Origin of the sequence: Actinomycetospora atypica (genome assembly GCF_042653685.1) — a bacterium.
GTDB classification, from domain to species: Bacteria; Actinomycetota; Actinomycetes; order Mycobacteriales; family Pseudonocardiaceae; genus Actinomycetospora; species Actinomycetospora atypica.
Genome location: NZ_JBHSIV010000027.1, coordinates 1 through 54,790, shown reverse-complemented (window position 1 = coordinate 54,790; position 54,790 = coordinate 1). Strand labels below are relative to the sequence as shown.

At 71.9% G+C, this 54,790-nt stretch carries 60 protein-coding genes and 1 pseudogene (1 of these 61 cut by a window edge); 30 read left to right on the top strand and 31 right to left on the bottom strand.

Annotation, left to right across the window (positions count from 1 at the left end; genetic code table 11):
* From ACFPBZ_RS21695 to ACFPBZ_RS21675, 5 genes are all read right to left on the bottom strand, one after another.
* Positions 1-953, bottom strand: the 5' portion of a protein-coding gene (locus ACFPBZ_RS21695; protein ID WP_378038195.1) for a CocE/NonD family hydrolase. Its footprint begins 805 nt before the window's first position; only the first 953 of its 1,758 coding nucleotides appear in the window; its start codon is at positions 951-953; its stop codon lies beyond the left edge, outside the window.
* Positions 950-1,483, bottom strand: a complete 534-nt coding sequence (locus ACFPBZ_RS21690) for a TetR/AcrR family transcriptional regulator (protein WP_378038194.1) — start codon at positions 1,481-1,483, stop codon at positions 950-952. The genes ACFPBZ_RS21695 and ACFPBZ_RS21690 overlap by 4 nt, the downstream gene beginning before the upstream one ends.
* Before the next feature lie 417 nt (positions 1,484-1,900).
* Positions 1,901-3,019, bottom strand: coding sequence for an epoxide hydrolase family protein (locus tag ACFPBZ_RS21685; RefSeq protein WP_378038193.1), 1,119 nt, complete (start codon positions 3,017-3,019; stop codon positions 1,901-1,903).
* Between the two features lie 225 nt (positions 3,020-3,244).
* Positions 3,245-3,592 carry a carboxymuconolactone decarboxylase family protein gene (locus tag ACFPBZ_RS21680; RefSeq protein ID WP_378038192.1) on the bottom strand — a complete coding sequence of 116 codons (348 nt, stop codon included), beginning with the start codon at positions 3,590-3,592 and terminating at the stop codon, positions 3,245-3,247.
* Positions 3,589-4,080 carry a pyridoxamine 5'-phosphate oxidase family protein gene (locus tag ACFPBZ_RS21675; protein ID WP_378038191.1) on the bottom strand — a complete coding sequence of 164 codons (492 nt, stop codon included), beginning with the start codon at positions 4,078-4,080 and terminating at the stop codon, positions 3,589-3,591. Before ACFPBZ_RS21675 ends, ACFPBZ_RS21680 begins: the two co-directional genes overlap by 4 nt.
* On the opposite strand from ACFPBZ_RS21675, the gene ACFPBZ_RS21670 reads away from it, so the two are divergent.
* Entirely contained in the window at positions 4,079-5,038 is a 960-nt protein-coding gene (locus ACFPBZ_RS21670; protein WP_378038190.1) for a GlxA family transcriptional regulator, read from the top strand. The genes ACFPBZ_RS21675 and ACFPBZ_RS21670 overlap by 2 nt on opposite strands.
* Positions 5,039-5,057: 19 nt before the next feature.
* Here the strand turns inward: ACFPBZ_RS21670 and ACFPBZ_RS21665 are convergent, their stop codons facing one another.
* The 4 genes from ACFPBZ_RS21665 to ACFPBZ_RS21650 all read right to left on the bottom strand — a co-directional run bounded on the left by ACFPBZ_RS21665 (position 5,058) and on the right by ACFPBZ_RS21650 (position 8,655).
* Positions 5,058-6,005, bottom strand: a complete 948-nt coding sequence (locus ACFPBZ_RS21665; protein ID WP_378038189.1) for a hypothetical protein — start codon at positions 6,003-6,005, stop codon at positions 5,058-5,060.
* Positions 6,006-6,045: 40 nt separating this feature from the next.
* A complete protein-coding gene (locus tag ACFPBZ_RS21660) occupies positions 6,046-6,561 on the bottom strand; it encodes a flavin reductase family protein (protein WP_378038188.1) in 516 nt (171 codons plus the stop codon).
* A gap of 11 nt (positions 6,562-6,572) precedes the next feature.
* Positions 6,573-7,736: an LLM class flavin-dependent oxidoreductase gene (locus ACFPBZ_RS21655; protein WP_378038187.1), complete on the bottom strand. Its 1,164-nt coding sequence runs from the start codon at positions 7,734-7,736 to the stop codon at positions 6,573-6,575.
* Between the two features lie 142 nt (positions 7,737-7,878).
* On the bottom strand, positions 7,879-8,655 hold the full coding sequence (locus ACFPBZ_RS21650; RefSeq protein ID WP_378038186.1) for a type 1 glutamine amidotransferase domain-containing protein: 777 nt from the start codon (positions 8,653-8,655) through the stop codon (positions 7,879-7,881).
* A gap of 148 nt (positions 8,656-8,803) precedes the next feature.
* On the opposite strand from ACFPBZ_RS21650, the gene ACFPBZ_RS21645 reads away from it, so the two are divergent.
* The 3 genes from ACFPBZ_RS21645 to ACFPBZ_RS21635 all read left to right on the top strand — a co-directional run bounded on the left by ACFPBZ_RS21645 (position 8,804) and on the right by ACFPBZ_RS21635 (position 11,775).
* Positions 8,804-10,105, top strand: coding sequence for an alpha-hydroxy acid oxidase (locus ACFPBZ_RS21645; protein ID WP_378038185.1), 1,302 nt, complete (start codon positions 8,804-8,806; stop codon positions 10,103-10,105).
* 48 nt (positions 10,106-10,153) lie between these two features.
* Entirely contained in the window at positions 10,154-10,882 is a 729-nt protein-coding gene (locus ACFPBZ_RS21640) for a GntR family transcriptional regulator (protein ID WP_378038184.1), read from the top strand.
* 98 nt (positions 10,883-10,980) lie between these two features.
* Positions 10,981-11,775 (top strand): fumarylacetoacetate hydrolase family protein, encoded by a 795-nt coding sequence (locus ACFPBZ_RS21635; protein WP_378038183.1) that lies wholly within the window; start codon positions 10,981-10,983, stop codon positions 11,773-11,775.
* Positions 11,776-11,922: 147 nt separating this feature from the next.
* On the opposite strand, the gene ACFPBZ_RS21630 is transcribed toward ACFPBZ_RS21635, so the two are convergent.
* Entirely contained in the window at positions 11,923-12,627 is a 705-nt protein-coding gene (locus ACFPBZ_RS21630) for a hypothetical protein (RefSeq protein WP_378038182.1), read from the bottom strand.
* Positions 12,628-12,649: 22 nt separating this feature from the next.
* Between ACFPBZ_RS21630 and ACFPBZ_RS21625 the strand changes: the two genes are divergently transcribed.
* Entirely contained in the window at positions 12,650-13,051 is a 402-nt protein-coding gene (locus ACFPBZ_RS21625; RefSeq protein WP_378038232.1) for a zinc-binding dehydrogenase, read from the top strand.
* A 66-nt stretch (positions 13,052-13,117) separates the two neighbouring features.
* On the opposite strand, the gene ACFPBZ_RS21620 is transcribed toward ACFPBZ_RS21625, so the two are convergent.
* From ACFPBZ_RS21620 to ACFPBZ_RS21580, 9 genes are all read right to left on the bottom strand, one after another.
* A complete protein-coding gene (locus tag ACFPBZ_RS21620; protein ID WP_378038181.1) occupies positions 13,118-13,642 on the bottom strand; it encodes a hypothetical protein in 525 nt (174 codons plus the stop codon).
* 70 nt (positions 13,643-13,712) lie between these two features.
* Entirely contained in the window at positions 13,713-13,847 is a 135-nt protein-coding gene (locus ACFPBZ_RS21615) for a hypothetical protein (RefSeq protein WP_378038180.1), read from the bottom strand.
* A gap of 126 nt (positions 13,848-13,973) precedes the next feature.
* Positions 13,974-15,383, bottom strand: coding sequence for an aldehyde dehydrogenase family protein (locus tag ACFPBZ_RS21610; RefSeq protein ID WP_378038179.1), 1,410 nt, complete (start codon positions 15,381-15,383; stop codon positions 13,974-13,976).
* A 98-nt stretch (positions 15,384-15,481) separates the two neighbouring features.
* Entirely contained in the window at positions 15,482-17,083 is a 1,602-nt protein-coding gene (locus ACFPBZ_RS21605) for a GMC family oxidoreductase (RefSeq protein ID WP_378038178.1), read from the bottom strand.
* A 136-nt stretch (positions 17,084-17,219) separates the two neighbouring features.
* Positions 17,220-18,464 (bottom strand): cytochrome P450, encoded by a 1,245-nt coding sequence (locus ACFPBZ_RS21600; protein ID WP_378038177.1) that lies wholly within the window; start codon positions 18,462-18,464, stop codon positions 17,220-17,222.
* Between the two features lie 11 nt (positions 18,465-18,475).
* Entirely contained in the window at positions 18,476-19,435 is a 960-nt protein-coding gene (locus tag ACFPBZ_RS21595; protein WP_378038176.1) for a fumarylacetoacetate hydrolase family protein, read from the bottom strand.
* Positions 19,436-19,644: 209 nt separating this feature from the next.
* Positions 19,645-20,016 carry a tautomerase family protein gene (locus ACFPBZ_RS21590; protein ID WP_378038175.1) on the bottom strand — a complete coding sequence of 124 codons (372 nt, stop codon included), beginning with the start codon at positions 20,014-20,016 and terminating at the stop codon, positions 19,645-19,647.
* A gap of 22 nt (positions 20,017-20,038) precedes the next feature.
* Positions 20,039-21,367, bottom strand: a complete 1,329-nt coding sequence (locus ACFPBZ_RS21585) for an MFS transporter (RefSeq protein WP_378038174.1) — start codon at positions 21,365-21,367, stop codon at positions 20,039-20,041.
* Positions 21,368-21,381: 14 nt separating this feature from the next.
* Positions 21,382-21,807 (bottom strand): tautomerase family protein, encoded by a 426-nt coding sequence (locus tag ACFPBZ_RS21580; protein ID WP_378038173.1) that lies wholly within the window; start codon positions 21,805-21,807, stop codon positions 21,382-21,384.
* Between the two features lie 360 nt (positions 21,808-22,167).
* On the opposite strand from ACFPBZ_RS21580, the gene ACFPBZ_RS21575 reads away from it, so the two are divergent.
* A complete protein-coding gene (locus ACFPBZ_RS21575; RefSeq protein WP_378038172.1) occupies positions 22,168-22,881 on the top strand; it encodes a GntR family transcriptional regulator in 714 nt (237 codons plus the stop codon).
* A gap of 105 nt (positions 22,882-22,986) precedes the next feature.
* On the opposite strand, the gene ACFPBZ_RS21570 is transcribed toward ACFPBZ_RS21575, so the two are convergent.
* Positions 22,987-23,556, bottom strand: a complete 570-nt coding sequence (locus ACFPBZ_RS21570; protein WP_378038171.1) for a TetR/AcrR family transcriptional regulator — start codon at positions 23,554-23,556, stop codon at positions 22,987-22,989.
* 101 nt (positions 23,557-23,657) lie between these two features.
* Between ACFPBZ_RS21570 and ACFPBZ_RS21565 the strand changes: the two genes are divergently transcribed.
* Entirely contained in the window at positions 23,658-24,518 is an 861-nt protein-coding gene (locus tag ACFPBZ_RS21565; RefSeq protein ID WP_378038170.1) for an alpha/beta fold hydrolase, read from the top strand.
* Positions 24,519-24,894: 376 nt separating this feature from the next.
* On the opposite strand, the gene ACFPBZ_RS21560 is transcribed toward ACFPBZ_RS21565, so the two are convergent.
* Positions 24,895-25,791 (bottom strand): LysR substrate-binding domain-containing protein, encoded by an 897-nt coding sequence (locus ACFPBZ_RS21560; RefSeq protein WP_378038169.1) that lies wholly within the window; start codon positions 25,789-25,791, stop codon positions 24,895-24,897.
* 114 nt (positions 25,792-25,905) lie between these two features.
* Here ACFPBZ_RS21560 and ACFPBZ_RS21555 point away from each other — a divergent pair, with 114 nt between their 5' ends.
* The 9 genes from ACFPBZ_RS21555 (at position 25,906) to ACFPBZ_RS21515 (ending at position 34,392) form a co-directional block, all read left to right on the top strand.
* Positions 25,906-27,084 (top strand): cytochrome P450, encoded by a 1,179-nt coding sequence (locus ACFPBZ_RS21555; protein ID WP_378038168.1) that lies wholly within the window; start codon positions 25,906-25,908, stop codon positions 27,082-27,084.
* Between the two features lies 1 nt (position 27,085).
* Positions 27,086-27,406, top strand: coding sequence for a 2Fe-2S iron-sulfur cluster-binding protein (locus tag ACFPBZ_RS21550; RefSeq protein ID WP_378038167.1), 321 nt, complete (start codon positions 27,086-27,088; stop codon positions 27,404-27,406).
* Positions 27,403-28,656, top strand: coding sequence for an NAD(P)/FAD-dependent oxidoreductase (locus tag ACFPBZ_RS21545; RefSeq protein WP_378038166.1), 1,254 nt, complete (start codon positions 27,403-27,405; stop codon positions 28,654-28,656). The genes ACFPBZ_RS21550 and ACFPBZ_RS21545 overlap by 4 nt, the downstream gene beginning before the upstream one ends.
* Before the next feature lie 92 nt (positions 28,657-28,748).
* Positions 28,749-29,789 (top strand): LLM class flavin-dependent oxidoreductase, encoded by a 1,041-nt coding sequence (locus ACFPBZ_RS21540; RefSeq protein WP_378038165.1) that lies wholly within the window; start codon positions 28,749-28,751, stop codon positions 29,787-29,789.
* Entirely contained in the window at positions 29,782-30,318 is a 537-nt protein-coding gene (locus ACFPBZ_RS21535; protein WP_378038164.1) for a cupin domain-containing protein, read from the top strand. Before ACFPBZ_RS21540 ends, ACFPBZ_RS21535 begins: the two co-directional genes overlap by 8 nt.
* A 1-nt stretch (position 30,319) precedes the next feature.
* Positions 30,320-31,498: a homogentisate 1,2-dioxygenase gene (locus ACFPBZ_RS21530; RefSeq protein ID WP_378038163.1), complete on the top strand. Its 1,179-nt coding sequence runs from the start codon at positions 30,320-30,322 to the stop codon at positions 31,496-31,498.
* Complete coding sequence (locus ACFPBZ_RS21525; RefSeq protein WP_378038162.1) at positions 31,491-32,615, top strand: hypothetical protein; 1,125 nt, start codon at positions 31,491-31,493, stop codon at positions 32,613-32,615. Before ACFPBZ_RS21530 ends, ACFPBZ_RS21525 begins: the two co-directional genes overlap by 8 nt.
* Before the next feature lie 108 nt (positions 32,616-32,723).
* Entirely contained in the window at positions 32,724-33,539 is an 816-nt protein-coding gene (locus tag ACFPBZ_RS21520; protein WP_378038161.1) for a TIGR03619 family F420-dependent LLM class oxidoreductase, read from the top strand.
* 88 nt (positions 33,540-33,627) lie between these two features.
* Positions 33,628-34,392: an IclR family transcriptional regulator gene (locus ACFPBZ_RS21515; RefSeq protein ID WP_378038160.1), complete on the top strand. Its 765-nt coding sequence runs from the start codon at positions 33,628-33,630 to the stop codon at positions 34,390-34,392.
* On the opposite strand, the gene ACFPBZ_RS21510 is transcribed toward ACFPBZ_RS21515, so the two are convergent.
* On the bottom strand, positions 34,316-35,362 hold the full coding sequence (locus ACFPBZ_RS21510; RefSeq protein WP_378038159.1) for an NAD(P)-binding domain-containing protein: 1,047 nt from the start codon (positions 35,360-35,362) through the stop codon (positions 34,316-34,318). The two genes, ACFPBZ_RS21515 and ACFPBZ_RS21510, sit on opposite strands and share 77 nt — an antisense overlap.
* On the opposite strand from ACFPBZ_RS21510, the gene ACFPBZ_RS21505 reads away from it, so the two are divergent.
* From ACFPBZ_RS21505 to ACFPBZ_RS21470, 8 genes are all read left to right on the top strand, one after another.
* A complete protein-coding gene (locus ACFPBZ_RS21505; protein ID WP_378038158.1) occupies positions 35,324-36,070 on the top strand; it encodes an IclR family transcriptional regulator in 747 nt (248 codons plus the stop codon). The genes ACFPBZ_RS21510 and ACFPBZ_RS21505 overlap by 39 nt on opposite strands.
* Before the next feature lie 130 nt (positions 36,071-36,200).
* Positions 36,201-37,535, top strand: coding sequence for an MFS transporter (locus tag ACFPBZ_RS21500; protein ID WP_378038157.1), 1,335 nt, complete (start codon positions 36,201-36,203; stop codon positions 37,533-37,535).
* A complete protein-coding gene (locus tag ACFPBZ_RS21495) occupies positions 37,535-38,248 on the top strand; it encodes an SDR family oxidoreductase (RefSeq protein WP_378038156.1) in 714 nt (237 codons plus the stop codon). Before ACFPBZ_RS21500 ends, ACFPBZ_RS21495 begins: the two co-directional genes overlap by 1 nt.
* A 126-nt stretch (positions 38,249-38,374) precedes the next feature.
* On the top strand, positions 38,375-39,373 hold the full coding sequence (locus ACFPBZ_RS21490) for an NHL repeat-containing protein (RefSeq protein WP_378038155.1): 999 nt from the start codon (positions 38,375-38,377) through the stop codon (positions 39,371-39,373).
* Positions 39,370-39,894 carry a nuclear transport factor 2 family protein gene (locus ACFPBZ_RS21485; protein WP_378038154.1) on the top strand — a complete coding sequence of 175 codons (525 nt, stop codon included), beginning with the start codon at positions 39,370-39,372 and terminating at the stop codon, positions 39,892-39,894. Before ACFPBZ_RS21490 ends, ACFPBZ_RS21485 begins: the two co-directional genes overlap by 4 nt.
* A complete protein-coding gene (locus ACFPBZ_RS21480; RefSeq protein ID WP_378038153.1) occupies positions 39,891-40,841 on the top strand; it encodes a cyclase family protein in 951 nt (316 codons plus the stop codon). The genes ACFPBZ_RS21485 and ACFPBZ_RS21480 overlap by 4 nt, the downstream gene beginning before the upstream one ends.
* Complete coding sequence (locus tag ACFPBZ_RS21475; RefSeq protein ID WP_378038152.1) at positions 40,838-41,734, top strand: TIGR03619 family F420-dependent LLM class oxidoreductase; 897 nt, start codon at positions 40,838-40,840, stop codon at positions 41,732-41,734. Before ACFPBZ_RS21480 ends, ACFPBZ_RS21475 begins: the two co-directional genes overlap by 4 nt.
* A 22-nt stretch (positions 41,735-41,756) precedes the next feature.
* Positions 41,757-42,188 (top strand): cupin domain-containing protein, encoded by a 432-nt coding sequence (locus tag ACFPBZ_RS21470; protein WP_378038151.1) that lies wholly within the window; start codon positions 41,757-41,759, stop codon positions 42,186-42,188.
* A 105-nt stretch (positions 42,189-42,293) separates the two neighbouring features.
* On the opposite strand, the pseudogene ACFPBZ_RS21465 reads toward ACFPBZ_RS21470, so the two are convergent.
* Both ACFPBZ_RS21465 and ACFPBZ_RS21460 read right to left on the bottom strand, forming a co-directional pair.
* Positions 42,294-43,591: pseudogene (locus tag ACFPBZ_RS21465) on the bottom strand (RNA polymerase sigma factor).
* A complete protein-coding gene (locus tag ACFPBZ_RS21460) occupies positions 43,588-43,968 on the bottom strand; it encodes a YciI family protein (protein ID WP_378038150.1) in 381 nt (126 codons plus the stop codon). The pseudogene ACFPBZ_RS21465 and the gene ACFPBZ_RS21460 overlap by 4 nt, the downstream one beginning before the upstream one ends.
* 180 nt (positions 43,969-44,148) lie before the next feature.
* On the opposite strand from ACFPBZ_RS21460, the gene ACFPBZ_RS21455 reads away from it, so the two are divergent.
* The gene (locus tag ACFPBZ_RS21455; RefSeq protein WP_378038149.1) at positions 44,149-44,763 is read left to right on the top strand and encodes a dihydrofolate reductase family protein; all 615 of its coding nucleotides are present in this window, start codon (positions 44,149-44,151) and stop codon (positions 44,761-44,763) included.
* A 143-nt stretch (positions 44,764-44,906) separates the two neighbouring features.
* On the opposite strand, the gene ACFPBZ_RS21450 is transcribed toward ACFPBZ_RS21455, so the two are convergent.
* Together ACFPBZ_RS21450 and ACFPBZ_RS21445 are read right to left on the bottom strand one after the other, a co-directional pair.
* Positions 44,907-45,746 (bottom strand): LLM class F420-dependent oxidoreductase, encoded by an 840-nt coding sequence (locus tag ACFPBZ_RS21450; RefSeq protein ID WP_378038148.1) that lies wholly within the window; start codon positions 45,744-45,746, stop codon positions 44,907-44,909.
* 36 nt (positions 45,747-45,782) lie between these two features.
* Positions 45,783-46,823, bottom strand: a complete 1,041-nt coding sequence (locus ACFPBZ_RS21445; RefSeq protein WP_378038147.1) for an LLM class flavin-dependent oxidoreductase — start codon at positions 46,821-46,823, stop codon at positions 45,783-45,785.
* A 153-nt stretch (positions 46,824-46,976) separates the two neighbouring features.
* Here ACFPBZ_RS21445 and ACFPBZ_RS21440 point away from each other — a divergent pair, with 153 nt between their 5' ends.
* Entirely contained in the window at positions 46,977-47,552 is a 576-nt protein-coding gene (locus ACFPBZ_RS21440) for a TetR/AcrR family transcriptional regulator (RefSeq protein WP_378038146.1), read from the top strand.
* A gap of 27 nt (positions 47,553-47,579) precedes the next feature.
* On the opposite strand, the gene ACFPBZ_RS21435 is transcribed toward ACFPBZ_RS21440, so the two are convergent.
* Positions 47,580-48,188 (bottom strand): TetR/AcrR family transcriptional regulator, encoded by a 609-nt coding sequence (locus tag ACFPBZ_RS21435; RefSeq protein ID WP_378038145.1) that lies wholly within the window; start codon positions 48,186-48,188, stop codon positions 47,580-47,582.
* 99 nt (positions 48,189-48,287) lie between these two features.
* Between ACFPBZ_RS21435 and ACFPBZ_RS21430 the strand changes: the two genes are divergently transcribed.
* Both ACFPBZ_RS21430 and ACFPBZ_RS21425 read left to right on the top strand, forming a co-directional pair.
* The gene (locus tag ACFPBZ_RS21430; protein WP_378038144.1) at positions 48,288-48,989 is read left to right on the top strand and encodes an SDR family oxidoreductase; all 702 of its coding nucleotides are present in this window, start codon (positions 48,288-48,290) and stop codon (positions 48,987-48,989) included.
* A gap of 33 nt (positions 48,990-49,022) precedes the next feature.
* Positions 49,023-49,445: a tautomerase family protein gene (locus tag ACFPBZ_RS21425; RefSeq protein ID WP_378038143.1), complete on the top strand. Its 423-nt coding sequence runs from the start codon at positions 49,023-49,025 to the stop codon at positions 49,443-49,445.
* Between the two features lie 28 nt (positions 49,446-49,473).
* On the opposite strand, the gene ACFPBZ_RS21420 is transcribed toward ACFPBZ_RS21425, so the two are convergent.
* From ACFPBZ_RS21420 to ACFPBZ_RS21405, 4 genes are all read right to left on the bottom strand, one after another.
* Positions 49,474-50,331, bottom strand: coding sequence for a PhzF family phenazine biosynthesis protein (locus tag ACFPBZ_RS21420; RefSeq protein WP_378038142.1), 858 nt, complete (start codon positions 50,329-50,331; stop codon positions 49,474-49,476).
* 70 nt (positions 50,332-50,401) lie between these two features.
* Positions 50,402-51,250: an alpha/beta hydrolase family protein gene (locus ACFPBZ_RS21415; RefSeq protein ID WP_378038141.1), complete on the bottom strand. Its 849-nt coding sequence runs from the start codon at positions 51,248-51,250 to the stop codon at positions 50,402-50,404.
* Positions 51,251-51,278: 28 nt separating this feature from the next.
* Complete coding sequence (gene pth, locus ACFPBZ_RS21410; protein WP_378038140.1) at positions 51,279-51,869, bottom strand: aminoacyl-tRNA hydrolase; 591 nt, start codon at positions 51,867-51,869, stop codon at positions 51,279-51,281.
* A gap of 1 nt (position 51,870) precedes the next feature.
* Positions 51,871-52,578, bottom strand: coding sequence for a 50S ribosomal protein L25/general stress protein Ctc (locus ACFPBZ_RS21405; RefSeq protein WP_378038139.1), 708 nt, complete (start codon positions 52,576-52,578; stop codon positions 51,871-51,873).
* Positions 52,579-52,978: 400 nt separating this feature from the next.
* Here ACFPBZ_RS21405 and ACFPBZ_RS21400 point away from each other — a divergent pair, with 400 nt between their 5' ends.
* Together ACFPBZ_RS21400 and ACFPBZ_RS21395 are read left to right on the top strand one after the other, a co-directional pair.
* Positions 52,979-53,836 (top strand): glycosyltransferase family 2 protein, encoded by an 858-nt coding sequence (locus ACFPBZ_RS21400; protein WP_378038138.1) that lies wholly within the window; start codon positions 52,979-52,981, stop codon positions 53,834-53,836.
* 26 nt (positions 53,837-53,862) lie between these two features.
* A partial coding sequence (locus ACFPBZ_RS21395; protein WP_378038137.1) for a glycosyltransferase family 2 protein occupies positions 53,863-54,790 on the top strand: 928 nt, incomplete at its 3' end.

Here is a 54,790-nt window from a genome sequence, read left to right as displayed (position 1 = left end):
TTGTTCTCGGGGGGCGTGGCGGCGTTGTCGAAGAGGTCGTAGGTGCCGTACTGGTGGAAGTTGAAGTAGCCGAGGTTCTGCACCACGACGAACGGCACGTCGATCTCGCCGAGCACGCCGGTGGAGCCCTCCGGGATCGTGGAGGACTCCCGGGTCTTCTCGTCGAACGTCCAGCGCGCGAAGATCTCTCGTGCCCAGGTGCTCGGTGTCGCGGCCATGAACCGTCGGAACATGGTGCCGACGTTGCGGTGGACGAGTCTCTCGAGCAGTGGGTGCAGGGGGCCGTTGGTGAGCCGGCTGATCAGGGCCCGCCGGTTCGGCGACATGCGTCCGGCGTCGCGGGCGTCGGTGAAGTTCGCGCCGAGCCACAGGGCGAGGAAGAAGGAGTTCGGCACGCCCGCGAACTGCTGGAGCTGGCGGACGAAGTCAGTGCAGATCTCGTTGGCGAAGAACGCCTTGAGAGCCGGCGGCTTGCGGGCGGCGACCTGGGGCTGGGTCATGCCGTAGTAGGAGGTCCCGAAGAGCACGACCTCGCCGGTGCACCAGGGCTGCTCGGCGGCCCACGCGATGACGGCCTCGTGGTCGTCGACGTCCTGCTCGGCGAAGAACATCCCGGGCTCGCCACCGGAGCGGCCCGTCCCGCGGCGCTCGACGATGACGGGGCAGTAACCGCGGTCGGTGAACACCGGCGGGGACCCGATCTCGTTCGAGCCCGTCGGGATCCCCGCGGTGAGCCACTCGGTGCTGTAGGCGGCGAAGGACACCACGGCCGGGTACCGGCCCGGTGTCGCTGGGGTGTACACGTCGGCGTTGAGCGTGACCCCGCCGCTGACGGGCACGCGCTGCCCGGCGAGGGTCCGGCTGCCCAGGCCCTCCACCGCGACCGCACGCGGGGTCCAGCCCGCGTACTGCGGACCGGCGGTCGAGCGCCGCAGGGGAATCTGCAGGGTCATGAGGTGTCCTTCCGAGCGAGCCGGTCGAGCAGGGTGCGGAGCAGGTGTTCAGCGACGCCGGTGAGGTCGGTGGCGTCGCTGCCGCGGGCCAGCGCGAGCACGGCGAGGCCCGTGGAGGTGGCCTGGAGCAGGGCGACAGCGGCCTGATCGGCGTCCGCGCCCGCGGCGGTGAGCATGCGGGCGCCGACGGGGCCGACCCCGGCGGCCAGTCCACCGAACGCCTCGCGCACCGCCTCGTTGCGGTCGGCCGCCTGGGTCAGGGCGAGCAGGACCCGCGTCTGCTCGGGTGAGGTCAGGACACGGGCCAGGGCGGTGATCTGCTCGTCGAGGCCGTCGGCGGCGTCCTGGACCTCGCGGAGCAGAGCGACCCGCCGGCGGACCGCCTCCTCGGCGACGGCCACCAGGAGGTCGTCGCGCGTCGGGAAGTAGTAGGTGAGGTGGCTCTGGCGCAGCCCGACCCGGGCGGCCACGCGAGGCTGGGTGAAGCCGGCCGGACCGGTCTCGCCGATGACCTCGAGGGCGGCGTCCACGATGGCAGCGCGTCTGTCGGGCACGAGTGGTGCTCACACCGTCGCGGGGACGTCGCGCAGGGTGCCGGTGGGGGAGCGGTACGGCAGCCGCGCGAGCCGGGAGGTGGGAGTCAGGCCCACCGGCCCGGCCTCGATCACCAGGACGTCGTCCATGACTCGTCGCACTCCTCGATGGTTGTCTGGTAGACCAACCAAGTAGGGACCGACGTCGGGACGGCGTCAAGGTGCACTTCGCGCCGTGTCCGAGCGTGTACTCCCCGGTCCCCGGTCCCCGACCCCGCGCAGCGGTGAAACGGTGCCGAGAAGAGCACACGGGACAGCCCGCTCGGCGGGGCATTACACCGGCGGCCTTCTCTTCGCTCGCGCCCCGTCGGGCCGAATAGCCGGCATGGGTGGCGGAGTTCGGCTTCTTACCCGTTATCGGACAAGGCGGAAGAAGCCACGGATCTGCTCGACGAGCGAGGTGGGTTGCTCGAGGGCTGCGAAGTGGCCGCCGTGGGGCATCTCGGCGTACCAGCGCAGGTCGGTGAAGCGCTGTTCGGCCTCGCGGCGCGACGGACGGACGATGTCGCGGGGGTAGACCGACAGTCCGGACGGGGCGGTGACCGGGACGCGGGAGGCGGCGAAGCTCTCCCAGTACAGGCGCGCCGACGACGTGGCGGAGGCGGTGAACCAGTAGACGGAGATCTCGTCGAGGATCGTCTGCCGGGACACGGCGGTCTCGTGGTCGCCGTCGTGGTCGGTCCAGGCCCGGTACTTCTCGGCGATCCATGCAGCTTGGCCGGCGGGGGAGTCGGTGAGGCCGTAGCCGAGGGTCTGCGGTCGGGTCATCTGGATCCCGGAGTAGCCGCGCCCGGTGCGGGCGTGCTCGCTGGCAGCGTCGAGGGCGGCCTGTTCGGTGGGGGTGGGGTCGTCGAAGGTGCCGAGCGGAACCCTCCCCATGTTCAGGTGCACCCCGGCGACCCGCTCGGGCGCGACCTCGCCCAGGGTGGCGGTCACCTCCGAGCCCCAGTCGCCGCCCTGCGCGCCGTACCGGTCGTAGCCCAGCGACACCATCAACGTGTCCCAGGCGCGGGCGATCCGGGGGACGCCCCAGCCCGTCGTCGTGGGCTTGTCGGACCAGCCGTAACCGGGCAGGGAGGGCGCGACGACGTGGAAGGCGTCCGCCGGGTCGCCGCCGTAGGCGCGGGGGTCGGTTAAGGGACCGAGGACGTGGAGGAACTCCAGCACCGAGCCGGGCCAGCCGTGGGTGAGGACCAGCGGGAACGCGTCGGGCTCCGGGGAGCGGACGTGCAGGAAGTGGATACCGAGCCCGTCGACGCTGTCGCGGTACTGGGGGAAGGCGTTGACGCGGTCGGCGAACCCGAAGTCGTAGTCCTCGGCCCAGCTGCGGCACAGCTCCCGGGCGTAGGTCAGCGGGACGCCCTGTGACCAGTCGTCGACCGTCTCCGGTTCGGGCCACCGGGTCCGCCGGAGCCTTCCGCGCAGGTCGGCGATCTCGGCGTCGGTGACTCTGACGACGAACGGCTCGGCCATCGATGGACGTCCTTCCTAGAGTGCACGGCGGTCGATCGAGCCGGCTGCGGCACCCGTCGGTCGATGCGGGCCTGCTGCGCGAGCCGGGCCATCTCCAGGGCTACCCGGCAGGCGGGACGGGCTCTGACCAGGCTATGCCGTGATCTCGGTTTCTGGTCCGTCTCTGCCCGCCAGGAGGCGTCGATCTTCGCTCGTGCTCACCGGGCGTTGTCGGGCCGGGGTCGTTCAAGGCCGGAGGGCCTCGTTCTCCGGGCGATCAGCGAGGATGGCGCGCAATTGCTTGGCTGCGGTCACCGAGCACGGCCAGCCGGCGTAGAAGGCCAGATGGGTGATGAGTTCGGTGAGCTCGTCGGCGGTGACGCCATTGTCGAGGGCCAGCCCGAGGTGCAGGTTCAGCTCGTCGGCGCGGTAGAGCGCGACGAGTGCGGCCACGGTGACGAGGCTGCGGTCGCGCTTGCTCAGGCCGGGACGTTCCCAGACGTCGGCATAGAGCACGTCGTCGGTGAGCTCGGCGAGCTTGGGGGTGATGTCGCCGATGCTGCGACGCCCGGGTCCGGGCTCTTGGGCGCTCATGCGTTCATCCAGGGTCCGACACCGGCGATGCGGCGCACGGTCGTGGTGATCACGTAGCCGGGCGGCGGCCCCGGTGGCATGGGGTAGTCGAAGTCCGGGGCGATGTAGACCTTGCCCAGACGTCCGACCAGCTCTGCGGCGCCACCCTCGCTGATCTCGGCGTCTCCGTAGACGACGAGGTTCGGGTGCATCCCGTTGGGCAGTGGCGTCGGGCCGGCGAACGACAGGGCGATCCGTGGATCCCGGAGAAGGTTGGTGATCTTGCGATAGCGGCCGAAGTGCCCGGTGATGATGCGGTCGCCGTCCAGGCCCGCCCAGACGGTGCTCACCTGGGGTGAGCCGTCGGGGTTCAGGGTCGTCATGTGGGCGAGGGCTGTCCCGCTGAGGATCAGGTCTCGGGCCGAGGGGGGAAGCACGAGAGCAGTGTCGGCCGTTGTTCTGTTCGGCACGAGCGGTCGTCGGGACAGGGAGTGGAAGGATCGCGCCATGGGGCAGCATCGGATCGCGGTCCTGGTTCGGGATGGCGTTCTGGCCATGGAGCTGGGAGTCGTGCATCGCGTGTTCGGCGAGGCCCGCGGCGCCGAGGGCCGACCGTTCTACGAGGTGACGACGTGTGCTCTCGAGCCGGGTCCGGTCCGCACGGACGGGGACTTCTGCCTGGGGATCGAGCACGGACCGGAACTGCTCGGCGAGGTGTCCACGGTCATCGTGGCCTCGACCGATCGCGACGCGGTGAGTGTCTCGGACGCCGAACAGAGCGCGATGACGGCCGCACTGCGCCGCGTCCGGCCTGGCACGCGCGTGGCCTCGATCTGCACCGCCGCTTTTCTCGTGGCCGCGGCCGGGTTGCTCGACGGCCGGGAGGCCACCACTCATTGGGCTCGGGTGGCGGCGTTCCGCGAGCGGTTCCCCGCAGTGCGGGTGCGCCCGGAGGTGCTCTACACCGTCGATGGCGACGTTCTCACCTCGGCCGGGGTCGCCTCCGTGGCGGACATGTGCCTGCACATGGTGCGAAGCGACCACGGCGCGACGGTGGGCGGTGTCGTGGCTCGTCGCGTGGTGATGCCGCCGCACCGCCAGGCCGGGGAGGCCCAGCTCATCGAGCGTCCCGTGATGGAGGACGGCGTCGCGGGGACGGCTCGCGCGCGGAGCTGGGCGCTCGAGCATCTCGATCACCCGCTCAGCCTGCGTGATCTGGCCGACCGGGAGGGGATCAGCACCCGCACCCTGTCGCGCCGCTTCCGGGAGGAGACCGGGAACTCGCCCGGGCAGTGGCTGCTCGCCCGCCGCCTCGAGCGGGCACGCGAGCTGCTCGAGACGACCGAGCTGGGCGTCGATGCGGTCGCCGCCCGATGCGGCTTCGGAAGTGCGGCGGCCATGCGACTGCACATGCGCGCGGTGATGCAGGTGTCACCATCGGCCTATCGGCGCAACTTCCACGGCTGAGGACGGCGGCCGGACGTGGTCAGCACGGGATGCCGCGACCGCAGAGAGCTGCCCGTTGCCGGGTGTCGTCGCGGTGGAGCTGGATGCGGTGGACCGAGAGGTCCTGGAGCATGAAGGCGACGAGGTGGGCCTGGCGGTCGTCGAGGCGGGGGCCATGGTGCAGCGGCCGAGCGGGTCTGCCGCGCAGGTACACCACGATGCCGCTTCCGGAACCGGCGATGTCGGCCAGCGCAGCGTCCAGTTCCGACCGGCAGGAACAGTTCAAGGAGCCGAACAGGTCGCCGGTCGGGCATTCTCGGTGCACGTGGACGACGGGTCGGCCGGCCCGCTCGGTGGCCGGCCCCCGGAGCACGAGGTGCTCGGAGCCCGAGTGGGGGTCGCGGTAGCCGGTGGCGAGCAGGACGCCGTGGTCGGTCGGGAGGACGACTTCGGGCCCGCGGAGGGCGAGAGCCCCCGTGCGTAGTCGCTCGGCGATGATCTCCTGGCCGGTGACGCGGACCAGGGCGCGCTGCCTGGTGAGATCGTCCAGTCCGTGAGGTCCGGGACCGTCGTCGAGGACGATCTCGGTCACCAGGGCGAGCTGGCCCAGGCCGGCCGCCTGTACCAGGTCGACCGCGAACTCGGCGATCCCTGGCGCGGCACCCAGCGCCCCCTGGGCGCCGGCGACCACCACCGGGATGCCGGCGCGGCGGGCCGTGTCGGCATCGAAGCCGGGGCGGTCGGCGGCCAGACCGACGATGATCTCGGCGCGCTCGGCGATGGTGCAGGCGACGGGGGTGTGGTTCGCCGGCAGCACACGGGTGGCCTGGGCGGTGGCAGGGGACACGGCGAGGAAGGACGGCCCGCCCGCGACGCGGGCGGTGTGGCCCAGCAGCTCGGCATTCGCGTGACCGGCCCAGCAGACGAGGAACGCCGCGTGCCCGGCCCCCTCGATCACCTCGAGGACGACCGGGCTCGCGGCCCCCAAGGCGCGGTACGCGGGCGAGAGGACGGGACCGCCGTTCGGGTCAGGCGAGGCGGGCGAAGCTGCTGCGGTGGAAGACCAGGGGACGGACGTCGGGCCGATGGTGTGCCTCCAGCACGGCGAGCACGGCGATGAGGTGGTCGCCGGCAGTGATCTCGTTCTCGACCACGCAGTCGAACCAGGCGCAGGCGTCGTCGATCAGGACGGCCCCCGAGGCCCCGACGGTGACCGAGGTCCCGACGAACCGGTCCTGGCCGGGAGCGGCGAGGCGGCGGGCCAGCTGCGCCTGGTCCTCGGCGAGCACACTGACCCCGAGACCCGCCGCGGTGCGCAGTCGCGGCCAGGTCGCCGAGGTGTGTGCCACGCAGACCGAGACGAGGGCGGGTTCCAGGCTCACCGGGGTGAACGTGCTGACCGCGATGCCCTCGAGGGCACCGTCCACCACGGCGGCGAGGGCGACGACCCCTTCGGGGTGAGCACCGAGTACCAGGCGCAGTCCCGACGCGTCCAGCGGTACCGCGGGCGGGACGCCGTCGGTCTCCGGGTCGTGAGCAGTCACGGCGGGTGGGCTCAGGAGACCGCGGACAGTGCCGGGACCGGCTTGCGCACGCCGGCGTTCTCGAGCAGCGGCATCACCTCGGCGACGAAACGGTCGAGGCCGGAGACGAAGTCGACGAAGGAGAGCGACACACCGGTGACCCCCGCCTGGCTGAGCCCGATCAGGCTCTCGGCGATCTGCTCGGCGGTGCCCACCAGGGGGTATCCGCCGTAGCCGGCGCGGAGGTGGAGCTTGAACTCCTCCCACTGGTCGGGCGCCATGGCCGAGGAGTTCAGACCCAGGTAGTGCGCGGCGGACTGGCCGGCGCTCTCGTCGACCTCGTCGACGAACACATGCTGGCGGTAGGCCTCGGCCTCTTCGGCGGTGTCGCGCTGGATCACGTAGGCAGTGGTCCAGGTGTCCACTTCTCGCCCGTAGGCGGCGGCCTCGGCCCGGCGCTCCTCGACCAGCGCCCGGGTCGAGGCGAGGTCGTAGCCGGCGAGCAGGGCGTAACCGGAGTCGGCGTAGCGGGCGACGAAGTCGCGACCGGTCTTCGAGCCCCCGGCGTTCATGATGGCCGGTCGGGGCAGCTGGATCGGCTTGGGCTGGGAGTATCCGCCCTCGACGGTGAAGAACTCGCCGCGGAAGTCGAATTCGTCCTCCTCGAGCCAGAACCGCTCGAGCAGTTCGAACCACTCGCTGGTGTACCGGTAGCGCTGGTCGTGGGGCAGGAACGATCCGCCGAGCATCTTGAACTCCGGTTCGAACCAGCCGTTGACGATGTTCAGGCAGGTCCGGCCGCCGCTGATGTGGTCGATCGTGGCGACCTGCTTGGCGGCGACCGCCGGGTGGGACGCCTGGACGTGCGCGGTGGTGACCAGCGTGATCCGTTCGGTCACCGAGGCCAGACCTGCCGCCCAGGTGTAGGTGTCGAAGTTGCGGCCGTTGAAGCCGTTGTCCCCGATCTGCTTCCAACGGGCGACCGGGACCAGGGCCTCGAAGCCGGCCTCGTCGGCGAGCTGGGCGATCTTCTTCGTGTACTCCCAGGTCAGCAACGGCACGTCGTCGGAGAGAGTCATCGCGCAGCCGCGGTCGCAGTTGGGCCCGAAGAGCCCGAGCTTGAGGGGGTTCGCGGAGAACAGGGCGTTGGTGCCGCGCCGATCCCGGCGCTCGTCGGCAGGGGCGAGGTTCGACATGGATGTTCCCTCTCGGAGGTCGTCTGGTGCCGGCCACGGGCCGGGGTGGTGGCAGGAGCAGTGGTTCTCGCCGCGGCGGGCGTGGCGAAGGCAGCCGAGGGTGAGCCTCGGCCGGAGAAGGGGAGCGGGGAGCGGGGAGCCGTTACGGCGTCGCCGTGGCGCGGTCGCCGACCAGGCGACGGACGAACGCCTCGGCGTAGCGCGGCGCGTCGAGGGGGTACCGGGCGCTGAGGAAGTGCCCGTCCTCGACCACCATCGGCTCGTCGTGGGTCAGGGAGTACCCGAACCTGCCGAAGCGGGTCTCGCCGCGCTCGATCGCGCCGGAGGGCCCCACGGCCTGTTCGACCTCGGTCTCGGTGTACTTCCAGTAGGTCCGGTAGCGGCGGCCCACCCGGAACCAGGTGCAGCGGAACGCGAACTTCTCGATCGGGCGGGTCAAGGTGGTGAAACGGCGGCCCTCGATGATGCTGGCCCCGGTGCGGGGATCGATGGTCCTCGCCGGGATCAGCGAGCCGTGGCAGATCGCGCCGATCGTCTTGTTCTGGCGGTGGAACCCGAGCACGCGCTCGCGGAGGACCGCGCTGTCGAGGTACTGGCGCATGCCCTGGGCGTGCCCGCCGCCGAGATGGACCGCGTCGAAGTCGGCGGGGTCGATGTCGCGGTAGGTGATGGGGGACCGGAAGGCCGGGGAGCTCGACATCGCCCGGTAGGCGTCCAGGGCGTCCTGCCCGGCCGGGAACCAGTTGAAGAAGCCCGACCGCAGCAGCCGCTGATCGCAGGCGGCGACCCGCCCCGTCTCGGTGGCGAAGGTGACCTCGATGCCGGCGTCGACGAAGGCGCGCCACGCGATCGAGGACTCGGTGGTGTCGAAGTCGCGGTCGGGCAGCGGTACGAGCACGGACAGTGGACGCGGTGACACAAGCTCCTCCTCGGCTTTGGGGTGGATGCAGGTGTAGTCCGAGACAGTGATTGAGTCAACACTGGTTTGTACACTACCGGGACTTATCCCGCCTGGATGGATGCAGCAGAGCTTGACTGGGCCGCTTTGTGAATGCAGGGTTCCGGTCATGCGATGGACAGGGCTGGACGGGCCGCGTCGGCTGCCGCGAGCGGCGGAGCTCTCGGATCTGCTGCGCCCGCGCCCGCTGGTGCTCGACGGCGACCGACGCCGGGCTGCGCGGGCGGCCGGCGTCGAGGACCTCCGCGCGATGGCCCGCCGCCGAGTCCCACGAGCCGTCTTCGACTACGTCGAGGGCGGCGCCGAGTCCGAGCGGTCGTTGGCCCGCGCCCGCGAGGATCTCGACTCGGTCCAGTTCGTGGCGCGGGTGCTGCGCGGTGTGTCCGCCGTCGACACCCGCGCGACGATCCTCGGCGCCCCGAGCGCGCTGCCGATCGTGTTCGCCCCGACCGGCTTCACGCGCGTCCTGCACCACGAGGGCGAGCTCGCGACCGCCCGCGCGGCCGGAGCGGCGGGCGTGCCCTTCGCGCTCTCGACCATGGGCACCTGCTCGGTGGAAGACGTCGCGGAGATCATCCCGGGGTGTCGGCGGTGGTTCCAGCTCTACCTCTGGAGCGACCGTGGTCGCAGCCGCGAGCTCGTCGACCGCGCCGACGCCGCCGGTTACGAGGCCCTCGTGCTCACCGTCGACACCCCGGTCGCGGGCCGGCGACTGCGCGATGCCCGCAACGGCATGACCCTCCCGCCGTCACTGGGGCCGCGGACCTTCATCGACGGAGCGCGCCACCCCCACTGGTGGATCGACCTGCTCACCACCCGCGCGCTGAACTTCGCGTCGCTGAACTCGTGGCAGGGCACCGTCGCCGAACTGGCCGCAACGCTCTTCGATCCTGCGGTGGACTTCGAGGACCTGGCCTGGCTCCGCGAGCAGTGGCCGGGCAAGCTCGTGGTCAAGGGAGTCCAGTCCGCAGAGGACGCGGTCCGGATCGCGTCCGCGGGCGCCGACGCGATCGTGCTGAGCAACCACGGCGGTCGCCAGCTCGACCGCTCCGTTACCCCGATCCGCCAGCTGCCCGAGGTGCTCGATCGCCTCGAAGGCCGCTGCGAGGTCTTCGTCGACGGCGCCTTCACCTCTGGTGCCGACGTCGTGGCGGCCCTCGCGCTCGGCGCCGACGCCGTGCTCGTGGGGCGGGCCTACCTCTACGGCCTCATGGCGGCCGGCGAGCTGGGCGTGCGCCGGGTCGCGGCCCTGTTCGAGGAGGAGATCACCACCACCATGACCTTGCTCGGGGCCCGCTCGATCGCCGAGCTGACCCCCGACCTCGTCCGGCTGGGCCCCGCTCCCGAGGCCAGGAATCCTCGGCGGTGGGCCGACCTCGCCGAGGCCGGTCTGTCGATGCCGCCTGGTTAGGCTTCTCCGCTCAGCACTCGAAGAACGCACCGAGCGAGAGGGCTACTCGTGACCTCGGCAGACCTCAACCCCGACCCCCGCACCGACTCCCTCGCCGACTCCGCCTACGGCCTGATCCGGAACCGGATCCTCGACGGCGACCTCGGGGTCGGTGCCCCGGTCAGCGTGCTCGGGCTCGCCACCGACCTCGAGATGAGCCGCAGCCCGGTGCGCAACGCGGTCGAGCGGCTGCTCTCCGAGCGATTGCTGCGGCGGGTGGCGGGCACGATCGCCGTGGCCGCCCCCGACCGCTACGAGCTCCTGGACTCCCTGGCCGTCCGCACCCAGCTCGAAGCACTCGCCGCGCGGCTCGCCGCCCCGCGCATCGACGAGCAGACCCTCGAGGAACTGGTCGTCATCCACGACCGGTTCCGTCGTGCCGTGGACAGTGGCGACCAGGACGGGGCACGTCGCGCCGATTCCGACTTCCACCACGCGATCCAGGACCTCGCGGGCAACGAGTGCCTCGCCGAGTCCCTGGAACGGGTGCGCACGCAGGTGATCCTCGGCGCCTACGCCACGGCGTGGGTCACCAGCCGCGGACCAGCGGTCCTGGAGCACGAACGGGTCCTCCGCGCGCTGGAGGACCAGGACGGGCAGGCCGCGGAAGCCGCGATGGTCCGTCACCTCGACAACCTGACCACACGCATCACCCGCGAGTGGCGGGCCCAGGACACCGCCGAGGACGCGACGCCCAAGCGTCGGAGCACGCCTCGCGCTTCAGGAGGAGGAAGGTAGGCGGTTGGACATCCTGCGACTCGGCCGGCAGGGCCGGGAACGTCCCGTCGCGCGTGTGGACGGCGACCTGTTCGATCTCACCCCCCTGACCCCAGGACGTGGACGGCCGCTGGCTGGCCGCCGGAGGTATCGCGGCCGCCCGGGACGCCCTGCAGCGCGGGGCGCTGCCGCTCGTCGAGGACCCCGGGCACCTCCGCGTCGGGCCGCCGGTGGCCCGCCCCACCGCGGTGCTGTGCATCGGCCAGAACTACGCAGCCCACGCGGCCGAGACCGGCTCTGCCCCTCCGGCGGACCCGATCGTCTTCCTCAAACACCCGAACACCGTCATCGGACCCCACGACGCCGTCGCGCGGCCCGCGGGCTGCGACACCCTCGACTGGGAGGTCGAGCTGGCCGTCGTCATCGCCCGACGAACCCACCGACTCGCCCACCGCAGCGAGGCCGCCGACGCGATCGCGGGCTACACGATCGCCAACGACCTCAGCGACCGGCACCGGCAGATTGAGATCTCCGGCGGGCAGTGGTCCAAGGGCAAGATCGCCCCCGGATTCTGCCCCGTCGGCCCCTCCCTGGTGCCGGCCGACGAGGTCGACCCCAGCGACCTGCGTATCGCCTCCTGGGTCAACGGCGAACCCCGGCAGGACTCGACGACCGCCGACATGATCTTCGACGTCGCGGCCCTGATCGTCGATCTCTCCCAGTACGTCGCGCTCGAGGCCGGCGACCTGATCCTGACCGGGACCCCGCAAGGGGTCGCGTTGTCCGGGCGCTTCCCCTACCTGCAGCCCGGCGACGTCATCGAGACACACATCGAGCGGCTCGGGAGCCAACGACAGGTCATCGAGGCATCGGCCGACGCTGTGGAGCGGGCCACGGGGATCGATCCCGCGTGAGTTCAAGAGGCCGCGTTGGGCTCGGGTCAGAGGGCGCCATCTCGACCGGAGCGCGGCGGGGCGACCCGCTCCAGAACGTGGCTGACCGCCTCTCATTGCACGCCAATCGCAGGGCTGCGCTAGCGGATCGGGCGGGGACCGAGACCCTCATGGACGTCCACTCGCGGACGCGGTGCGGGCCGCTTGACGCCCGACGGCCTGGCCGCTCGCCTCGTGGAGGCTGAGGCCGCGGGTCTCCGGCGCCCAGACCCAGGTGAGCAGGAAGCCCAGGAACAGGACGGCGGCGAGGCCCAGCACCACGGCCTCGGTCCCACAGGCCTCGAGCAGGGACGGGGTAGGCGAGGCGTCCGGCGCGGCGGCGGTCCATCCGCAGCCGCATGGCCGAACGGACAATGCCCGGTTCAGCGACCTGTTCACCCACGGCGCCTGGCGACGCACCCTCTTCGCGGGCGGCTTCTGGGCCTGCCGAATGATGCCGTTCTTCGCCCTGAGCACCTTCGCGGGCCAGGTCGGGGCCGGGCTGGGCTTCGAGGACCAGTTCACCGCCGGCATCGCGCTCAACGTCTTCAGCATCGTCGCCGGGGCCTCAACGTGGTGGACGACCTGCCGGGTGAGAACGCTCTCACCGCGCTGGGCAACCCCGGCCTGACCGCCTGGGTCGGGCTGACCGTCATCGCCGACCTCCAGGCCGGCGAGACCCTGCTCGTATCGTCGGCCGCCGGTGGTATCGGCTCGCTCGCGGTACAGATCGGTCGGCTGCGCGGGGCCCGGGTGATCGGCAGCGCCGGCACCGAGGACAAGGTTCGCTGGGTCACCGAGGAACTCGGCGCGGACGCGGCGTTCGACTACCACGCGGAGTCACCGGGGGGCCGCCCTGGACCGACTCGCGCCCGACGGCCTGGACGTCTACTTCGACAACACCGGCGGACCGCTGCTCGAAGCGGCCGTGCCGCGGATGCGCCGCCTGGGTCGGATCGCGCACTGCGGCTCGGTGTCCGGCTACGACGGGGGCGGCAGTCCGCTCCGGATCGACGACGTCGCACGGATCGTGCTGAACTCGCTGACCCTGCGCGGCTACATCGTCGACGAACACCGTGCGACCTGGCCGCGAGCGCTCGAGGAGTTGCGCACCTGGCTCGCCGAGGGGCACCTGAGAGCGCCGCACACCGTCGTCGACGGACTCGACTCGGTGCCCGAGGCGCTGGCCGACGTCCTCCGCCCGGGCGCCACCCACCGCGGCAAGCTCCTCGTCCGGGTCGACGTGGCCCGCTCCTGACCGGGAACCGGCCCTGGTCGACGACGAGCGGTCGTCGTCGCCCCGGGTGCGGCTCGATCAGGGGTGTCAGGCCCGGAGTGCCGCGGTGGAGTCGACGTCGAGGGCGGTGAGCAGGTCGGCGACCTTGTGGTCGAGCTCCACGCCGACCTCGACGATGCGGGGGTCGTCGAAACTCGCGAACCGGGTGCTGGGCCGGTCGATGGTGAACCACACCTGGCCGTCGCGGTCCTCGGGGATCTGGGTGCGCAGGGGGGCGTAGAGCATGACGGCGTGGTCGTGGCGGTACATGCGCTCGGCGATGGTGTGGTTGCCCATGAGGTAGGACGTGCAGCGTTCGCGGTGGCCGGCGAGACGCATGACCAGGTCGACCTCATTGCGCAGGTAGAGCAGGAAGCCGTGCGGGGCAGCAGTGTCGGCGTTCGCCTGCACCGTGGCCCAGTCGAGGTCACGCCGGTCGACCTCGCCCCAGCGGCTCGCGTCGAAGGCGGGCACGGCGCGTTCGTAGCGGTCCCGGAAGTCGTCGAAACTCTGGTCGACGGGGAACTCGAGTCGCTGGACCTCGTGGGAGATGACGCGGGTGCGGTCGGTCATGATCTGCCTCCAGGGGCGGGTCGACGGATCGGTCGGGAGGGACCGCGGGAAGCGGGGACGGGCCCGGCCGTCACATCTGCGTCTCGCGACCGTGCCCGTTCGTGTCCCGCAGCTCTCGCTCGAGGTCGTCGGCGCCCACCGACGACCGCACCTGGACCACCGCGTGCACGGCCTCGCCGGAGCGCTCGTCGGGAATTCCGAACACCGCCGCCTCGATGCCGCGGGGTGGGACTACAGCGCGTTCTCCACCTCGGCGAAGTACCCGTTCTCCCCGCCCGTCCGGCCCGCGACGGCCGCCCCCCTGAGCGGCCGTGCGCGGCGCCGGGTGCGGTCAGAGCACCTTGCGGAGGATCTTCTGCGCCCGCTCGGAGTAGGGCGGGTAGAGAAGGTCGGGGTCGGGCGTGGTCGTGCGTGAGAGCACCGCCTTGCGGTGGCTGAACGCCTCGAAGCCGAACTGGCCGTGGTACGCGCCCATGCCGCTGGTGCCGACCCCGCCGAAGGGGAGCTGCGGGACCAGGCAGTGCATCATCGCGTGGTTGATCACCGTGGCTCCGGACGGGACCTCGGCGGTCACCCGCTCCGCGCTCCGGCGCGAGCCGGAGAACACGTAGGCGGCCAGCGGCTTCGATCCGGCGTTGACGTGGCTGATGGCGTCGTCGAGCGAGGCGACCGTGATGACGGGCAGGATCGGCCCGAAGATCTCCGTGGTCATCAGGGGCGAGTCGAGGTCGGGGTCGACGAGGACCGTCGGCTCGATCGCGAGTGCGTCGCGGTCGCGCCCGCCGCCGAACACCAGGCGCCCGCCGTGGGAGTCGAGCAGCCCGACCAGGCGGTCGAACTGGCGGTCGTTCACGATGCGCACGCCGGACGTGTCGCCCTCGCGGAACTCGCGATAGGACGCCATCACCTTCCCGAGCAGCCGCTCGCGGACGGACTCCTCCACGAGCACGTAGTCCGGCGCGATGCAGGTCTGGCCGTGGTTGAGCATCTTCGTCCAGACCAGGCGCCGGGCGGTGGCGTCGAGGTCGGCGTCGGCGGTGACGATGGCCGGGCACTTGCCGCCGAGCTCGAGCACGACCGGGGTGAGGTGCTCGGCGGCGGCCGCCATCACCTTCTTGCCGATCTCCGGACCACCGGTGAAGAACGCGAGGTCGAGCCCCTCGGCGAGCAGCGCCTGCGTGGTGTCCGCCTCCCCCTCGACGACCGCGACGGCGTCCGCGTCGAGGTAATGCGGGATCAGCCGGGCGAGCAGCGCGGAGACGGCCGGGGCGTGCTCGGACGGCTTGACGACGACGGCGTTGCCTGCCGCGAGGGCGCCGACGACGGGGCCGAGGGTGAGGTAGATCGGGTAGTTCCAGGGTCCGATGACGAGCACGGTGCCCAGCGGCTCGAAGCGGTAGTGCGCGCTGCCCGGCAGCTGCGCGGCGGGCAGGGTGACTCGGCGCTTGCGGGTCCAACGGCGCAGGTGCTTGCGCGCGTACGCGGCCTCGGACTTCGTGGCGGCGTGGTCCCCGAGCCAGGTGTCGTGCGGCGTGCGGCCCAGGTCGGCGGCCATGGCCTCGGCGATGGCGGGCTCCTGCTCGGAGACGAGGCGCTCGACGCCGCGGAGCTGGCGACGCCGCCACTGCAGGTCGCGGGTACGGCCCGTGGCGAAGGTCGCGCGCAGGCGGGCGACGACGTCCGCGGCGGATTCCGCGGAGACGTCCGACGGGAGGACCGCGCGGGGTGCGATGGTCGTCATGGGATCAGCCCTTCTCGGAGACAGCAGGAATGAAGATCACCTCTACGCGTGACCCCGTCGCGGCGGCGCGGCTCGGGACACTCGCCCGGGTGGCGGGCTCAGCCGGCCGCGAGGAGGTCGGCTGCCTTCTCACCGATGACGATCGAGGGGGCGTTGGTGTGGCCGCGGATGATCTGCGGCATCACCGAGGCGTCGGCGACCCGGAGGCCGTCGACGCCGCGCACCCGCAGCTGCGGGTCGACGACACTGGCGGGGTCGTCACCCATTCGGGCGGTGCCGACGGGGTGGTAGAGGGTGTGGGCGTGGCGGGTGATGGCCGCCCGGATGCGGTCCTCGGGGCTCATCGTCTCGCCGCCGAAGGGGCGCACGAACCGGCCCGTGGTCACCGCCTTGAGGCTCGGCGCGGCCAGGATGTCCGCGCAGGCCGCGAGGCCGGCGGTCAGGGTCTGCATGTCGTGGCCGTCGGGGTCGGAGAGGTAGCGCGGGTCGATCGTCGGCTTCGCGTGCGGGTCGGTGCTGGTCAGCTCGACGACACCGGAGCTCTCGGGCTGCAGCAGGATCGCGCCGAGGGTGATCGCGTGCGAGGGGATGCCGGTGAGGCCCTCGTCGACGTAGGCGGCCGGGGCGAAGATCAGTTCCACGTCGGGCAACCCGGGGCCGTCGCCGACGCGCAGGAAGCCGTAGGCCTCGGCGACGTTCGAGGTGAGCATGCCGCGGCGGCGCAGGAGGTAGTCGACCAGGGCCCGGGGCTTGGTGACGTCGAGCAGGGTGCCGCCCTCGACCTCGGCGACGAGGAAGCCCACGAGGTGGTCGCGCAGGTGCCGTCCCACGTCGGGGGCGTCGACGACGACGTCGATCCCGAGGCCGCGGAGCAGGGCCGGGTCGCCGATGCCCGAGAGCTGCAGCAGCTGCGGGGTGTTGATCGTCCCGCCGCAGAGCACCACCTCCCGGCGTGCGCGGCAGGTGCGGGTCCGCCCGTTCTGCTCGAACTCGACGCCGACGGCGCGAGTGCCCTCGAAGAGCACCCGGGTGGCGTGCGCGCCGGTGTGCACGGTGAGGTTGCGACGTGACTGCGCCGGCTCGAGGTAGGCCACGGCGGTGCTGGAGCGGGCGCCGCGCGCCTGGGTGACCATGGTCTGGCTGAAGCCGGCCGGGGTGCGGGTGTTGGCGGCCTCGACGGCGTGGCCGGTCTCCTCGACCGCGGCCAGGAACGCGCCGGTGAGCGGCCGGGGGTCACGCTGGGCCTGGACCTGGATGGCGCCCGAGGTGCCGTGATCGGGGTCGGCGGACCCGGCGACGTGCTCGACGCGCCGGAAGTAGGGCAGGAGCGCGTCGAACGACCAGTCCGACCCCGCGAGCTCGGCCCACCGGTCGTAGTCCTGGGCGAACCCGCGCACCCACATCATGGCGTTCATCGACGTACTACCGCCGAGCATCCGCCCTCGCGGCCAGTAGATCGAGCGGTTGTCCAGCGACGTCTGGGGAGCGGTCTGGTAGTCCCAGTCCCGGTCGGTCTTGAACAGCTGGGAGAACGCTGCGGGCACATTCACCGCCTGGGCGCGGGCTGTGCCACCGGCTTCGAGCAGGAGGACCTGGTAGCGGCCGTTCTCGCTCAACCGTGCCGACAGGGCGGCACCGGCCGCGCCCGCTCCGACGACGACGTAGTCCGCGGACTCGTCCGAGTGCTGAGCGTTGGTCATCGTGTCTCCGAGGGTGAGGCGGCCCGTGTCGGGCTCGGCAGGGCACCGGGCGGGGTCGGCCACCGACCGCTCGTGGGTGCGGTGGCCGACCCGGCCCGGGACCACACGTGGTGGTCGGGGAAGGCAGCGGGCCGTGTCACACGTCGACGGGGCGGTGGCTCACCGGGAGGGAGGTGAGTGAGTTGGCCCAGTGGGAGCGCAGGTGGGTGACCGGTCCGTTGATGGTGAGGTCGTGCAGACGGGGCAGGGTCTCCTCGAGCAGCACGGTGAGCTCACGTCGGGCGAGGTGCGCGCCGAGGCAGAAGTGCGGCCCGCCGCCGCCGAAGGCGATGTGGGTGGGCCTGTCGCGGGTGATGTCGAAGGCCTCGGCGTTGGGCAGCATTGCGGAGTCGCGGTTGCCGGCGGTGTACCACACGATGACCCGCTCGCCGGCGGCGATGTCGACGCCGCCGACGGTGGTGTCGCGGGTGGCGGTGCGGGCGAAGAAGTTCAGTGGGCTGGCCCAACGCAGGATTTCCTCGATGGCGTTGGGGATGCGGCTGGGTTCGCGGCGCAGCAGGTCGAGCTGGTCGGGGTTCTCGATGAGGGCCTGCATGCCGCCGGCGAAGGTGCTTCGGGTGGTGTCGTTGCCGGCGAAGACGAGGATGCCGAAGAACAGCGCGATCTCGATCTCGTTGAGGGTCTTGCCGTCGACCTCGGCGTTGAACAGGGCGTCGGCGAGGGTCTCTCGGTCGCCGCCGCGCTGGCGGGCGACCAGTTCGGCGAAGTACTGCCCCATCTCGCCGAGGACCTGGGTGCGGTCCTCGTTGTGGGTCACGCCGCTCTCGAGCTGTTCGGTCCACTGCATCAGACGGTCGATGTCGTCGTCGGGCGAGCCGAGCAGGCGGCTGATGACCGTGAGCGGGACGGGGACGGCGATGTCGGCGACGAGGTCGGACTCGGTCCTCCCGGCGAGCGTGGCCAGTCGGCCGCGCACGATGTCGCGGATCTCGTCCTCGAGGCGGGTGACGGTCCGTGGCAGGAAGGCGCGCTGGATGATCTTGCGGTACTTGGTGTGCTCGGGGGCGTCCTTGAACATCAGCAGGTTGCGGGTGAACTCCAGGGGGGCGATCGTGTCCGGTCGCGCCCACACCCCGCCGGTCTCGCTGGAGAACGTCTCGTGGTCCCGGCTGACCGCGATGATGTCCTCGGCGCGGGTCAGCGACCAGAAACCGACTCCGTCGGCCGAGGGGTTCCAGCGCACCGGCGCTTCGGCGCGCATCCGCGCGAACAGCTCGTGCGGGGGCCCGTCCTCGAAGTAGCCCAGGTCGGTCAGGTCGACCGACTCGAGGTCGAGCCGGGCGACCTCGCGGTGGCCGGGCTGCACGGTCGGAGAGCTCATGATCGGTGGTCTCATTCCGCGAGGGACGTCGCCATCGACGTCCAGGGGTGGATGGGATGGCTCGGGGCGCCGGCGACGATGCGGTTGCGGGTCCCACCGAGGCCGTCGACGGTGGTGGTGACGACGTCGCCCGGCTGCAGGGGCGGGTGATGGCCCCAGCCGTGTCGGCCCCAGAGCTCGGCGAGGCACCCGCCCTGGCAGGTGCCCGAGCCCAGGAGGTCGCCGGGCCGGATGACGGTGCCGCGAGAGGCGTAGGCGGCCAGGGCCGGGAAGGACCAGGCCATGTTGTGCATGCGGTCGCTGCCGAGGAGTTCGCCGTTGACCCGGACCTCCATCTCCAGGTCGAAGGAGGCCCCCGACCGGTGGGGCTCCAGCTCGTCGGCGGTGACGAACACCGAGCCCAGGGTGGTGGCGGTGTCCTTGCCCTTGGCCGGCCCCAGGCGCATCCGCATCTCGTGGAACTGGACGTCGCGCGCGGAGAAGTCGTTGAGGACCACGTAGCCCGCGATGTGGTCCTCGGCCTCCTCGACCGTGAGGTCCTGCCCGGCACGTCCCACGACGGCGCCGACCTCGAGCTCGTAGTCGAACAGCTCGCACCCCGGGGGGACCGGGACGTCGTCGTGCGGCCCGGCGATCGCGTAGGGGTTGGAGAAGTAGAAGGTCGGGATCTCGTAGAACTCCGGCGGCAGCCCGGCGGTGGGGTCCAGCAGCTTCACGCTGCCCGCGGTGTGCTCGGGGAAGGTGGAGAAGTCCCGGAAGGTCGGTGGGTCCAGGGGGGCCATGAGCCGGGCACCGGCCAGCGCTCGGCGCTCTCCGGTGCGGCGGGCCTTCTCCCCGGCGTCGTGCAGGAGGCCGTCGGTGGACAGCAGCTCGGCCAGCTCCACCCCGGGGGGCAGGTCCGCGATGGTCTCGTCGTCGAGCTGGACGGCCAGGGTGGGCCCGGCCGAGGTGCGGTGCCGGACGACCTTCATTGCTTCTCCTTGGTGAGTTCCTCGTGGCTCCGGGCATCGAGGGCGGTCGCCCGGTGCTCGCGAGGTGGGTGGTCTCTGCCGGTGGACGGCCGAGGACGGACGGGGCCGGCGCGGTGCGCTCGCGGACGCGGTGGAGCGGGACCGCGGGGTCGGCGGGACCCGGACGACCGCCGTCGGTGGTCCTCCGGCGTCCCGCCTGTCCAGCCGCGTCAGTCGTCCTCCGCCTCGCCGAGGAGGGCGCCGTTCTCGAGGGTCTGGTAGCCGGGGACGGCCACCAGACCCATCGCTGCTGCCTCGAACGGCTCACCCGTGGCGTCGGCCCACGCGTGGCCCAGAGCGAGGAGCAGCTCCTTCTTCAGTGCCTCGGGACGCTCCCGGATGAGGCCGATCATCCGCGCTCCGGGCAGGAGGTTGCCCGCCTGCCAGAGGCCGTCCTCGGGCACCTCGACGAAGGTGCAGTTGACGTAGTGCTCCGGTGCGCCGGTGACGGCGCAGTGAGCCTTGGTGATGGCCTCGGCGATCTCCTTCTTCCGGAGGGCACTCGAGGACCCGGCCGTGACGGTGAACTGGTAGTTCGGCATGACATCTCCTTCTGTGGCGTTCTCAGGGTGCGGGGACTGCGGAGTCCGATTGCGCGGCGGATTCGGTGACCAGGCCCGTCCGGGCTGTCTCACGGCTCGCGGCCAGGCACGCGAGGGTGACGAGGCACAGGGCTGCCAGGTAGATGGTGACCGCCCACTCGCCGTAGTTGTTGATGAGAATGGCGGCGATGATGGGCGTGAGCGACGCTCCGAGGACCGTGGCGATGTTGTACGCGAGACCCGCGCCCGTGTACCGGTACTGCGTGGCGAACAGTTCGGGGAGGAAGGCCGCCAGGGGGCCGTACGCTGCCCCCACTGCCGCCTGCAGGACGAACACGCCGGTCACGTACCAGGCGATGTGTCCGGCGGAGATGACGGGGAAGAAGAGCAGCGCTGCCACCAGGCACAGGACGTTCGCGGGCAGCAGGACCCGCCTGCGCCCCAGCCTGTCGGAGAGCACGGCCGAGACGACCACCGTGACGCCGCCGACGACGGCTCCACCGATGCTGACGATGAGCACGGCGGACTGGGAGAAGCCGAGCGTCTTCGTCCCGTACGTGGGCAGGAACGCCACGACCACGTAGAACAGGGCGAAGAGCGCGATCGAGCCTCCGGAGGCGAGGAGCAGCACACGCAGTTGCCGTGAGAAGAGCTCGCTCATGGGAAGTCGTGACGACTTCTCGATGACCTTCGCGTCGGAGGCGAACACCGGTGACTCGTGAAGCCTCACCCGGATGACGAAACCGATCACGATGAGCACCGCGCTGGCGAGGAAAGGAACACGCCAGCCCCAGGCGACGAACTGCTCGGGGGACAGTGTCGCCGTGACGACGAGGAAGGTCAGGCTGGAGAGGATGAACCCGATCGCCGGCCCGAGTTGAGGGCCGATGCCGTACTTCCCCCGCTTGCCGGCCGGTGACGACTCGGTCGTCATCAACGAGGCGCCGGCCCACTCGCCACCGAGGGCCAGGCCCTGGGCGATCCGGAGGGCCACGAGCAGGATGGGTGCGGCGACGCCGATCGTCGCTGCTGATGGCAACAGACCGATGCCGATCGTGGCGATCCCCATGAGCAGCAGGGACCAGACGAGGGTGTTCTTGCGGCCCTTCCGGTCGCCGAGGTGTCCGAAGACCACGGCACCCAGCGGTCGGACGACGAACGCGACACCGAAGGTGGCGAAGGCGACGACCGTGCCCTGCAGGCCGCCGAGCGACGGGAAGAACGTCTGGCTGAACACCAGTGCCGCAGCAGTGGCGTAGATCGAGAACTCGTAGAACTCGATGATCGTGCCGATCGCACTGGCGATCGCGACACGACGAGCGTGTGAGGTGTCGGCTGACTGCGCTGTCACGACGTGGCCCGTCCCTAGTGGGCGTCGTCGGCGGTCGCCGACTGCAACCGGGCGGGAGGGTTCTCCACGAACTGGGCTCGCCCCTGCCCGAGCGACATGTCGTCGAGCCCGAGTCCCTGGAGGGCGATCATCACGTCCTCGGGTCGGACCTGGCACCGCTCCTGGAGCAACTCGGTGATGCGGGCGAACAGCGCCTGCTTCACCGCCGTCTCGCGACCGGCCCCGAACATGATCTCGATGATCATGTAGCCGTCCGTGCGTTCGATCCCGGGCCAGCTGGGGTCGTAGACGAGTTCGCCGGGGCGGCAATGGTTGAAGACCTGGAAGTTGTCCCCCTCGGGAATGCCGATGGTCTCGCGCATCGCGTCGTAGACACACCGACCGATCGCCTGGGCCCGTTCGGTGGTGGTCTCCATGAGAGAGATTCGGACGAGCGGCACGTCGCCTCCTGGCGGGTGTGAGGGCAGCTGTTCGAGTGCTGCGGTACGAGCTGTTCTGCGGCTCGTCGACGGTGGCTGGGGGCATGTCCCGGTCGGACGGCGGACGGGCCGCACGTTGACCGGCGAGTGCCTCTGCTCAGCTCGCCGAGGGCCGGTGGCGTGACGAAGCTAACCCGGCCTGCCGGGCGACGCAAGAGAATCTATAGATTTTCTGGGTGGGGCTTGGGCGGGTGTCTGTCGTCGCGGCTCGGGCAGGGGATGGGCCACGTCGCCTTCGTGGTCGACGGCCCCGCTCGCCGTGTCCGGGGTCGGCACGCCGCGAGGACGATGCGCCTCCGGCTCGGCGGATAGGCTCGTCGCGTGACCGAGCTCGACGCGGAACCCCACCCCGTGCGTTCCCCGAAGGCTCCCCTGGTCGATCGGGTGACCGATCTGTTGAGAAGCGAGATCATCAACCTCGAGCTGGCTCCCGGTGAGCGCCTCGCCGCGGAGGCGATCGCGAGCCGTATCGCCGTCAGTCCGACGCCGGTGCGGGAGGCGTTCGCCCGCCTGGCCGGAGAAGGGTTCGTGGTCGCGCTACCGCAGCGTGGTGTGCGCGTGAGCGAGATATCGCCCGCCGACGTCCGGGACCTCTACGAGACCAGACTGCTGCTGGAGCCGGTCGCCATCCGGCGTTCCGTCGCGCGGTCCACCGACCAGTGGATCGACATGATCGAGAAGTCGTTCGTCGACATGATGGACGCAGGGGCGGCAGACCTCGCGGCGCTCTCCCCGGCGGAGTACGCGGTCCACGAAGAGGCGCACGTCGCGTTCCACCGGATCACCATGAGCCAGTGTGACTCGGTGTGGCTCCGTCGGTTCACCGACACGATGCTGGACAACTCGCGCAGGGTCCGGCGGCTGACGCTCGCGGTACGGACCGACTTCGAGGCCATCGTCACCGAGCATCGCGCCATCGCCGACGCGTGCGTGACCGGGGACGGCGATCTGGCGGCGCAGCACCACTCGCACCACCTGTGGCGGACCATCGAGGCGTTCGACGAGTGGGCCGCGACGTCGCCGGCCGGCGAGTAGATCGGTCGACCTGCCTCCGGAGTTCTTGCGCACCGGAGCGGACACTCCTCGAGTTCGCCGCAGCCGGCCACCCGCACCTCCGCCGGGGATGTGGAGGGTGTCGGCCTAGGTGATCGCGGGGTCGATGGCGCCCAGTATCTCGTCGGCGAGCGCGGGGTCGTCGACGGCGCGGGAGATGAGCATCGCCCCGGTCAGGGTCGACAGGATCCGTAGCGCCGCGGTCCGCCGTTCTGGTTCGGAGTCGCCCGGAGCCACGTGACTCAAGGAGTCCAGGAGTTCGCGGACGCCACCCGTGTACGCCGCCCGCACGGGGCCGTCGTGTCGGCCGGCCTCTGCGCCGATGGAGGGCGTCGGGCAACCGGTCGCGGGATCGTCCCGGTGGGCGGCGGAAACGTAGTTCTCGACGATCACCCGCAAGCACTCGGCGGGGGAGTGGGTGCGGGCGAGGTCCTCCCAGGCATCCCTGCGCTCGACGAAGGCATGCCCGATCGCCTCCGCGGCAAGGGTTTCCTTACCCCCCGGGAACTGGGCGTACAGGCCGCCGTGCGTCAGGCCGACCCGGTGGTAGATCTCGGCGACCGAGGTGGCTTCCACTCCGCGCTCGCGGAACATCGCCGACGCAGCCCTGAGGACGGCATCCCGGTTCCGGTCGGCCTGCCGGCGCGAGACCTTCATGGCGGTCCTCCCTGCGCTGTGCCCCGTTTGACGCGTTAGATGACAGCCATCATAGTCGGGTCGTTACATGACAGTCATCATCAAGCGCATGGGGAGTTCGCATGACGAGCAGGGTCAGCACGGCGACCGCCGCAGAGACACAGTTCGTCGAGGTCGACGGGACGCCGTTCGCCTATCGCTCCCTCGGTGTCGAGCAGGCCGGTGAACCACCGCTCGTGCTGCTCCACCGTTACCGCGCCGAGATGGACGACTGGGACCCGCTGTTCCTCGACACCCTCGCCGCCGGCCGCCGCGTCGTGATCTTCAACAACCGGGGCGTGGGCTCGTCCGGGGGAGTCACGCCCACGACGCTGGAGGAAGCCGCTGACGATGCTGCGGCCCTCATCCGGGCCCTGGACATCGAGAAGGCCGACGTCCTGGGCTGGTCCATGGGCGGCATGACCGCCCCGATCGTCGCCCAGCGCCACCCGGAGCTGGTGCGTCGCCTCGTCCTGACCGGGACGTGCCCCCCGGGCAACCCGGAGTTCGTGCCCTGCCCCGATCACTGGCTGGAGGTGGCGTCCAAGCCGGAGTTCGAGGACGAGGACATCCTCCACATCTTCTTCACCGGCAGCGACGCGAGCCGGCGCAAGGGAGGCGAGTCTCTGGCGAGGATGGACAAGCCCGGACAGCCCGGCTCGTCGGTGAAAACCTCTCCCGAGACGATGCAGGCGCAGATCACCGCGATCGGCGCGTTCTGGGGCAATGAGCAGGGCTGGTTCGAGAGGCTGAAGGACATCGAGCAGCCGACGCTGGTCGCCAACGGTGACACCGACGTGGCCTTCCCGATCATCGACAGCGTCATCCTGTTCCGGGAGATCCCGAACAGCCAGTTCACCGTCTACCGCGACGCCAACCACGGGTTCCTCTTCCAGGAGCCGGTGGTCTTCGCGAACGAGGTCCTCGCCTTCCTGGCCGAGTGAGCGCCGCCCACGGATCACGCCCCTCGACGACGGCCGCATGCGGCACGAGGAGACGTGCTTCGAACGATGTGATGGACGACGTCGAGACGGCTCAGCGTGTCGGTTCGCCGGCGGGCACTGACGCGGCGGCTCCGACGGTCTACAGAACGATCTCCCAGTAGCGGGCCGCCAGCTCCCTTCCGGGGTCCGAGGCCGCCAGAGCGTCGAACACGTCGCCGCGGCGGGCGACGCGGAGCACGTCGGTGCCGCGATGACGCGGATTATCGCGGTATTGCTCCGGCTGGGCCTCTAGGTGACTCGGCTTCGTGAAGTTACTTCGACAATCACGGCAGCTCCTTCTAGGCACCGACACATTGCGCTCGGGCGCGACCGACACTCATACGGATGTCTCGGCGGCGAAGTCGACGAGTGCCTGGGCGCGTCGGGTGAGACGGGTCCGGGCGGGCCACGCGAGGACGGCCCGGCGTTCCCGGGTCGGATCGGCGATGGGGCGGGACACCACGGGCCGACCTTCGAAGCTCAGGTCGGTCGGCCACCGTTGGACGAGGATGGAGTAGCCGACTCCCCGGGCGACGAGGCACCGGACGACCTCGATGTTCGAGCTCAGGTGCCGGATGCGGGGTGTGAGCCCGACCTCCGCGAGCATCTGGGCTGCGTTGGCTGCGCTGGGGACGTCGAACATGATCAGGGGGTCGTCGGCGACCTCGGCGAGCCTGATGCTCTCCCGCTCGGCGAGGGGGTGGTCCGCGGCGAGGATGAGATAGGGCCGGCTCGTGCGGACCGGCACCGAGGACAGCCCGGTGACGTCGTCGTTGTCGTAGAGGAACGCCAACTCGCAGCGTCCGTCGAGCAGGGCCCCGTGCATCTCGTCGGCGGCACCCTCGGTGACGCGGACGTCGAGTGCCGGGTGGCGACGGGCGAAGCCGTCCAGCACCGGGGGGATGACGAACGGCGCCAGGGTGACGTAGCAGCCGACGGCCAGCGTCCCGCTGATCTCGTTGGTCGTGGCCGAGGCGATGGCCTGGAGGTCGTCGGCGCTCCCGAGCAGCCGTCGGGCGTCGAGGAGGACCCGGGTGCCGGCCTCGGTGAGGACCGCACCCTTCGCCCGACGACGGGTGAGCAGCTGGACGCCGAGGTGGCGCTCGAGGTCCCGGATCGCCAGGGACACCCCCGCCTGGGAGGCGCCGCAGCGCTCGGCGCCCGCGCTGAGGGAGCCGGCGTCGGCGACGGCGACGAAGAACTCCAGCTGGCGCAGCGAGAACCGCACCGACATAAGAATCACCTATACCCACACCAACAACCTTTGGCTTTCCAAGGTTAGTGTCGATCATCACGCTGTGTCCAGGCGCTCGGGAACGAGCGGCTGCGGACGACGTGAGGCGAGAACATGGCGACGACGGCGGTGGCGTCCGGCATCACGCTGGAGGCGCTGGGCGACGACCCGTACCCGATCTTCGGGCGGTTGCGTGCCGAGGACCCGGTGGCGTGGGTGCCGGCGGCGGGCCGTTACCTGGTCACCCGGCACGAGGACGTGCTCGCGATCGAGCGTGACCAGCGCGTGTACAGCTCCGTCGAGGTCGACTCGATGATGGACCGGGCGATCGGGCGCACGATGCTGCGCCACGACGGCGAGGCCCACCGACGACTGCGGGCGGCCGCCGAGGGTCCCGTTCGTCCCCGCACCGTCAAGAACCAGTGGCTGCCGCGCTTCCAGCAGAACGCGGACGCGTTGATCGACGGATTCTCCAAGCGCGGTCACGCGGACCTGTTCGCGGAGTTCGCCGGGCCGCTGGCGGCGGCCAACCTGGGCACGATCCTGGGCCTGGCCTCGGCGACCCCGGCCGACATCCAGGCGTGGTCGCAGGCCTTCATCGACGGCTGCGGCAACTACGCCGAGGACCCCGAGGTGTGGGAGCGGTGCTCCCTGGCGGTGCGGACCGTGGACCAGGCCGTCGACGAGGTGATCCCCTACCTGCGGGAGCACCCGGACCAGACGGCGATCTCCTCGATGCTGCACGCCGCGGACCCGCTCACCGACGAGGAGATCCGCACCAACGTGCGCATCTTCCTCGGGGGCGGGGTCAACGAACCCCGCGACGCGATCAGCGTCGCCACCTACGCCCTGCTGGCGCACCCCGAGCAGCGCGACGAGGTGCTGGCCGGACGGACGACGTGGAAGTCGGTGTTCGAGGAGGCCGTGCGCTGGATCTCGCCGATCGGGATGTACCCGCGCCAGGTCACCGAGCGCACCGAGCTCGCGGGCCGGACGCTCGAGGCCGGCGACAAGGTCGGCGTCGTCATCTCCTCGGCCAACCGCGACGAGCGCGTCTTCGCCGACCCGGACTCCTTCGACACCGCCCGGGGTGCGGGCTCGCACCTCGCCTTCGGCGGGGGACCGCACTTCTGCCTCGGCACCTGGGTCGCGCGCGCCTCGATCGCCGACATCGCCCTGCCCACCCTGTTCCGGCGACTGCCCGACCTCGCCCTGAGCGACCCCGACGACGTCCGGATGGCCGGCTGGGTGTTCCGCGGCCCGCTGGCCGTCGAGACCACGTGGAGGACCTGAGATGCCCACGATCACCTTCCGCCAGCCCGACGGTTCCGCCGAACAGGCCGTGGCGGCCCCCGTCGGCCTGAGCGTGATGAAGGCCGCGGTGGGCGCGGGGGTTCCCGGCATCCTCGCCGAGTGCGGTGGCCAGGCCATGTGCGCGACCTGCCACGTCTACGTCACCGACGACCGTCCGCTGCCGGAGGTGTCCGACGAGGAGGACGAGATGCTCGACTGCGCCTCGGCCCCCCGCACCGACCAGAGCCGCCTGAGCTGCCAGCTCGAGGTCGCCGAGGACCTCGACGGGATGGTCGTCGTGGTCGCGGGGGAGGGGTCGTGAGCGGCGACGGGGTCGTGATCGTGGGCGCCGGCCAGGCCGGCGTCGGTGTCGCGGCCGCGCTGCGCGAACAGGACTTCACCGGCCGGATCGCCCTCGTGGGCAAGGAGCCGCACCCGCCCTACGAGCGCCCCCCGCTGTCCAAGGCCTACCTGGGTGCCGCCCCGGTCGACGACGCGCACCTGGGGCTGCGCACCCCGACCTGGTACGTGGAGCGCGACGTCGCGCTCCACCTCGGGCGCGAGGTCGAGGACATCGACCGGCACGCCCGCGTGGTGACCCTCGACGACGGGCGACGGCTGCCCTACGACCACCTGGTGCTGGCCACCGGCACCCGCGCCCGCACCCTGCCCGTCGACGGCGCCGACCTCGACGGGGTCATGGTGCTGCGCGGTCTCGACGACGCCCGGGCCCTGCGCCGCCACCTCGATCGGGCCCGGACGGTCCTGACCATCGGCGCCGGCTTCATCGGGCTCGAGGTCGCCGCCGCGGCACATCGTCGCGGCGTGCATCCCGTCGTCGTGGACGTCGCCTCCCGGGTGATGGAGCGTGCGGTCACCCCGACGACCAGCACGTACTTCGCCCAGGCCCACCGCGGGTGGGGTACCGAGCTGTTCCTCGAGACCGGTGTCGAGGCGCTGCGCGGTCGCCACGGTCTCGTCAGCACGGCGGTGCTCACCAGCGGCCAGCAGGTCCCCGTCGACCTCGTCGTCATGGCGGTCGGCGTCGCCCCCGACACACGGCTCGCCGCCGGCGCCGGCCTCGCGACCGACGACGGCGTCGTCGTCGACGAGCACCTGGTGACCTCCGACGCGGCGATCTCCGCGGTCGGGGACTGTGCCCGCTTCCCCGAGCCGATCAGCGGCCGACCGGCGCGGCTGGAGTCGGTCCAGGCCGCGACCGACCACGCCCGCTGCGTCGCCGCCCGGATCGTCGGCGACCCGGCGCCCTACCGGGCCGTGCCGTGGTTCTGGACGCACCAGGGGGACCTGAAGCTCCAGATCGCCGGCCTCGGCGGCGGCATCGACACCGAGATCGTCCGCGGCGACCCCGCGGCGAGGAAGTTCTCGGTCTTCGGCTTCCGCGACGACCGGTTGGCCACCGTCGAATCGGTCAACCGGCCCGCCGACCACGTCGCTGCCCGGCGCCTGCTCGCCGCCTCGGCCGCGCCGACGCCGGAGCAGGTCGCCGACCCGGACACCGATCTCAAGGGCCTCGCCGCGTCCGCTGCCGCGGTGGCAGCCGCCTCCTGACCCGCGACCGATCTCCCGCACGTCCTGCGCCCGTCACCCCCGCCGACGCCTCCGTCGGCGACCGCCCGCACGCTCATCGAGGAGTACCCGACATGGAGATCAACTGCGTCTTCGCGCCAGCGACGGACACACCCGACCACATCGTCCTGGCCGAGCAGCTCGGCTACCAGCGGGCCTGGGTCTACGACGTGCCGGTGTCCTACGCCGACACCGGGGCCACCCTGGGCATCGCCGCCACGCGCACGTCCACCATCCGGCTCGGCGTCTCGGTGTTCACCGAGCACCTGCGCCACATCACCACCAACGCCGGCCTCATCGCCCACCTCGCCACGCTCGCGCCGGGCCGGTTCGACGCCGGCGTCGGTGCCGGGTTCACCAGCTCCGCCTACCTCGGCCGCAAGGGCTCCCGGTGGGCCGACGTCGAGCGCTACGTCGAGGACCTGCGCACCCTGCTCGCCGGCGGGGAGATCGAGCGGGACGGCACCGTGCTGAGCCTGATGCACATGCCTGCCTCCGGCATCAGCCTCCCGGTCGAGGTCGACTTCTGGGTCGCCGCGCACGGCCCGAAGGGGTTCGCCACCGCGGGACGCCTCGGTGCCGGCGTGGTGACCAACCCGACCCACGGCGACGAGCCGGTGCCCTTCGACGGCCAGTGCCAGCTCACCTACTACGGCACCGTGCTGGAGGACGGCGAGGCCCTCGACTCCCGGCGCGTCATCGACGCCGCCGGCGCCGGGGCCGGCCTGGCCCTGCACATGGGCCAGTACGGGCCGCTCGCCGGCATGCCCGAGGCCGAGGGGTACCACGAGGCGATCGCCGCCGTCGACGAGCGTCACCGCCACCTCGAGCTCTTCCGCGGCCACCTCATGGAGCCCAGCGACCTGGACCGCCAGTTCCTGACCGGGGACGTGATCCGCCGCGGCACCCTGACCGGCACCCGCGACGAGATCGCCGCGTCGCTGCAGCGCCTCGTCGAGGCCGGCGCCAACGCGGTCCTCTACCAGCCGTCCGGCCCGGACATCCCCCGCGAGCTCGCCGCGTTCCTCGAGGTCGCCGAGCAGTTCCGCGACACCCCCGGCACGTCCAGCCCGAACACCACCGCTTCTCCCGCCTCGGAGGTCCAGCATGCGTAGGGTCGTCACCGGTCACAACGCCGAGGGGAAGGCGGTCGTCGTCGACGACGGCACCCCGCCGCGCACCCACGACTTCGCGTCCTTCCCCGGGTTCACCTCGTCGCTGACCTGGGCGACCGAGCCCGACACCCCGGCCAGTCGCGTGGGTGAGGACCCGACCGGCAAGGTCGAGAACTTCCTGCCGCGGCCGGGTGGCACGCGCCTGATCGTGCTCACTCTCCCGCCGGACGCCACCATGGGCTCCCCGCAGTTCGACGGGGCCGCCTACGGCGCTGAGCAGCTCACCCACTCGCCGGGACTGGCGGAGACCTTCGAGGTCACCGGCATGCACACCACCCCGACCGTGGACTACACGATCGTCCTCGACGGTGAGGTGTGGCTCGAGCTCGACGACGGCGAGCTGACCCACCTCAAGACCGGCGACGTCGTGGTGCAGAACGCCACCCGCCACGGCTGGCGCAACCGCTCGGACGCGCCGGTCACCCTCGCCGCCGTCCTGATCGGCGCCCCGACCGAGCAGGGAGCCTGACATGCCGTTCTTCACCCGAGTCGGGGACGTCCCCCGCAAGCGCCACACCGTGTTCCGCCAGTCCGACGGCTCGCTGTACTGGGAGGAGCTCATCGGCGAGGAGGGCTTCGTCGGCGACACCTCGCTGCTCTACCACCGCAACCCGCCGTCGGCGCTGACCGCGATCGAGGCCGTGGACGGTCCCGACGAGACCCTGGTGCCCAACCACCCGATGGCGCCCATGCACCTGGCGTTGCACGAGCTGCCGGCCAAGGGCGACGCGGTGCTCGACCGGGTCCTGCTGCTGGGCAACGACGACGTCAGGATCAGCTACGCGGTCGCGACCACCGACAGCACGCTCTACAAGAACAGCGTCGGCGACGAGCTCGCCTACGTCGAGAGCGGCCACGGTGCCTTCGAGTCGACGTTCGGGCGCCTCGACATCGCCGAGGGCGACTACGTCATCGTCCCGACCTCCACGATCCACCGCTGGACCGTGGCCGAGGGCTCGGAGCTGCGACTGCTGTTCGTCCAGGCCGTCGGACACATCGACCCGCCGCCGCGCTACCTGTCCGCCCGTGGCCAGTTCGTCGAGGGGACGCCGTACTGCGAGCTCGACATCCGCCGCCCCACCGAGCTCGTCGAGGGGGAGGGCACCGACGTGCCCGTGGTGGTCCGCACCCGCACCGGGCTCACCCGCAACACCCACAAGCACCACCCGTTCGACGTCGTCGGCTGGCACGGCGGCATGTACCCGTGGGCGCTCAACATCGAGGACTTCGAGCCGATCACCGGCAGCCTGCACCAGCCGCCGCCGATGCATCAGACCTTCGAGGCACCGGGCTTCGTGATGTGCAACTTCGTGCCCCGGCTGCTCGACTACCACCCCGAGGCGGTGCCGATCCCGCCGTTCCACTCCAACGTCGACTCCGACGAGGTGCTCTTCTACGCCCGGGGCGCGGCCAACACCCGTCGCGGCACCGGCGTCGACGTCGGCTCGGTGACCGTGCACCCGGCCGGGTTCATCCACGGCCCGCACCCGGGCAACGTCGAGCGCGCTCTGGGCAAGGACCGCGCCGACGAGTACCAGGTCATGGTCGACACCCACCGGCCGCTCCTCGTGGGCGCGGCGGCGGGACAGTGCGCCGACGCCGACTACCCCTTCACCTGGGCGAACCTGGAGGAGACCGGCCGTGCGTGAGCTGATGCCCGTGGCGATGCAGGACCAGATGGGCGGCGACGTCTACTCCGGCATCGCCCGGGCGTCGGGCCGGCTGTGGTGCGGGCGCGAACGGGCCCGGGACGGCGAGATCGCGGACACCGCGATGCTGTACTGCCACCCGAGCTCGAACTTCGTCGGCCACTACGCCCTCGACGCCACCGCCGCCCTCGGCATCGACGCCGTCGGCGCGGTCACCCGCTACGCCGGCAACGACACCCAGGTCGTGCTCGAGAACTGCGTGGCCGACCTCGGGTCCATGATCCGTCACCTCCGCGACGTCGAGGGCTACCGCCGGGTCGTCCTGGTGGGGAACTCAGGAGGAGGGGGACTGGCCGCCTTCTACCAGTCCCAGGCCGAGAAGCCCACCGTCACCGACGCCCCCGGCGGCGGCGGCACCGACCTGACCCGCGCCGACCTCCCGCCCGCCGACGCCCTGGTGCTGCTCAACGCCCATGCCGGGCGCGCCGACCTGCTGCAGGGCTGGCTCGACCCCGCGATCGTCGACGAGGACGACCCGTTCCGCCGCGACGCCGAGCTCGACCTGTTCGCCGAGCGGGCGCTGCCGCTCGACCGGGGATGGGTCACGGAGTACCGCGGGGCCCAGGCCGCCCGGATGTCGCGGATCACCGGCTGGGTGGAGGACCAGCTCGTCGCGCTCGATCGGCGTTTCGGCGCGGCGGTGCCCGACCTGGCCTTCCGGGTGCACGGCACCTGCGCCGACCCCCGGTTCGTCGACACCACCCTCGACCCCTCCGACCGTGACCCGGGCACCCTCTGGGGCGATCCGCAGTCGGCCAACCTGCGGCCGGTCACCCTCGGCAGCTTCAGCACCCTGCGGTCGTGGCTCTCGCAGTGGAGCGTCGCCCACACCAACGCCCACGGCCCGACCTGCCTGGAGTCGGTCTCCGTCCCCGTCCTCGTCGCCTACGGCACCGGGGACAAGGGGTGTTTCCCCTCGATGGCCACCGCGCTCCACGACGCCGCGCGGCACCCGGACAAGAAGCTGCTGCCCGTCCCGGGTGCGGGCCACTACTTCGAGGGCCCGGCCCACCTGCTCACCGACACCCTGGACGCGGTGGTCGACTGGCTGCGGTGATCCGCTGCCGCCGACGGCCCTGTCCGACCCGACCCACGGATCCAGCGAGGACCCCATGCCACGACCGCCCGTCGCCCGTGCCCGCCACCAGCGCTCCGGGACGCCGTGATGGAGATCGGCGTCCACGCGACCTGCACCGACGAGACGCTGCGGCCGGACGAGGTCGCCGTGCTCGTCGAGCAGGCCGGCATCGATGCGCTCCACTTCGGCGAGCACTCCCACATCCCCGTGGGGCGTGACTCGGAGAGCCCGGCCGAGGGCATGCCACGCGAGTGGGCGCGACTTCCCGACCTCCTCATCGCGCTGACCACGGCCGCGCTGGCCACCACGAGGCTGCGCGTCTCGTCCGCGGTCATCCAGCTCGCCCTCCGCGAGCCGATCACGACGGCCAAGGCCCTGGCGACCATCGACGTCCTGAGCCGGGGCCGGCTCGACCTGATCGTCGGCCACGGCGCGATCACCGAACAGATGCGCAACCACGGCGTCGACCCCGGGACCCGCTACGACCTGGTCCGGGAACGCATGCTCGCGATGCGGGAGATCTGGCGGGAGGAGGAGGCGAGTTTCCACGGGAAGTTCGTCAGGTTCGACAGCATCCTGTCCTGGCCGAAGCCGGTGCAGCCCGGTGGCGTGCCGCTGTTCTTCGGCGGCAACTCCCCGGGTTCCGAGGAGCGGGCACTGGAGTACGGGGACGGCTGGGCGCCTCTCGCCCTCGCCGGGGTCCCGGACCGCATCCGCACCCTCAGGAACGCGGGCCATCAGCTGCGGGTCGTCGCCGTCGGTGTCCCCACCGACCGCGCCGGCGTCGAGGAGTACGCCGCTGCCGGAGCCGATCGCATCGTCTTCCGGCTCGCCTCCGCGATGCCCGGCGAGATCGAGCGGTCGCTCGACGAGGTGCGGAGCGCCGCAGCCGCCGTCGTCTGAACCTCTGCGTCGTCGACGTTCTGTGGGGAAGCCGCCGACCCGCCGGAGAACTATTCCTGCAGGCGGAGACCCTGCCTATCCTCGGCCCATGACGCTGCGGTCGGTCGATCATGCACTGACTGTCCTCGAGATCCTGCGGGAAGAGGATTCGATCGGGGTCATCGAACTGGCCGAGCGTCTCGGGGTTGCCGCGTCTACCGCGCACCGGCTGCTCGCCACGCTGGTGGCACGCGACTTCGTGGTGCAGGACCGGGACGATCGGCGCTATCGCCTGGGCGATGCCGCCCAGGGGCTGCGTCGGGAGATCGCCGCCGAGGAGTGCGCCCGGCGGGCCCGGGAAGTCCTCGTTCGACTCGCGCGGATGACCGCGGAGACCGTCAATCTCGCGATGCTCGACGGCAGCGACGTCCTGTACAGCGACTGTGTGCCGGCGGGGTACCCCGGCGCGATCCCGAGTCGGGCCGGGTTGCGAAGCGAGGCGCACTGCTCGTCGGCGGGCAAGGCGCTGCTCGCCGACTTCCCCCAGTCCGCTGTGGACCGGCTCCTGCCCCACGATCGACTGACGGTCCGCACTCGGGCCACCATCGCGACGAAGACGCAGCTCGCGCGGGAACTGGGGCTGGTCCGCCGCCGGGGCTACGCCCGTGACGTGGAGGAGTGGGAGGCCGGGACCCTCGCCCTGGCGGTTCCGGTACGTGCGCGGGGGATGCAACGGCTCGCGCTCACGATCGCGGCACCGCACACCAGGCTCCGGATCGATCGGACCGGCACGGGCACTACCCCTCGTGAGCGGGAACTCGTCCTGCGCCTCCGGGCTGCCTCCGAGGAACTGCAGGTCCGGCTCTCCCGCTGACGGGAGAGTCGTCGCGGCTCCAAGCTCGTGCGCCGCGTCGAGCCAGCTCGATCTCGGCTTCGCGAGCTGGGAGGTCCAGCGTGTCGATCACCGGGAGGTCGCCCACGTCCCGCCGGAGCAGCGCGACGTCCTTGAACAACAGATCAGGGGCGACCTCGTCGAAGTGATCGGAGATCCAGCTCTGGCCGGACGAGACCGAGACGACGTCGAGGAACGTAGAACGGTCCAGCCCCGCACGGGCAGCCACGTCGCCCATCTCCGCGACGGCGAGGGCGATGTAGGCGGCCAGGGTGTTGTTGGCCAGCTTCGCGACGGCGGGTCGGCCGAAACCGTCGAAGGAGAGGACCCGGCTGGTGACGCCGTCGACAACGCGCTGCGCCGCCGGGGCGAGCGGTTCGGGGGTGTGCAGGAACATCGTCAGTTCTCCTCGTCGAGCGCCTTCGGCGCCTCCGGAGACAGGTGCCTCGACGACGGCGTGGGGTGAGTTCTCGAGGGCGCGCGCATCCGCGATGCCGAGCGTGGTCAGCACGAGTACCGACCGCTCGCCGGCCGGGAGAGCGTCGAGGACCGACCAGAGCTGGTCGGCCGTCCGGACGGCGACGACGACGACGTCGACGACTGCCCAGGAGGAGATGTCCTCGGGACGAGCGGCCACCGGCTCGCCGGTCAGGGCAGCCCATGCGGCCCTGCGTTCGGCGTCGGGGTCGACGCCGAGCACCGCTTCACCCTGCTCGGCGAGCGCCGCACCGACACCGCCGCCGATCGGCCCGAGTCCCACCAGAACGATCACGCGCCGAACGTCGCAGCCGCTCCGCTCGATGTCGAGACCCTTCCGTCCTGCGGAACGTCCTGGTCTGTTTCCGCTATGTGGGACAGTCAGCGACACGACCTGTCGACGAGAAGTGGTGACGTGGCCCAGACCCTGCAATCGGTGCACCAGGCCCTGCGGGTGCTCACGCTCCTGCGCCACCACGACGACCTCACGCTGACGGAGATCGCGGAGACGCTGGGGATCGGCAAGTCCTCCACGTACCGCCTGCTCGCCACCCTGAAGACCCATCGCTATGTGGATCAGACGGCCACGCGGAGCTACCGGCTCGGACCCGCCATGAGCACCTCGCCCGAGGCCGAGTCCGCCATGCACTGCGCCGAGGTCGCGCAACCGCATCTCGACGCGCTCTGCGCCGCGGCGCGGGAGACGGTGCACCTCTGCACCCTCAATGGTGGGCACGCCGAGTTCACCGCGGTGGTCGAGCCCGAGCGGACCCTCAGGGTCACGAGCAGGCTCGGGGCTTCGGTACCCGCCCACGCCGCCGCGGCCGGCAAGGTCCTCCTGGCGGCGCTCCCCGCTCGAGAACGGGGGCTCCTCTATCCGACGGCGGAGATCGCGCCCCTCACCGGGCGGACCCTGGTGAGCCGCGTGGCTCTCGAGGCCGAGATCGAGGCGGTCGGTCGCCTCGGGTTCGCCCGCAACGTCGGGGAGTCCGAGGACGGCGTCTACGCGCTCGGCATCGCGATCCGACGGCCGACGGGCCGCCCGATCTGCTCCCTGACGATCGCTGGTCCGTCGTCGCGCATCGAGGCCGGCTGCGGAGCGGAGCTCTCGGCGATCGAGACGACTTTCCTCGGTCTCCTCCGGAGCGCCGGCGCCGCCATCGAGGCCGAGCTCCGCTTCTGATTCCTCATGGAGGAATGACTCGTCGCGGTCGTTCCGCCCACCGAGGCGGCTCCCTAGCGTTGGGAGACACCGAGTCCGTCGCTCGGCTCCGACCGACCTTCGCTGCGTCGCGGCAGAAGAGGGAGTCACCATGCAGCTCGACCTCCACCAGGACAGTGCCCCGACGATCCCGCGCAGGCCCACCCGACAGTCCCGCCGGGCGCTGACCAGCGGGGCGTTCGGCGCGACGCTGGAGTACTTCGACTTCGCGATCTACGGAGCCATGTCCGCGACGGTCTTCCCGGCCGTGTTCTTCGAACGCTCGGACCCGTCCACCGCTCTGCTGGCCTCGTTCGCGACCTTCGGTGTCGGCGTCCTCGCCCGCCCCCTCGGTGGCATGGTGTTCGGCTACCTGGGCGACCGCCTGGGACGCCGCAACGTCCTGCTGACGACCTTCATGCTGATGGGGCTCTCGACGACGGCCATCGGCCTGATCCCCGGGTACGCGGCGGCCGGGTTCGCGGCGCCCGCGCTGCTCGTGGCGCTGCGCTTCCTCCAAGGCTTCGCGCTGGGAGGAGAAGCCACCGGCGTCCAGCTGGTGACGATGGAGCACGCACCAACGGACCGACGCGCGTTCTACGGAGCGGTCCTGGGGATGGGATCGCCCATCAGCCAGGTCGTCGCGAACCTCATCCTCGCGATCCTCGCCGGCACCCTGACCGAGGTGGCGTTCCAGACCTGGGGCTGGCGCATCCCGTTCGTGGCCAGCATCGTCCTGGTCGGGGTCGGCATCTACGTGCGGCTCAAGGTCGAGGAGACCCCGCTGTTCCGCCGGCAGGTCGAGGACGAGGCTCTGCCGGGACCCCTGTCGGTGGTCCGCAGCCACGGCGTCGCGATCCTGCGGCTGATCCTGGCCTTCGCCCCGATCACGCTGACCTTCTACCTCGTCACGGTGTACGGCATCAGCTACATGACCTCACACGGCTTCACCTCGAGTACGACCTTCACGATCCTGATGGTGGCCAACGTCGTCGCGACGGGAGCGGCCTTCGTCGGCGGCAAGCTCGCGGACCGGATCGGGCGCCGGCAGGTGCTCCTCCTGGGCAGTGGGGTCACGCTCGCCTCCGCGGTGGTGTTCTTCCCTGCCGTGGCCACGACGAGCGTCGCCGTGGTGCTGCTCGTGGTCGTCGCCGCCTCCGCGGGGGCCCAGTTCGGCAACGCCGCCCAGGCTGCGCTGTTCGCCGAGGCCTTCCCGACCCACCTGCGCTACACCGGCTCCGCGCTCGGACTGACCGGGGTCAACGTCGTGTTCGCCGCGCCCACGCCCTTCCTGTGCGCCTGGCTCGTGGGCCTCGGCGGGGTCACCGCGGTGACGGTTTACTGGGCAGGCGTGATCGTCCTGGCCATGATCAACCTCGCTCTCCTGGGCGACGGGCGCTCCCTCGAAGGCCTCCCGCTCACCTTCGGCCGGAGAGGAGCCCGGTGATGGGCGAGCACGTCATCGTCACCGGGGCGGCGGGCGGGATCGGACGGCAGCTCGTCCGTGACCTCGTCGACCGCGGCTTCACCGTCACCGGTGTCGACCTGTCCCGCGAGGCACTCGAGACCACCGCACCCGACGCCACCGGCGTCGTCGCCGACCTCACCTCGAGCGCGGAGGCCCAGCGGGCGGTCGACGAGGCGGTCGCGGCGAACGGCCTACCGTTCGGGCTTGTCACCCTGGCCGGGAACAACACGGTCGAACCCCTCGACGACGTCACCGACGAGACCTGGCGGTTCCTCCTCGACGTGAATCTCTCGTCGACCTTCTACGCGCTGCGCGCCGTGCTGCCCCTGATGCGAGCCAACGGAGGCGGACGCGTGGTGACCACGAGCTCCATCGTCGGTATCCGGGGCAACGCGAACCAGGCCGCCTACTCCGCCGCGAAAGCGGGTGTCGTCGGCCTGACACGAGCGCTCGCCGTCGAGTACGCCCCCCACCAGGTCACGGTCAACGCGGTCGCACCCGGCGCCGTCATGACCGACCGGGTCCGTGGCTACGACCCGGCTCATCTGCAGGAGCAGCTCGACCGGATCCCGTTGGGTCGGTTCGCCGAGCCGACCGACGTCACCCGTGCCATCACCTTTCTGCTGGGGCCCGATGCCGGGTTCTTCACCGGCCAGGTCCTCTCGCCCAACGGCGGCGACCACACGGCGTGAGAGACCAGCGCACCCCGTGCTGTTCGCAGAGAACTTCCAGGACGGCGGTGCAGGTCCGTGGACCGTCGGGTCGTCCGACGCGGAAGCCCGTCGGTCTTCCGCAGGGAGGAACAGGCGTGCGGCGCGTTGCCGGACGACGAAGAGTTCGGTGCCTCATCGAGGGCCGGGAGGGGAGGAGCGGTCACCTACCACGAGACGGCCGACTGGCTACGGCTGCCCGACGGACCCACCTTCTCCGGTGCGGCGTCCTCGGTCACGATCGGCGCCGACGAGCGCATCTACGTCTTCAACCGTGGCCCGCAGCGCATCGTCGTCCTCGAGGCCGACGGTACCTACGCCGGTGGCTGGGGGGACGCCGCGGACTACGCACGCCCCCACGGCATCAGCACCTGCGCGGACGGCGACCTCCTGCTCGTGGACGTCGGCGCCCACGTCATCGACAAGGTCCACCCCGACGGGAGGCGCGTTCTGCGTCTGGGCACTCCCGGGCACCGCACCGCCGCGTACTCGGGCGAGCCGTTCAACCAGCCCACGGACGCCGTCGAACATCCCGCGACCCGAGAGATCTTCGTGGCCGACGGGTACGGCAACGCGCGCATCCACCGCTACGACCCCGACGGCCGACTCATCTCGTCCTGGGGGAAGCCGGGATCGGGGCCCGGCCGGTTGTCCAATCCGCACGGGCTCTGCCTGCTCGACGACGACCATCTCGCCGTGTGCGACCGGGAGAACCACCGGCTCCAGATCTTCGACCTCGACGGCGGGCTGGTCGAATCCCGGCACCAGCACCGCCCCGCCGCGGTCCGCCGCATCGGTGATCTCCTGTACATCGCCGAGCTGGGGCCACCGGCCTACATGCACGGATCGATCCCGGACATGGGTTCCTGCGTGACCGTCACGACTCTCGACGGAACGGCGGTCGACCGCCTCGGCGCCCACCGTCCAGGACTCGGCGTCGGCGCCTTCCTCAGCCCGCACGGGATGGCGGTCAGCGCCACCGGAGCCGTGTACGTCGCCGAGGTCAACGCGGTCTATCTCGAGACCCTCGGACTGCCGGTACCGCCGCTCGACGACCTGCCCAGCCTGCGGCGCTGGGCCCCGACCGAAGGAGAGCGCATTCCATGACCGACGAGAAGGAGCTGCTGCGGCGCATCGAGCTGCTGGAGAGCCAGATGGAGATCACGAGGTTGATCTCCACGTTCTCCCATGCCGTCGACCTCCGGGATCGGGACCTTCTGCGCAGCGTCTGGTTCGCCGACTCCGTCCTCGACCTCGGCTCGCGCGGAGCGTGCAACGGCGTCGAGGAGATCCTCGCGAACTTCGACGCCCAGTGGCGGGCCATCCCGCACATGCACCACTGGTTCGCCGACCCGCTCGTCGACGTCGACCTGGAGGCGGGCACGGCGACCGACACCGTCACGGTCGACGTCTTCCTGACCGACCTGGAGTCCGGTCCGATCCAGAGCGCGGGCCTCTACACCGACCGTCTGGAGCGCCGCGACGGGCGTTGGGCCTTCGTCCATCGCCGGCTGCACATCTACTACTGGACCCCCATCGCGGGCTGGGTGCCGACAGCCGGTTCTGAGGCCACCTCACCGCCGGATCCGTCAGCTGTTCCGTCGACGACGACAGGAGTACGTGGATGAGCTCGTTCCGAGAGCTGGGGAAGTCACTGAGCAACTGGGGGCGCTGGGGGCCCGACGACGAGATCGGCACCCTCAACCTGATCGGCCGTGACCAGGTCCGCGCCGCAGCGGCGCAGGTGAGGTCGGGCGAGGTCGTGAGCATGGGGCTGCGGCTCGCCGCGCACGGGCCGCAACCCGGTCAGGCCAGGGGGACCGAGCGGTTCAACCCGGTCCACCTGGTCACCGAGAGGGGGTATGCGCCGGACTTCCGGGGAGACATCTGTGTCGCCGACGACCACATCAGCATGCCGCTGCAGGCCTCGACGCAGTTCGATGCGTTGGCCCACATCAGCTACGACGGCCAGATGTACAACGGCTTCTCCAACCGCAGTGTGACCTGGCAGGGCGCCACCTACTGCGGCATCGACAAGACGGCCGCCGGCGTCACCGGCCGAGGGGTCCTGCTCGACGTGGCGCGCTTCCACGGCCTCCCCACACTGCCCTCGAACCACCTCATCTCCTCCGCCGAGCTCGACGCCGTCGCGGCTCACCAGGGCGTCGAGATCCTGCCGGGAGACATCCTTCTCCTGCGCACCGGATGGATCGAGCGCTTCAAGGCCGGCATGGACGTCGGAGAGTTCTGGACCGCCACCCCCGGCCTCCTCCTCGAGACCGCGACCTGGTTGCGCGAGCACGACATCGCAGCGGTCGCCGCTGACAACACCTCGGTGGAAGCGACGGCGTCGCTCCCCGACGGACCGGTGAGCCCGTCGGACCCCGAGCAGGCCTATCCATTCCACATGGTGGCGATCCGGGACCTGGGTCTGACCCTGGGCGAGTTGTTCGATCTCGAGAAGCTCGGCGAATCCTGCGCCCGCGACGGGCGCTACGAGTTCCTCTTCAGCGCCCCGAACCTGCTCGTACCCGGCGGGCTGGGCTCACCTCTGAACCCCCTGGCGACCAAGTGAGGGTCGGGGCGGCCCTGCCGATGACCGAGCTCGGCGCCGACACGGCCGCGCTCAGCAGGTGGGCGACGACGGTCGAGGGGCAGGGCTACGACTCGATCGTCGTCTACGACCACGTCGTGGGCGCCGAGCACCGCGACCGCACCCCACCGATCACCCGCGACTACGACGAGACGACGCCCTTCCGCGAGCCCCTGGTGCTCCTGGGCTATCTCGCGGCGACGACCGCGAGCGTCGAGCTCATGACCGGCATCCTCATCCTGCCGCAACGCCAGACAGCGCTCGTGGCGAAGCAGACGGCCGAGGTCGCCCTGCTCAGCGGGGACCGGCTGACCCTGGGGGTCGGGCTCGGCTGGAACGTCGTGGAGTACGAGACGCTCGGTGTGCCCGTCGCAGATCGTGGAAGACGCCTCGACGAACAGATCGACCTGCTCAAGGCGCTGTGGAGCGACGAGCTCGTCAGCCTCGACGGGCGCTTCCATCACGTCGAACGTGTCGCCCTGAGTCCACGGCCCGCGAGAGCGATCCCGTTGGTGTTCGGGGGCGGCTCGGCCGCCGCGGTCCGACGAGCTGTGCGCGTGGGCGACGGGTTCTTCTTCGCGACACCATCGCGGGATTCCCGCGACCTCCACGCGACCCTCCTCGAGCGGTTGGAGGCGGCCGGCCGGCCTGTCGAGGAGTTCCGCACCGTCGTGCAGGTGCACGCCGCGCGGGGCGAGGAGGACCTCAAGCGAAGCCTCGAGCCCTGGCAGGGCAAGGGCGTCGACGACGTCGTCATCGCCACCGTCCAGAACCGGATGCTCGGCGCGGTCGCCGAACGGTGCCGAGACATCGAGGAGCACCTCGAGCTCCTAGGCCGCGCCAGAAAGATCGTCGAGACCGTTCTCGGCGACTAGCGACACCCCACAGGAGATCAGCATGTCGACCACCGAACGCCCTACCAGCCCCTACTCGGTATCCGTGTCCCACCTGGCGCCGGACTCATTCGACTCGGCCGGATCACGCACGTTCTTCCAGTACCGCGACCTCGGCGTCCTGGAGGCGACCAGGGGCGACTACAACGCGCAGATCGTTCGCGCCCTGCCGGGGGACAAGGGAACGACGGGCTGGCACTACCACCCGTTGACCTTCCAGTTGGTGTACTGCCTGCGGGGCTGGGAGGACATCGCCTTCGAGGACGGGACGATCGTGCGCACCGTTCCCGGCACCTGCCTCAACATCCCCCCGGGCGTCGGACACAACGAGATCGGCTACTCCGACGACCTCGAGACCTTCGTCCTCTTCGCCCCAGGGTCCTTCGAGTCCGTCCCGATCCCCGACCCGGGCATCACCGAATTCCGCCGAGTCTGAACATTCGCTCGGTTCTGGTCGAACGAAGGCAGCCTTCGACCGGTTGGAGCGATGCCGCGGATCATTGCGGTATCGCCTCGATCCGCGTGGCCGGCTCGCCGCCGGTCAGGCCGCCGGTCCCGGTCCGCCCCCGTGGTCCCGGGTGGTCGCGTGCGCCCGCTTCTCCAGGTAGCGCTTCTCGGCCTGGTTCGTGGCGGCGCGGGCGGCCCGGCGGTAGTGCTCGCGTGCTCCGGGCAGGTCGCCGAGTCGCTCGAGGAGGTGGGCGCGGACCGCGTCGGGACGGTGGCTGCGGCGCAGGCGGGGGTCGCCGGCCACGGTGTCGAGCACGCGGAGGCCGGCGTCGGCGCCGCGTGCCATGCCGACGGCCACCGCTCGGTTCAGGGTGACGACCAGGTTGTCGGTGCGGCGTTCGAGCAGGCCGTAGAGCACGAGGATCTGGGGCCAGTCGGTCTCCCGTCCGACGGCGCCTCCGCGTGCACCGCGGCGATCGCGGCCTGCAGCTGGTACGGACCCAGGGGAGCGGCGCGCAGCGCGCCGCTGAGCAGCGCGACCGCCTCCTCGATCAGCCGGTGGTCCCAGCGGCTGCGGTCCTGCTCGGCCAGGGGGACGAGCACCCCGGTGTCGTCGACGCGGGTGTCGCGACGGGCGTCGGTCAGCAGCATCAACGCGAGGAGCCCGGCGATCTCGCCGTCGTGGGGCAGGAGCTCGTGCAACCGTCGGGTGAGCCGGATGGCGTGCCGGGTCAGGTCGACACGCGTGAGCAGCGGCCCCGTCGTCGCGGTGTAGCCCTCGTCGAAGACGAGGTAGATCACGTGCAGGGCGGCCGCGAGGCGTTCGTCGTGACGGTCGTCGGCGAGATCGAACCCGGCCCCCGCGGCGGCGATCGTGGCCTTGGCCCGACTGATGCGCTGGGCGACGGTGGTCTCGGGGACCAGGAGCGCCCGCGCGATCTCCGGGGTCCGCAGCCCGCCGACAGCACGGAGGATCAGCGCGATCCGGCTCGCCTCGGACAGTGCCGGGTGCGCACACAGCATCAGCAACTGCAGGGTGTCGTCGGCGGCGTCGGACGCCGGGGGCAGGTCCCCCAGCGTCACCTCGTCGGCCGGTGGCGCCGACCCGCGGTCGGGTTCGCGGGCGACGGCGAGGTCCTCGCGGCGATGTCGGGCCTTCTCGGCGCGGTCGAGATCGATGAGCTTGCGCCGGGCGACGGTCGCCAGCCAGGCGTGCGGGTCGTCGGGGACGCCGCTGCGCGGCCAGGTCGAGAACGCCGCGACCAGCGCCTCCTGGACGGCGTCCTCGCACGAGGCGAAGTCGCCGCCGGAGCGGACGAGCGCACCGAGGACCTGCGGCGCGCAGCGGCGCAGCAGGTCCTCGGACGCGGCGGGCCCACCGACATCGCTCACGGAGTGGGCAGGAGGTCCAGGCCGTAGCCGGCGGTGAAGACGACGGGGCGGACCTCCACCGGCAGCCGATCGGTCCCGGGGATCATGGCGGCGAGCTCGCAGGCCCGCTCCATTCCCTCGCAGTCGACCAGGTAGAAGCCGCCCATGTACTCCTTGGCCTCGAGGAAGGGGCCGTCGGTGACGGTCGCAGCGCCCGGACGACCGCGCACGACCGCGCTCTGGGAAGGGTCGGCCAGGGCGTGGGTACCGACCATCTCGCCGGTGGCGGTGATGGTCTCCATGAAGGCCTCCTGGCCGCCGGCGATCTCGTCGCGCTCGGCCTCGGACAGCGACTCCCAGGTCTGCGGGTTCATCTGGATGACGAGCAGGTACTTCACGGTCTGCCTCCTCGGGTGTTCCGACGACGTCCGGGCACTCCCGGCCGTCGCAGACCAGACGCTGCCGCTCCGGTCCACCTCGACGTCGGCCCTGTGTGGTCGTCGTCACATCCCATCGATGTCGACGGCCGGTTCGGTCGTTCGTCCTTGATGTGACGCCCCCACGACCTCGGAGTGCTGATGACGGACACCACCTGCCACATGTCGATCTCGCTCGACGGCTATGTCGCCGGTCCGGACCAGAGCCGCGACAACCCGCTCGGGAAGCGCGGCCTCGAGCTGCACGGGTGGCACGTCGGAGATCCCCGGGCGACGGAGGCCGACGAGATCGCGGCCAACCGGTGGCTCATGCGGCCCCGCGGCGCCTACGTCATGGGTCGGAACATGTTCGGGCCGATCCGCGGCGAGTGGGACGAGGACTGGCGCGGCTGGTGGGGCGCCGAGCCGCCGTACCACGCGCCGGTGTTCGTGCTGACCCATCACGCCCACGACCCGATCGAGATGGAGGGCGGCACGACCTTCCACTTCGTCACCGAGGGCTTCGACGCCGCCTACGCCCGGGCGTGCGAGACCGCCGGGGACGAGGGGGTCGACATCGCCGGCGGCGCGTCCACCGCCCGACAGGCGTTGATCGCCGGCGTGGTCGACGAGCTCACCCTGGACATCGCGCCCGTGCTGCTGGGAGGGGGTGAGCGGATGTTCGACGGTGTCGGGACCTTCGGGTTCGAGCCGGTCGAGGTGCTCCACTCCCCGCTGTCCACCCACATCCGCTACCGCAGGGTCGCCGGCACCTGAGGGCGGGATCGACACCATGCTCGGCGACGCCGAGACCCATCCCGACAGCGACGTCGCGTAGTACGCCGAGACGCTCGCCGAGCTCGTGCTCGGCGGTCTCGAGACGGGTCGATCACCGGAGTCCCGGCCGCCGGGACCCACGGTCAGCTGAGGCCGAGGGCTCCGGCCAGTCGCCGCACGTCGGGGAGTAGGTCGGCGCCCTTCGGGGTGAGGACCTGGGCGCAGACGTGGTCGGCGCCGGCGGTGAGGTGTTCGTCGAGCCGGGCGGCGACCGCGTCGGGCTCGCCGTGGGCGACCAGGGAGTCGATGAGGGCGTCACTGCCGCCGTCGGCGATGTCGGCGTCGGTCCAGCCCAGGCGCTCGAGGTTGCTGACGTAGTTGCGCAGCCCGAGGTAGGGCTTCTGCACGGCGGGGCGGCCGATCCCGCGCGCGGCGGCCGGGTCGGAGTTCAGGACGACCTTGTTCTCCGGGGCGAGCAGGGCGCCGTCGCCGAGGATCTCGCGGGCGCGGCGGGTGTGCTCGGGCGGGACGAGGTAGGGGTGGGCGCCGGCGGTGCGCTGCGCGGAGAGTTCGAGGACCTTGGGGCCGAGTGCGGCGAGGATCCGCCGGTCGGCGGGGACGTCGGCGGCGTCGAGGCCGTCGAGGTACTCGACGATCGTGGCGTAGGGCTTGCGGTAGTCGCTGTTGGCCTCGGGGTGGCTGACGCCGACGCCGAGCAGGAAGCGGCCCGGGTGCCTGGCCTCGAGCCGGTGGAAGGACGCGGCGACCTCCTCGGCGGGGGTCGCCCACATGTTGACGATGCCGGTGGCAATCACGACGTGGTCGGTGGCGTCGAGCAGCGATTCGGCGAGGGCGAGGTCCCCGGCGGGGGAGCCGCCGATCCAGATCGTGCCGAAGCCCAGGGACTCGATCCCGCGCGCGAGCTCGGGGTCGAGCTGCCACCCGCCCTGCCAGATGCCGTACCGGCCCAGGTCCATGGCCATGTCGCTACCTCCTACTTGTCGGGTTCGACGTGCTGGTCAGCGCGCGGCGGACGCCACGAGGCGGGCTTCGTCGGCACCCTGCGTACCGGCGTGCGGGGCGAGCAGCTCGAGGGTGCGGTGCTGCTGGTCCTCGTCGACCGCGGCGTTGACGAGGATGAGCTCGTCGGCCCGGACCTCCTCGGCCAGCGCGTCGAGCCCGACGACGACCTCGGGGCCGGTGCCCACGAGGCTGCGGGCGAGCATGCCGAGCACCTGGCGTCCGGCGGGGTGCTCGCGGAGCTCGACGAGTTGGGAGTCGGACAGGTCACGGCCGCGGCCGAGGATCGAGCGCAGCCACTCCAGCTCGGTCCGGCGGTACTGCTCGGTGGCGGTCTCGGCGTCGTCGGCGGCGACGACGTTCGCGGCGGCGATGAAGTGCGGCGTCGCGTCGGGGCCGGCGAGGGACCGCGAGGCGTCGAAGCGGTCCCGGTAGGTCGCGGCCGCCTCGACGAGGGCCTCCGGGGCGAAGTGCGACGCGAAGGCGTAGGGCAGGCCGAGGTGGGCGGCGAGCTGGGCGCCGTAGAGCGAGGAGCCCAGGATGTAGAGGGGCACGCCGCCGGCGTGGTGTGGGTAGGCCTGGACCCCGGCGACGGTGGTCTCGCCGGTGAGGTAGCCGTGCAGCTCGACGATGTCGGCGGGGAAGTGCTCGGAGGCCGTGGTCCCGCGGCGGAGGGCCTGCATCGTGGGCCCGTCGGTCCCGGGCGCCCGGCCGAGCCCGAGGTCGATCCGCCCCGGGAAGAGCGTCTCGAGCAGGCCGAACTGCTCGGCGATCACCAGCGGCGAGTGGTTCGGGAGCATGATCCCGCCGGACCCGACACGCAGGTTCGTGGTGTTCGCGGCCAGGTGCTGGATGTAGAGCGACGTCGCCGAGGACGCGAGACCGGGCATGTTGTGGTGCTCGGAGACCCAGAGCCGGTGGTAGCCGAGGCCGTCGGCGGTGCGCGCCAGGCGCACGCTGCGGGCGACGCCCTCGGCGGCGGTCTCGGAGGGGCGGACCCGGGCCAGGTCCAGCAGGGAGAGCGGGACGGACGTCGCCACGGCGGGTCCTCTCGTGGTCGGGACGGACGGCGCAGGTCTCCACGAGATCGAGCGGAGGCTGCCTCCAGTTACGGTACACGGAGGCTACCTCCGGTACCGTGCGCGGAGAGTCGCCCGGACGGCGGGGTGCGGCGTGGCGGGGGGAGGAGTCGCATGGCGGGCACCGAGCGGCCGATGCGCTCCGATGCGCGGCACAACCGTGAGCTGCTGGTCGAGGTGGCGCGCCGGCACCTCCGGCTCCACGGCGTCACGACCTCCCTGGAGGCCATCGCCCGGGAGGCCGGGGTAGGCCCGGGCACGCTGTACCGGCACTTCCCCGACCGGGCGTGCCTGGTGGCCGAGGTCCTGTGGGCCGAGAACGACGAGCTCCGCGCGGCCGGCGAGAGGATCGCGCACGAGGTCGGGCTCGAGGAGCGGCTGGACGCCTGGTTGGGCGAGATGGAGGCCCACATCGCGAGCTACCGCGGCCTGTCCGGGCCGCTGGTCGAGGCGTTGGAAGGTGGTCGGCCGACTCCGCTGGGCCTCGCGTGCGAGGAGATGACCGCCACCACCGCGAGGTTCCTCGCCGAGTCGCAGGAGGCCGGCCTGGCGCGGCCCGAGGTCACCGCCCACGACCTCGTCGGCTGCGCCGCCATGCTGGCGTGGCTCGGGTCGACCGGCCCGCAGGGCACCCGGCAGGCCGACGGCGCGCGCGACATCCTCCGGCGCGGCTACGAGCTCGACGGATGACCGGCGCCGGGCCGACCCGGCCGTTGCTCACCCGCCGAGCAGGCGGTCCCGGGCGGCGTCGAGGAACTGCTCGGAGATCGGGTGCCCCGCCGTGGCGCGGGCCAGCACCTGCGCCCCGACGAGGGTGGCGAGCTCCGCCAGGGCCTCCGGGTCCCGGCGGTCCCCTGGCGTCGTCGGGACCCCGCCCCCGGCCTCCCCGGAGTGCAGCGCGTGCAGGGTGTCGGCGAGCCGGGTGACCCCCGCGACGTAGACGTCGTGCAGCGGATCGTCGGGCCGGCGGCGGGCGACGTCGGCGGCCAGCGCGACCCCCGCGCACCCGTCGCCGGGGTGGTCGCGGTGCCAGGTCGACAGGTAGCCGGCGATGAACCGGGCCCGGGCCGTCGCTGGGTCGGGTTCGGTCGCGACGAGGTCGTCGAGCGTCGCCGCGCGCGCGCCGAACGCCCCGGCGCCGGCCTCCGCGAGCAGGGCCTCCTTCGAGGCGAAGTGCTTGTAGAACCCGCCGTGGGTCAGCCCGGCCGCGGCCATCACCTCGGGCACGCTGACGCCGTCGGCGCCCTTCTCCCGGATCAGTCGCCGGGCCTCCTCGAGGACCCGCTCGTGGTTCTCCGCCCTCTGCTCACGTGATGCCCTCGCCACGGTCCCTCCCCGTCCGGTCGGTCGGAGCCAGCGTATTGACACGATAGATGATGTGCATACTCTATCGAAGATCGTGAGGCCCACGGACGGGAGAAGCAGATGACGGACGTCGCCGGAGCAGTCGCGGTGGTCACCGGAGGGCAGCGGGGACTGGGCGCCGCCTTCACCCAGGAGCTCCTCGAGCGGGGCGCGGCGAAGGTGTACGCGACCGCGCGCCGGCCCGAGGCCTCGTCGGACTCGCGGGTCGAGGCGGTCGCCCTCGACGTGGTCGACGACGAGTCGGTGCGCGCCCTCGCCGAACGCGCCGGCGACGCGACGCTGGTGTTCAACAACGCCGGCGTCCTGTTCCCGGGGCCGCTGCTCACCGGCTCGATGGACGAGGTGCGTGCGACGTTCGAGACCAACGTCCTCGGCGCCCTGCGGGTGGCCCGGGCCTTCGCGCCCGTCCTCGCCGCCCACGGCGGCGGGGCCCTCGTCGACCTCCACTCACTGCTGTCCTGGGGCGCCGGGGCCGGGGCCTACGGCGCCTCGAAGGCGGCGTTGTGGTCGATCACCAACTCGCTGCGCCTCGAGCTCGCCGGGCAGGGCACCCACGTCGTCGGGGTCCACCTCGGCTTCGCCGACACCGAGATGGTCGCGGCCATGCCCGGGGAGAAGCTCTCCCCGGCGCAGGTGGCGACGAGGGTGCTCGACGGGATCGAGCAGGGGGACGACGAGATCCTCGTCGACGACGTGTCGCGGCAGGTCAAGGCCGCCCTGTCGGGGCCGGTGCAGGGCCTGACCGTCCCGCTCGGCCGCTGAGACCACCCGACGGAACCCACTCCAGGAGGAACCATGCCGCTCTGGTCGATCCATCACTCGCCCGGGCTCTACACCGCCGAGGACAAGCGGAACTTCGCGAACGACGTCACCGGGATCTACACCCGGATCGGGCTGCCGCCGTTCTACGTCGTCGTCGCGTTCCACGAGGTCGACCCGGAGAACCTCTTCGTCGGCGGTGAGTCCACCGACGCCGCGGTCCGGGTGGTCATCGAGCACATCGCCCGCCACACCGAGGCGCCGGAGGACCGGCGGCGGATCGGCGACACGATCACCCGCGTGGTGGCGCCGTACACCACGGACCGCGGCCTGCACACCGAGTTCCACGTCGACGAGACCCCGCGGGACCTCTGGATGATCAACGGGATGTGGCCGCCGCCCGCCGGCAGTGACGGCGAGAAGCTCTGGGCCGAGGAGAACGCGACCGTGCCCTACTGACGGGACGACGACCGGGCTCCGCCGGGGGTCAGAGGTGGACCGAGCCGAGGATGCCGGGGACGGTGGCACCGCCGACCCACAGGTCGTCGCCGATCTGCTCCACCCGGACCCGTCCGCGGCGCCCCAGGCGGGTGCCCTGGGCGGCGGTGTAGGCCGTCGGGACGCGGCCGGTGTCGATCAACCAGCGTCCGAGTCCGGCGTTGAGGCTGCCGGTCACGGGGTCCTCGCCGATGCCGCCGCCCGGCACGAAGGCGCGCACCTCGACGAGGGCGTCCGAGCCGGCGGGGTGCAGGCCCACCACGCCGACGTCGTAGCCGGTCAGGGCGGCCAGGTCGGGCTCGACGGCGAGCACGGCCGCGGCGTCGCGGAGCAGGAGCGCGACCCAGTGCGGCCCGTTGTCGACCCAGGCGGCGTCGACGACGTCCGCCGCCCGCAGGCCGAGGCCCCGGCGCAGGGCGGTGAGGTCCGCGTCGTCCACGGGGCCGGAGCGCAGCAGCGGGGGAGCGGCGAACGCGAGCCGGCCCGCATCGTCGGGATCGCGCCGCACGCGGACCATCCCCGCGCCGCACTCCTGCACCGGCTGCGCCGGGTCGCGGGCGGTCCCGCCGGCGTCGAGCCAGGCCCGCGCCGAGCCGAGCGTGGGGTGTCCGGCGAACGGCAGTTCGCGGTCGGGCGTGAAGATGCGCAGGCGGTAGTCCGCGTCCGGCGTCGTCGGGCTCAGCAGGAAGGTCGTCTCGCTCAGGTTCGTCCAGGCGGCGAAGGCGGCCATGTGGGAGTCGCTGAGGTCGTCGGCGTCGTGGACCACGGCCACCGGGTTCCCCTCGGTGAGCCGCTCGGCGAAGACGTCGACCTGGGAGAAGCGGTGCATGATCCGATCCCGCCGCATCCCGCCTCCGTGCGCCAGAGCCACCCGCGAGCGGGTGGCAGATCGTGGGTCGACGGCCCCGCCCCAGCAGTCACCCCTGGGCCGGCACCGCGGCGTCCCGGAGGTGCGTGGTCAACCAGTCGGCGACCCGGGGATGCCAGCGGCGTTGTGCCGCGGCCCGGTCGAAGCCCGGGGGGTCGAGGGCGGGCGGGAGGCCGGCGGCGACCGCCCGTGGCCCGAAGTGGGTCAGCGCCGCGAAGTGTCCGCCCCCGACGACGTGGTGGGTCAGGTGCGGCATGCCGGCGGTGAGGATCTCGCCGTGCCACGCCGGCGTGTGGTCGTCGTGCTCGGCGGTCAGCATCAGGGTCGCGGCGTCGACGTCGGCCAGCGCTCCGGGTCGGCCGAACCAGGGCGTGGCGGGCATGAGCAGGACGAGGGCGGCGACGCGCGCGTCCCGGCTGACCTCGATCGGCCGCTCGGTCGCGTCGGCGGTCTCCCACGGCATGGTCGAGGGCCGGGCCCCGGCGAGGGCCAGCGCGGTCGCCGCGCCAAGCGAGTGCCCGACGACGCCGACGCGGTGCCGGTCGGAGCCGTCCCGCCCCAGGGCCTCGAGGGCGAGGTCGGCGGCCTCGACGGCCTGCCGGGTCCGCCGCGTGAGCACCTCGGCCGTGCCGGCGAGCGTGTCGTCCCCGAGGCGGTTCCCGGCGTGGGAGAGCGCGGCGACGGCGAGTCCGGCGTGCGCGAGATCGGCGGCGAGGCCCCGGTAGACGTCGGGGGCCGTCCCGGTGCCGTGGGAGAGGAGCACCAGGGGCGGCTGCCCGACGACGGCGGCGTCGAGGACGGCCTCGATCTCGAACCGGCCGTAGGGGCACGGGACCGCCTCGCCGAGCGCCGGGTAGGTCAGCAGCACCCCGGGGAGCGTCGAGAGTCCGATCGCCACCCGCGGACCGTAGCCACTCCCGGGCCGGCTAGCGGGGGTGGAACCGGTTCTGGGCCGGCTCGAGACCCTCGGTGAGCAGGGCCTCGACCGCGTCCGCGGCGAGCTCCAGGGAGACGTCGAGCTCCTTGCGCTCGGTCGAGGACCACCGCTTGAGCACGTAGTCGGCGGGGTCCTGGCGCCCGGGCGGGCGCCCGATCCCGAACCGCACCCGCAGGTAGTCCTTCGTGCCGAGCGACTTCGAGATCGAGCGCAGCCCGTTGTGCCCGCCTTCGCCGCCGCCGCGCTTGAGGCGGATCAGCCCGAAGTCGAGGTCGAGGTCGTCGTGCACGACGACGAGGTCCTCGGCCGGCACGGAGAAGAAGCGCAGCGCGTTGGTGACCGGACCGCCGGAGAGGTTCATGTAGCCGCGCGGCTTCGCGAGGATCGCCTTCCGGCCGACGAGGCGGCCCTCGGCGACGTCGGCGCCCGACTTGCGGTGCGCCGAGAAGCGGGCGCCGACGCGCGCGGCGAGCACGTCGGCGACCGCGAACCCCACGTTGTGGCGGGTCCCGTCGTACTCGGCCCCCGGGTTGCCCAGACCGGCGACGAGCACGGGGCCGGGCGACCCGGGAGCCGACACGTCAGTCGTCCTTGCCGGGGGTCTCGCCCTCGGCGGCGGCCGGGTCCTCGGGGGCCCCGCCGTCGGAGCCCTCGCCGCGCTGGGTGCCCTCGCCGTCCTCGGACTCGGGGGCGTCCTCCTCGACACCCGCACCCTCGGCGTCGATCTCCTCCTCCATCGCGTCCTCGGTCGGCGCCTCGGTCACGTTGACGACCAGGGCCTCCGGGTCGGTCAGCAGCGTCGAGCCGTCGGGGAGGCGGATCTCGCCGGCGGTGATCTGAGTGCCGATCGCGGCCCCGTCGATGACCACCGAGATCTCCTCGGGGATGTTCAGCGCGTCGGCCTCGATGGAGAGGGTGTCCTCGTTCTGGAAGACCAGCGAGCCCGGGGCGGCCTCGCCCAGGGTCACCACGCGCACGTCGACGGTGACCTTCTCGCCGCGGCGGACCACGACGAGGTCGACGTGCTCGATGAAGCCCTTGATCGGGTCGCGCACCACGCTCTTGGTCAGGGCGAGCTGGGGCGACCCGACGCCGCTGACGGTGAGCACGGCGTTGCGGCCGTTCAGGCGCATCACGGCGGCGAACTCGACGGTGTCGAAGGACAGGTGGACCGGGTCGGTGCCGTGCCCGTAGAGGACGGCGGGGACACGGCCGGCCCGACGGGTACGCCGTGCCGCGCCCTTCCCGAACTCGGTACGGGGCTCTGCGGCGATCTTGACGTCGGCCATGGCGGTTTCTCGCTCCTGCGGTGTGCGGGCTCGGCGGGACGGCCGCACATCACGCGGTGGAGAACCCCGGATGCGCACCGCGTCGATCACGGCGGCCGCGTGCGGGCCGCCCTCGCCGAAGTGGGTCACCACGAGTCTAGCGACCCGCCGCCGGACCCCTCTGCGGGGTCCGCGACCACGACGCGTGCCCGATTACTCACCGTGCGATCGGCCGATCGGTTGACGGCAACCGGTTGCGCACATTTCTTCTGCTGCCTAGGTCACTCTCTGCGGTTGAAGGCTTGACGGTTACGCCGGATGGGCTAACGTTTGCTCCACGCAACGGCCTGTCACCCCGAAACGGCAGCCGAGAGCGACCGAAGTCCCCCGAACCCGCCCTTGGTCATCACGAGGAGTCACCGTGTCCCGGAGCTCGACCCCGACACTCTCCGTCATCGTCCCCGCACGCAACGAGGCCCGGAACCTCGAGATCGTCCTGCCGCAGCTCCCCCCGGACGCCGAGATCGTCCTCGTCGACGGGCACTCGGTCGACGACACCGTGGCGGTCACCCGCCGCCTGCGCCCCGACGCCGTGATCGTCTCCCAGGGTCGCCGCGGCAAGGGCAACGCGCTGGCGCACGGCTTCGCGGCCGCCACCGGCGACGTCATCGTCATGTTCGACGCCGACGGCTCGGCCGACGCCGCCGAGATCCCGGCCTTCGTCGAGGCCCTGGTCGCCGGCGCCGACGTCGCCAAGGGCACCCGCTTCGCGCACTCCGACGACGCGGGCAGCGAGGACATCACGCTGCTCCGCCGCCTCGGCAACGCCGGGCTGAACGGCCTCGCCAACGCCGCGCTGCGGACCCGCTACAGCGACCTCTGCTACGGCTACAACGCCTTCTGGCGCGACACCGTCGTCGTGCTCGACCTCCCCGCCCTCGACCTCGACGTCCCCGCCGGCTCCATGCTCTGGGGCGACGGCTTCGAGATCGAGACGCTCCTGACCTGCCGGTTCTCGCTGGCCGGCCTGCGGATCGCCGAGGTGGCGAGCACCGAGCGCGAACGCATCCACGGCGAGACCAACCTGCGCACCTTCGCCGACGGCGTGCGGGTCCTGCGCACCCTCGGGCGCGAGTGCGTCCCCGGCCGCCGCCGCGCCGCCCGCCGCCGCGCCGACGCCATGCGCGCCGCCGCGCCGTCCACCGACGGCCGGGTCGTCACCTCCCTGACCGCCGCCGACGTCGCGGTCCCCACCGCCGGCACCCGCCTCGCGGCCTGAGCACGATCCCCGGAAGGGACCCCGCCATGACCCACGACCGTGCCGCCCTCCCCACCAGCGCCGTCGTCGTCTGCGCCTACACCGAGCGGCGCTGGGACGACCTGCGCGCGGCGATCGACTCGATCACCGCGCAGACCCACCGCCCCGAGCGCGTGGTCCTCGTGATCGACCACCACCGCGGACTCGCCGTCCGGGCCCGCGGCTTCTTCGACCCGTCGGTCGAGGTCGTGGAGAACCAGCGGCGCCGGGGCCTCTCGGGCGCCCGCAACACCGCCCTCGACGTGCTCGCCGAGCAGGGCGGGCTGCCGGAGGTCGTCGCCTTCCTCGACGACGACGCCGCGGCCCGCCCCGACTGGCTGGCGCGGCTGCTCGCCGGGTTCGACGACGACGACGTGGTCGCCGTCGGTGGCGCGGCGGCCCCGCGGTGGGACGGCACGACGACCGCCCCGGCGGTGCTGCCCGCCGAGCTGTGGTGGGTCGTCGGGTGCAGCTTCACCGGACAGACCGGGACCTCTGGTGCGGGGGCCCCGGTCGAGGTCCGCAACGTGATGGGCTGCTCGATGGCCTTCCGGCGCGACGCGCTGATCGCCACCGGCGGGTTCGGCGAGGACATGGGCCGCGTCGGCACCGTCCCGCTGGGCTGCGAGGAGACCGAGCTCTGCCTGCGCATGCGCCGGCTCGTGCCCGGCGCCCGGATCCTGTTCGACGAGGGCGCCGTCGTCGACCACCACGTCTCCGCCGACCGGCACGGCTGGCCCTACCTGCTCCGCCGCTCGCACGCCGAGGGCGTCTCGAAGGCCGTCGTCGCGCGGCGGCACGGCGCCGCCGACGGTCTCTCCGCGGAACGGGCCTACACCCGCCACGTGCTGCCCGCGGCCGTGGCCCGCGAGCTGCGCGCCACCGGCCGGGCCCTCGGCGCGGGCGACGGGGCCGGCGCCCGTCGCGGCCTCGTCG

Coding starts and splice junctions, on each gene's coding strand:
- ACFPBZ_RS21470 (WP_378038151.1), top strand. CDS start 41,757: ATGTCGACCACCGAACGCCCTACCAGCCCCTACTCGGTATCCGTGTCC.
- ACFPBZ_RS21600 (WP_378038177.1), bottom strand. CDS start 18,464: ATGAGCTCTCCGACCGTGCAGCCCGGCCACCGCGAGGTCGCCCGGCTC.
- ACFPBZ_RS21595 (WP_378038176.1), bottom strand. CDS start 19,435: ATGAAGGTCGTCCGGCACCGCACCTCGGCCGGGCCCACCCTGGCCGTC.
- ACFPBZ_RS21560 (WP_378038169.1), bottom strand. CDS start 25,791: ATGTCGGTGCGGTTCTCGCTGCGCCAGCTGGAGTTCTTCGTCGCCGTC.
- ACFPBZ_RS21655 (WP_378038187.1), bottom strand. CDS start 7,736: ATGTCGAACCTCGCCCCTGCCGACGAGCGCCGGGATCGGCGCGGCACC.
- ACFPBZ_RS21480 (WP_378038153.1), top strand. CDS start 39,891: ATGAGCTCGTTCCGAGAGCTGGGGAAGTCACTGAGCAACTGGGGGCGC.
- ACFPBZ_RS21455 (WP_378038149.1), top strand. CDS start 44,149: ATGACGGACACCACCTGCCACATGTCGATCTCGCTCGACGGCTATGTC.
- ACFPBZ_RS21680 (WP_378038192.1), bottom strand. CDS start 3,592: ATGAGCGCCCAAGAGCCCGGACCCGGGCGTCGCAGCATCGGCGACATC.
- ACFPBZ_RS21610 (WP_378038179.1), bottom strand. CDS start 15,383: ATGACGACCATCGCACCCCGCGCGGTCCTCCCGTCGGACGTCTCCGCG.
- ACFPBZ_RS21495 (WP_378038156.1), top strand. CDS start 37,535: ATGGGCGAGCACGTCATCGTCACCGGGGCGGCGGGCGGGATCGGACGG.
- ACFPBZ_RS21675 (WP_378038191.1), bottom strand. CDS start 4,080: ATGGCGCGATCCTTCCACTCCCTGTCCCGACGACCGCTCGTGCCGAAC.
- ACFPBZ_RS21450 (WP_378038148.1), bottom strand. CDS start 45,746: ATGGCCATGGACCTGGGCCGGTACGGCATCTGGCAGGGCGGGTGGCAG.
- ACFPBZ_RS21440 (WP_378038146.1), top strand. CDS start 46,977: ATGGCGGGCACCGAGCGGCCGATGCGCTCCGATGCGCGGCACAACCGT.
- ACFPBZ_RS21620 (WP_378038181.1), bottom strand. CDS start 13,642: ATGACCGACCGCACCCGCGTCATCTCCCACGAGGTCCAGCGACTCGAG.
- ACFPBZ_RS21430 (WP_378038144.1), top strand. CDS start 48,288: ATGACGGACGTCGCCGGAGCAGTCGCGGTGGTCACCGGAGGGCAGCGG.
- ACFPBZ_RS21500 (WP_378038157.1), top strand. CDS start 36,201: ATGCAGCTCGACCTCCACCAGGACAGTGCCCCGACGATCCCGCGCAGG.
- ACFPBZ_RS21530 (WP_378038163.1), top strand. CDS start 30,320: ATGCCGTTCTTCACCCGAGTCGGGGACGTCCCCCGCAAGCGCCACACC.
- ACFPBZ_RS21420 (WP_378038142.1), bottom strand. CDS start 50,331: ATGCGGCGGGATCGGATCATGCACCGCTTCTCCCAGGTCGACGTCTTC.
- ACFPBZ_RS21570 (WP_378038171.1), bottom strand. CDS start 23,556: ATGAAGGTCTCGCGCCGGCAGGCCGACCGGAACCGGGATGCCGTCCTC.
- ACFPBZ_RS21685 (WP_378038193.1), bottom strand. CDS start 3,019: ATGGCCGAGCCGTTCGTCGTCAGAGTCACCGACGCCGAGATCGCCGAC.
- ACFPBZ_RS21670 (WP_378038190.1), top strand. CDS start 4,079: ATGGGGCAGCATCGGATCGCGGTCCTGGTTCGGGATGGCGTTCTGGCC.
- ACFPBZ_RS21555 (WP_378038168.1), top strand. CDS start 25,906: ATGGCGACGACGGCGGTGGCGTCCGGCATCACGCTGGAGGCGCTGGGC.
- ACFPBZ_RS21405 (WP_378038139.1), bottom strand. CDS start 52,578: ATGGCCGACGTCAAGATCGCCGCAGAGCCCCGTACCGAGTTCGGGAAG.
- ACFPBZ_RS21535 (WP_378038164.1), top strand. CDS start 29,782: ATGCGTAGGGTCGTCACCGGTCACAACGCCGAGGGGAAGGCGGTCGTC.
- ACFPBZ_RS21485 (WP_378038154.1), top strand. CDS start 39,370: ATGACCGACGAGAAGGAGCTGCTGCGGCGCATCGAGCTGCTGGAGAGC.
- ACFPBZ_RS21425 (WP_378038143.1), top strand. CDS start 49,023: ATGCCGCTCTGGTCGATCCATCACTCGCCCGGGCTCTACACCGCCGAG.
- ACFPBZ_RS21590 (WP_378038175.1), bottom strand. CDS start 20,016: ATGCCGAACTACCAGTTCACCGTCACGGCCGGGTCCTCGAGTGCCCTC.
- ACFPBZ_RS21645 (WP_378038185.1), top strand. CDS start 8,804: ATGCGATGGACAGGGCTGGACGGGCCGCGTCGGCTGCCGCGAGCGGCG.
- ACFPBZ_RS21515 (WP_378038160.1), top strand. CDS start 33,628: ATGACGCTGCGGTCGGTCGATCATGCACTGACTGTCCTCGAGATCCTG.
- ACFPBZ_RS21550 (WP_378038167.1), top strand. CDS start 27,086: ATGCCCACGATCACCTTCCGCCAGCCCGACGGTTCCGCCGAACAGGCC.
- ACFPBZ_RS21565 (WP_378038170.1), top strand. CDS start 23,658: ATGACGAGCAGGGTCAGCACGGCGACCGCCGCAGAGACACAGTTCGTC.
- ACFPBZ_RS21540 (WP_378038165.1), top strand. CDS start 28,749: ATGGAGATCAACTGCGTCTTCGCGCCAGCGACGGACACACCCGACCAC.
- ACFPBZ_RS21605 (WP_378038178.1), bottom strand. CDS start 17,083: ATGACCAACGCTCAGCACTCGGACGAGTCCGCGGACTACGTCGTCGTC.
- ACFPBZ_RS21520 (WP_378038161.1), top strand. CDS start 32,724: ATGGAGATCGGCGTCCACGCGACCTGCACCGACGAGACGCTGCGGCCG.